This window comes from Vibrio thalassae, assembly GCF_900089835.1.
GTDB lineage: Bacteria > Pseudomonadota > Gammaproteobacteria > Enterobacterales > Vibrionaceae > Vibrio > Vibrio thalassae.
In genome coordinates this window covers 1-57,671 of sequence record NZ_OANU01000093.1, presented here as the reverse complement: position 1 = coordinate 57,671, position 57,671 = coordinate 1, and the positions used below count along the sequence as shown (strand labels likewise).

At 42.8% G+C, this 57,671-nt stretch carries 49 protein-coding genes and 1 pseudogene (1 of these 50 running past the window's edge); 23 read left to right on the top strand and 27 right to left on the bottom strand.

Annotated elements, in window-relative coordinates:
• The 4 genes in view from ccoP to ccoN are tightly spaced (at most 11 nt apart) and all read right to left on the bottom strand, a layout consistent with a single transcriptional unit that may run on beyond the window.
• Positions 1–577 carry the 5' portion of a cytochrome-c oxidase, cbb3-type subunit III gene (gene ccoP / locus VTH8203_RS18900; RefSeq protein ID WP_096995031.1) on the bottom strand. 398 nt of this gene lie to the left of the window's left edge, so 577 of the gene's 975 nt are visible here — the first part of the coding sequence; the start codon lies at positions 575–577; the stop codon falls past the left edge of the window.
• The gene (locus tag VTH8203_RS18895; RefSeq protein WP_006074494.1) at positions 577–750 is read right to left on the bottom strand and encodes a cbb3-type cytochrome oxidase subunit 3; all 174 of its coding nucleotides are present in this window, start codon (positions 748–750) and stop codon (positions 577–579) included. The genes ccoP and VTH8203_RS18895 overlap by 1 nt, the downstream gene beginning before the upstream one ends.
• Positions 751–760: 10 nt before the next feature.
• Positions 761–1,381 carry a cytochrome-c oxidase, cbb3-type subunit II gene (gene ccoO / locus VTH8203_RS18890; RefSeq protein ID WP_096995030.1) on the bottom strand — a complete coding sequence of 207 codons (621 nt, stop codon included), beginning with the start codon at positions 1,379–1,381 and terminating at the stop codon, positions 761–763.
• Between the two features lie 11 nt (positions 1,382–1,392).
• Positions 1,393–2,820 (bottom strand): cytochrome-c oxidase, cbb3-type subunit I, encoded by a 1,428-nt coding sequence (ccoN, locus tag VTH8203_RS18885; protein ID WP_167385846.1) that lies wholly within the window; start codon positions 2,818–2,820, stop codon positions 1,393–1,395.
• Positions 2,821–3,079: 259 nt separating this feature from the next.
• On the opposite strand from ccoN, the gene VTH8203_RS18880 reads away from it, so the two are divergent.
• A complete protein-coding gene (locus tag VTH8203_RS18880) occupies positions 3,080–3,439 on the top strand; it encodes a hypothetical protein (protein WP_096995028.1) in 360 nt (119 codons plus the stop codon).
• A gap of 1,739 nt (positions 3,440–5,178) precedes the next feature.
• Positions 5,179–5,430 (top strand): hypothetical protein, encoded by a 252-nt coding sequence (locus tag VTH8203_RS18875; protein WP_096995027.1) that lies wholly within the window; start codon positions 5,179–5,181, stop codon positions 5,428–5,430.
• 107 nt (positions 5,431–5,537) lie between these two features.
• Here the strand turns inward: VTH8203_RS18875 and VTH8203_RS18870 are convergent, their stop codons facing one another.
• On the bottom strand, positions 5,538–5,849 hold the full coding sequence (locus VTH8203_RS18870; protein WP_096995026.1) for a DUF3634 family protein: 312 nt from the start codon (positions 5,847–5,849) through the stop codon (positions 5,538–5,540).
• A 21-nt stretch (positions 5,850–5,870) separates the two neighbouring features.
• Positions 5,871–6,320: a macrodomain Ter protein MatP gene (matP, locus tag VTH8203_RS18865; RefSeq protein ID WP_096995025.1), complete on the bottom strand. Its 450-nt coding sequence runs from the start codon at positions 6,318–6,320 to the stop codon at positions 5,871–5,873.
• 171 nt (positions 6,321–6,491) lie between these two features.
• On the opposite strand from matP, the gene VTH8203_RS18860 reads away from it, so the two are divergent.
• Together VTH8203_RS18860 and fabA are read left to right on the top strand one after the other, a co-directional pair.
• Entirely contained in the window at positions 6,492–8,129 is a 1,638-nt protein-coding gene (locus VTH8203_RS18860; protein ID WP_096995024.1) for a S16 family serine protease, read from the top strand.
• 71 nt (positions 8,130–8,200) lie between these two features.
• The gene (gene fabA / locus VTH8203_RS18855; RefSeq protein WP_096995023.1) at positions 8,201–8,719 is read left to right on the top strand and encodes a bifunctional 3-hydroxydecanoyl-ACP dehydratase/trans-2-decenoyl-ACP isomerase; all 519 of its coding nucleotides are present in this window, start codon (positions 8,201–8,203) and stop codon (positions 8,717–8,719) included.
• A 135-nt stretch (positions 8,720–8,854) separates the two neighbouring features.
• Here the strand turns inward: fabA and rmf are convergent, their stop codons facing one another.
• The 14 genes from rmf to msrC all read right to left on the bottom strand — a co-directional run bounded on the left by rmf (position 8,855) and on the right by msrC (position 30,075).
• Complete coding sequence (gene rmf, locus VTH8203_RS18850; protein ID WP_006075701.1) at positions 8,855–9,028, bottom strand: ribosome modulation factor; 174 nt, start codon at positions 9,026–9,028, stop codon at positions 8,855–8,857.
• Positions 9,029–9,192: 164 nt separating this feature from the next.
• Positions 9,193–11,178, bottom strand: a complete 1,986-nt coding sequence (locus VTH8203_RS18845; protein ID WP_158296190.1) for a DUF3466 family protein — start codon at positions 11,176–11,178, stop codon at positions 9,193–9,195.
• Between the two features lie 5 nt (positions 11,179–11,183).
• Positions 11,184–13,106: an ABC transporter ATP-binding protein gene (locus tag VTH8203_RS18840; protein WP_096995021.1), complete on the bottom strand. Its 1,923-nt coding sequence runs from the start codon at positions 13,104–13,106 to the stop codon at positions 11,184–11,186.
• On the bottom strand, positions 13,084–13,335 hold the full coding sequence (locus VTH8203_RS18835) for a glutaredoxin family protein (protein WP_096995020.1): 252 nt from the start codon (positions 13,333–13,335) through the stop codon (positions 13,084–13,086). Before VTH8203_RS18835 ends, VTH8203_RS18840 begins: the two co-directional genes overlap by 23 nt.
• A 7-nt stretch (positions 13,336–13,342) precedes the next feature.
• A complete protein-coding gene (rlmKL, locus tag VTH8203_RS18830; protein ID WP_096995019.1) occupies positions 13,343–15,466 on the bottom strand; it encodes a bifunctional 23S rRNA (guanine(2069)-N(7))-methyltransferase RlmK/23S rRNA (guanine(2445)-N(2))-methyltransferase RlmL in 2,124 nt (707 codons plus the stop codon).
• Between the two features lie 567 nt (positions 15,467–16,033).
• Positions 16,034–16,579, bottom strand: a complete 546-nt coding sequence (locus VTH8203_RS18825) for a cell division protein ZapC (protein ID WP_096995018.1) — start codon at positions 16,577–16,579, stop codon at positions 16,034–16,036.
• A 158-nt stretch (positions 16,580–16,737) separates the two neighbouring features.
• A complete protein-coding gene (pyrD, locus tag VTH8203_RS18820; protein ID WP_096995048.1) occupies positions 16,738–17,748 on the bottom strand; it encodes a quinone-dependent dihydroorotate dehydrogenase in 1,011 nt (336 codons plus the stop codon).
• Between the two features lie 214 nt (positions 17,749–17,962).
• Complete coding sequence (locus VTH8203_RS18815; RefSeq protein ID WP_096995017.1) at positions 17,963–22,807, bottom strand: NAD-glutamate dehydrogenase; 4,845 nt, start codon at positions 22,805–22,807, stop codon at positions 17,963–17,965.
• Positions 22,808–22,964: 157 nt separating this feature from the next.
• Positions 22,965–23,183, bottom strand: a complete 219-nt coding sequence (locus VTH8203_RS18810) for a DUF2835 domain-containing protein (protein WP_096995016.1) — start codon at positions 23,181–23,183, stop codon at positions 22,965–22,967.
• Between the two features lie 95 nt (positions 23,184–23,278).
• Positions 23,279–25,888, bottom strand: a complete 2,610-nt coding sequence (gene pepN / locus VTH8203_RS18805; RefSeq protein WP_096995015.1) for an aminopeptidase N — start codon at positions 25,886–25,888, stop codon at positions 23,279–23,281.
• Between the two features lie 139 nt (positions 25,889–26,027).
• Positions 26,028–26,690: a hypothetical protein gene (locus tag VTH8203_RS18800; RefSeq protein WP_096995014.1), complete on the bottom strand. Its 663-nt coding sequence runs from the start codon at positions 26,688–26,690 to the stop codon at positions 26,028–26,030.
• A 162-nt stretch (positions 26,691–26,852) separates the two neighbouring features.
• The gene (gene prc, locus VTH8203_RS18795; RefSeq protein ID WP_096995013.1) at positions 26,853–28,856 is read right to left on the bottom strand and encodes a carboxy terminal-processing peptidase; all 2,004 of its coding nucleotides are present in this window, start codon (positions 28,854–28,856) and stop codon (positions 26,853–26,855) included.
• Between the two features lie 17 nt (positions 28,857–28,873).
• A complete protein-coding gene (proQ, locus tag VTH8203_RS18790; RefSeq protein WP_096995012.1) occupies positions 28,874–29,503 on the bottom strand; it encodes an RNA chaperone ProQ in 630 nt (209 codons plus the stop codon).
• A 98-nt stretch (positions 29,504–29,601) separates the two neighbouring features.
• Positions 29,602–30,075 carry a free L-methionine (R)-S-oxide reductase MsrC gene (gene msrC, locus VTH8203_RS18785; RefSeq protein WP_096995011.1) on the bottom strand — a complete coding sequence of 158 codons (474 nt, stop codon included), beginning with the start codon at positions 30,073–30,075 and terminating at the stop codon, positions 29,602–29,604.
• Between the two features lie 83 nt (positions 30,076–30,158).
• On the opposite strand from msrC, the gene VTH8203_RS18780 reads away from it, so the two are divergent.
• The 4 genes from VTH8203_RS18780 to rsmF all read left to right on the top strand — a co-directional run bounded on the left by VTH8203_RS18780 (position 30,159) and on the right by rsmF (position 37,412).
• Positions 30,159–31,955: an ABC transporter ATP-binding protein gene (locus VTH8203_RS18780; RefSeq protein WP_096995010.1), complete on the top strand. Its 1,797-nt coding sequence runs from the start codon at positions 30,159–30,161 to the stop codon at positions 31,953–31,955.
• Positions 31,956–31,994: 39 nt separating this feature from the next.
• Positions 31,995–33,260 carry a paraquat-inducible protein A gene (locus tag VTH8203_RS18775; protein WP_096995009.1) on the top strand — a complete coding sequence of 422 codons (1,266 nt, stop codon included), beginning with the start codon at positions 31,995–31,997 and terminating at the stop codon, positions 33,258–33,260.
• Positions 33,253–35,889 (top strand): MlaD family protein, encoded by a 2,637-nt coding sequence (locus VTH8203_RS18770; protein ID WP_096995008.1) that lies wholly within the window; start codon positions 33,253–33,255, stop codon positions 35,887–35,889. The genes VTH8203_RS18775 and VTH8203_RS18770 overlap by 8 nt, the downstream gene beginning before the upstream one ends.
• A 104-nt stretch (positions 35,890–35,993) precedes the next feature.
• On the top strand, positions 35,994–37,412 hold the full coding sequence (gene rsmF / locus VTH8203_RS18765; protein ID WP_096995007.1) for a 16S rRNA (cytosine(1407)-C(5))-methyltransferase RsmF: 1,419 nt from the start codon (positions 35,994–35,996) through the stop codon (positions 37,410–37,412).
• A gap of 294 nt (positions 37,413–37,706) precedes the next feature.
• Here the strand turns inward: rsmF and VTH8203_RS18760 are convergent, their stop codons facing one another.
• On the bottom strand, positions 37,707–38,546 hold the full coding sequence (locus VTH8203_RS18760) for a CvfB family protein (protein WP_096995006.1): 840 nt from the start codon (positions 38,544–38,546) through the stop codon (positions 37,707–37,709).
• Positions 38,547–38,657: 111 nt separating this feature from the next.
• On the opposite strand from VTH8203_RS18760, the gene VTH8203_RS18755 reads away from it, so the two are divergent.
• The gene (locus tag VTH8203_RS18755; RefSeq protein ID WP_096995005.1) at positions 38,658–40,007 is read left to right on the top strand and encodes a hypothetical protein; all 1,350 of its coding nucleotides are present in this window, start codon (positions 38,658–38,660) and stop codon (positions 40,005–40,007) included.
• Between the two features lie 25 nt (positions 40,008–40,032).
• Here VTH8203_RS18755 and VTH8203_RS18750 read toward each other — a convergent pair whose 3' ends face one another.
• A complete protein-coding gene (locus VTH8203_RS18750; protein WP_096995004.1) occupies positions 40,033–40,509 on the bottom strand; it encodes a PaaI family thioesterase in 477 nt (158 codons plus the stop codon).
• Positions 40,510–40,638: 129 nt separating this feature from the next.
• Positions 40,639–41,547, bottom strand: a complete 909-nt coding sequence (locus tag VTH8203_RS18745; RefSeq protein ID WP_096995003.1) for a putative PEP-binding protein — start codon at positions 41,545–41,547, stop codon at positions 40,639–40,641.
• Between the two features lie 260 nt (positions 41,548–41,807).
• Between VTH8203_RS18745 and VTH8203_RS18740 the strand changes: the two genes are divergently transcribed.
• Together VTH8203_RS18740 and VTH8203_RS18735 are read left to right on the top strand one after the other, a co-directional pair.
• The gene (locus VTH8203_RS18740; RefSeq protein ID WP_167385845.1) at positions 41,808–42,872 is read left to right on the top strand and encodes a 3-deoxy-7-phosphoheptulonate synthase; all 1,065 of its coding nucleotides are present in this window, start codon (positions 41,808–41,810) and stop codon (positions 42,870–42,872) included.
• A 1-nt stretch (position 42,873) separates the two neighbouring features.
• Positions 42,874–43,356, top strand: coding sequence for a YajQ family cyclic di-GMP-binding protein (locus VTH8203_RS18735; protein WP_096995001.1), 483 nt, complete (start codon positions 42,874–42,876; stop codon positions 43,354–43,356).
• Positions 43,357–43,397: 41 nt separating this feature from the next.
• On the opposite strand, the gene VTH8203_RS18730 is transcribed toward VTH8203_RS18735, so the two are convergent.
• Complete coding sequence (locus VTH8203_RS18730) at positions 43,398–44,336, bottom strand: siroheme synthase (protein ID WP_096995000.1); 939 nt, start codon at positions 44,334–44,336, stop codon at positions 43,398–43,400.
• 451 nt (positions 44,337–44,787) lie between these two features.
• Between VTH8203_RS18730 and VTH8203_RS18725 the strand changes: the two genes are divergently transcribed.
• From VTH8203_RS18725 to VTH8203_RS18700, 6 genes are all read left to right on the top strand, one after another.
• Positions 44,788–45,816 carry an amino acid ABC transporter substrate-binding protein gene (locus VTH8203_RS18725; protein ID WP_096994999.1) on the top strand — a complete coding sequence of 343 codons (1,029 nt, stop codon included), beginning with the start codon at positions 44,788–44,790 and terminating at the stop codon, positions 45,814–45,816.
• A 70-nt stretch (positions 45,817–45,886) separates the two neighbouring features.
• Positions 45,887–47,089 carry an amino acid ABC transporter permease gene (locus tag VTH8203_RS18720; protein ID WP_096994998.1) on the top strand — a complete coding sequence of 401 codons (1,203 nt, stop codon included), beginning with the start codon at positions 45,887–45,889 and terminating at the stop codon, positions 47,087–47,089.
• Position 47,090: 1 nt separating this feature from the next.
• Positions 47,091–48,188, top strand: a complete 1,098-nt coding sequence (locus tag VTH8203_RS18715) for an amino acid ABC transporter permease (RefSeq protein ID WP_096994997.1) — start codon at positions 47,091–47,093, stop codon at positions 48,186–48,188.
• 21 nt (positions 48,189–48,209) lie between these two features.
• Positions 48,210–48,959: an amino acid ABC transporter ATP-binding protein gene (locus tag VTH8203_RS18710; RefSeq protein ID WP_096994996.1), complete on the top strand. Its 750-nt coding sequence runs from the start codon at positions 48,210–48,212 to the stop codon at positions 48,957–48,959.
• A gap of 215 nt (positions 48,960–49,174) precedes the next feature.
• On the top strand, positions 49,175–49,837 hold the full coding sequence (locus VTH8203_RS18705) for a Bax inhibitor-1 family protein (RefSeq protein WP_096994995.1): 663 nt from the start codon (positions 49,175–49,177) through the stop codon (positions 49,835–49,837).
• A 145-nt stretch (positions 49,838–49,982) separates the two neighbouring features.
• The gene (locus VTH8203_RS18700; protein ID WP_096994994.1) at positions 49,983–50,312 is read left to right on the top strand and encodes a TusE/DsrC/DsvC family sulfur relay protein; all 330 of its coding nucleotides are present in this window, start codon (positions 49,983–49,985) and stop codon (positions 50,310–50,312) included.
• A 4-nt stretch (positions 50,313–50,316) separates the two neighbouring features.
• Here VTH8203_RS18700 and yccX read toward each other — a convergent pair whose 3' ends face one another.
• Positions 50,317–50,592, bottom strand: a complete 276-nt coding sequence (yccX, locus tag VTH8203_RS18695) for an acylphosphatase (protein WP_096994993.1) — start codon at positions 50,590–50,592, stop codon at positions 50,317–50,319.
• Between the two features lie 149 nt (positions 50,593–50,741).
• On the opposite strand from yccX, the gene VTH8203_RS18690 reads away from it, so the two are divergent.
• The 4 genes from VTH8203_RS18690 to VTH8203_RS18675 all read left to right on the top strand — a co-directional run bounded on the left by VTH8203_RS18690 (position 50,742) and on the right by VTH8203_RS18675 (position 54,748).
• On the top strand, positions 50,742–51,932 hold the full coding sequence (locus VTH8203_RS18690) for a class I SAM-dependent methyltransferase (RefSeq protein WP_096994992.1): 1,191 nt from the start codon (positions 50,742–50,744) through the stop codon (positions 51,930–51,932).
• 378 nt (positions 51,933–52,310) lie between these two features.
• Positions 52,311–53,642, top strand: coding sequence for a TolC family outer membrane protein (locus VTH8203_RS18685; RefSeq protein ID WP_096994991.1), 1,332 nt, complete (start codon positions 52,311–52,313; stop codon positions 53,640–53,642).
• Position 53,643: 1 nt separating this feature from the next.
• Positions 53,644–54,267 carry an OmpA family protein gene (locus VTH8203_RS18680; protein ID WP_096994990.1) on the top strand — a complete coding sequence of 208 codons (624 nt, stop codon included), beginning with the start codon at positions 53,644–53,646 and terminating at the stop codon, positions 54,265–54,267.
• A gap of 121 nt (positions 54,268–54,388) precedes the next feature.
• Positions 54,389–54,748: a DUF2750 domain-containing protein gene (locus VTH8203_RS18675; protein WP_096994989.1), complete on the top strand. Its 360-nt coding sequence runs from the start codon at positions 54,389–54,391 to the stop codon at positions 54,746–54,748.
• A gap of 36 nt (positions 54,749–54,784) precedes the next feature.
• On the opposite strand, the gene queC is transcribed toward VTH8203_RS18675, so the two are convergent.
• Positions 54,785–55,471 carry a 7-cyano-7-deazaguanine synthase QueC gene (queC, locus tag VTH8203_RS18670; protein ID WP_096994988.1) on the bottom strand — a complete coding sequence of 229 codons (687 nt, stop codon included), beginning with the start codon at positions 55,469–55,471 and terminating at the stop codon, positions 54,785–54,787.
• A gap of 17 nt (positions 55,472–55,488) precedes the next feature.
• Entirely contained in the window at positions 55,489–56,169 is a 681-nt protein-coding gene (gene queE / locus VTH8203_RS18665; protein ID WP_096994987.1) for a 7-carboxy-7-deazaguanine synthase QueE, read from the bottom strand.
• 148 nt (positions 56,170–56,317) lie between these two features.
• Here queE and VTH8203_RS18660 point away from each other — a divergent pair, with 148 nt between their 5' ends.
• Together VTH8203_RS18660 and VTH8203_RS18655 are read left to right on the top strand one after the other, a co-directional pair.
• A complete protein-coding gene (locus VTH8203_RS18660) occupies positions 56,318–57,121 on the top strand; it encodes a Cof-type HAD-IIB family hydrolase (RefSeq protein WP_096994986.1) in 804 nt (267 codons plus the stop codon).
• 115 nt (positions 57,122–57,236) lie between these two features.
• Positions 57,237–57,671: pseudogene (locus VTH8203_RS18655) on the top strand (IS4-like element ISPpr2 family transposase); the annotation flags it as partial.

The following is a 57,671-nucleotide window of genomic DNA, read 5'->3' as shown; positions in this document are numbered from 1 at the left end:
CGCCATATAGCCACGCGTCGTCTGTTAGGTTAGGGAAGCCAGTTTGGCCGCGTGCATCAGAACCGTGACATTGAGAGCAGTTCTGTAGGAATAGACGTTGGCCTACTTTAATTGCTTCGCTGTCTGCCGCAATTTCTGGGATAGGGCGCAATGCACCATCCGACGATTTTGCTAGGCGGTTAAATGCTTCACCAAAGTATGTATCGGCGTCATCGAGTTCTTTAGCGTACTGAACAAGAGACTTGTTACTTTGTGCTGCGGCAATGGATGCTTTTGATTCTTCGACCGAGCGTACGGTTTGATCCGAGCTTTGCCAGCCAAGAAGACCTTTGTAGCTACCTAGTCCTGGGTATAAGGCAAGGTAGATCGCTGCAAACACAAATGTACCGACGAACAAATATGTCCACCACTTAGGCAGTGGGTTGTTAAGTTCACGAATACCGTCGTATTCGTGTCCCATATCTTCGCCTTCTTCAACACCCATTTTGTCGCTAACACACCAATAGAGGATAGCTGCGCAACCAACTAACGTGCCGACAGTGATGACAATAATCCATAGACTCCAGAATGTAGTCATTACTTAGTCACTCCTTTTTCTTCGGAGGTAGGTTTTTGTTCGTCTGCGAAGACCAAATTGGCATCTTCTTCGAATCGTGATTTGCGACTTTTACCGAAAGCCCACCACACGACACCGATAAAGCTCGCGAACAAAACTATGGTCCAAATACTGTGAATAGTACCGATATCCATAAGCCCCTCCTTATTTCATCGCATGGCCTAAAGATTGAAGATAAGCAATGATGGCGTCCATCTCTGTTTTACCTTCTACGTCTTTAGATGCATTTGCGATTTGCTCGTCCGTGTATGGAACACCAAATTGATTGCGGAAGATTTCAAGTTTCTTCTGCGTTAACTTACCATCCAGTACGTTTTCCTCTAGCCAAGGGAAGCCTGGCATGTTTGATTCAGGAACCAATTCACGAGGATCAATCAGGTGAACACGATGCCACTCATCAGAGTAACGTCCACCAACACGAGCGAGATCTGGACCAGTACGTTTAGAACCCCACAAGAACGGGTGCTCCCAAACACTTTCACCAGCAACAGAGTAGTGACCGTAACGTTCAGTTTCTGAACGGAATGGGCGAATCATTTGGCTGTGACAAACGTTACAACCTTCACGAATGTAGACATCGCGACCTTCCATTTCTAGTGCACTGTACGCACGTAAGTTTTTCACAGGTTCAGTCGTTTGCTTTTGGAAAATCAACGGGGTGATTTCCACAAGCGCGCCCAAGCTGATTGCGAATACGATTAGGATAGCCAGTAAGCCCACATTACGTTCAACGACTTCGTGGCGATTGTTAGAGTTTGAGCTCATTTTTAATCTCCTTAAGCCGGCTGAGGGATAGCTTTCAAGCTACCTGACGTAGCAGTGATTGTCTTGTAAGCGTTGTATGCCATTAGGAACATACCTGCTAGGAAGATGAAACCACCGATAAAACGAACGGTATAAAACGGATAAGACGCTTGCACAGATTCTACAAAGCTGTACGTCAGTGTACCGTCTGAGTTAACTGCACGCCACATCAGGCCTTGCATTACGCCGGAGATCCACATTGCTACGATGTATAGTACCGTACCAATAGTCGCTAACCAGAAGTGAGCATTAATAAGACCGACAGAGTACATGCGTTCTTGGCCGAATAGGCGAGGGATTAGGTGGTATACCGAACCGATAGATACCATTGCAACCCAACCTAAAGCACCAGAGTGTACGTGACCGATAGTCCAATCTGTGTAGTGAGACAACGCGTTAACTGTCTTAATAGACATCATCGGGCCTTCAAACGTTGACATACCGTAGAACGATAGGGAAACGATCAAGAAACGAAGAATTGGGTCGTAACGCAGCTTATGCCAAGCACCAGACAGCGTCATGATACCGTTGATCATACCACCCCAAGATGGAGCAAATAGCACCAAAGACATGACCATACCTAAAGACTGTGTCCAGTCAGGTAAAGCGGTATAGTGTAGGTGGTGAGGACCAGCCCAGATATACAGAGAAACAAGCGCCCAGAAGTGAACGATCGATAGACGGTAAGAGTAAACAGGACGTTCAGCTTGCTTTGGTACGAAGTAGTACATCATACCTAAGAAACCGGCCGTAAGAAGGAAACCTACCGCGTTGTGACCATACCACCATTGAACCATCGCATCGACGGCACCAGAGTATACAGAGTAAGATTTACCCATGGATACAGGAATTGCCATACTGTTCACGATATGAAGTACCGCGACGGTAATGATGAACGCTCCAAAGAACCAGTTCGCTACATAGATATGCGATGTCTTTCGCTTGATAAGTGTTCCAAAGAACACAATCGCGTAAGATACCCATACCACTGCAATAGCGATATCGATTGGCCATTCTAATTCTGCATATTCTTTACCAGAGGTGAAACCCAACGGTAAAGTAATTGCAGCGGCTAAAATAATTGCTTGCCATCCCCAAAAGGTGAATGCGACAAGAGGGCCCCCAAATAATCTCGTTTGACACGTACGCTGCACAACATAATAAGACGTTGCAAACAGAGCACTGGTACCAAACGCAAAGATTACCGCATTAGTATGCAAAGGACGTAAACGACTGTACGTCAACCACGGCGTATCAAAGTTGAGCTGTGGCCAAACTAATTGAGCGGCAATCAAAACACCTACTGCCATACCAACAATACCCCAAAGAATGGTCACTAATGTGAACTGGCGTACGACGGTATAGTTGTAGACTTGTTCAAGCTGCTTTTCTTGGCTCATTAACATGCTTCCAATTTTCTAATTAACTACACTTTACTTCCAACACGACACATGTCGTAATGCTACCCAACCCTTTAGAAGAACTAACGCCTAATCAAAACGTTACTCTGCTTTCGGGATTTAACAAAAAGTAGCATTTTCAGCTCACAATAATACTTCAATTAACAAATCAAAAACAGGGTAGTAACCTTATGCTTGGTTGGGTTTTTGACCATTTATTTCAAAACTTTGAAGTTTGTTACACGGAGAACACGTAAATATGCCAGCACAGAAGTTAACAAAAGGTAGACTTGTTCAAATTATCATCATGATGATGGTGCTAATTGCAGCATTTACATATAGAACCATTATTCATAAGGAGTCTAGTCACCTTGTTTGCCAATTTTTGCAACCATGTGAGGTTAAATATCAAGACAAAAATGTCCAATTTCTGTATCAAAATTCAACAAACACGCTCACGGTCACAAAACCAGAAGATTTAACGATCAAAAGCCTAAAAAGTGACGGTTCAGAGTTAATAGTAACCTCGCCGATGAGGCTGAGTAGGGATGAATTGCCCGTTACATTTGTTATCTCTAATGGCGAAGAGAATGCAGTTAGAGTGGATATCGTTCGTTAAATTTTAGGCCTCCATTGCATTGATCATTTTAGTTAGGGGACGAAAGTACTTAACCATGGGTATAACGCTCATACCGTCATACCCAAACCTCCAACGAAAACTTTCATCGTCATATCGAACCAGTTACTCCGTGACTATAAAGTCGGTGAATTTTTGGTAACACGCCTTATGCTAACGTGATCTTTAATCAAACTGAGTTGCTATCTGATATTTAAGGGGTGAGTCAACGTACCAGTCTTTGGCGCCATAGAGGATATACGCTCGATGAAGGCGGAAGCATTACAGTGTCACAAAAGCAACTTGCTTTTAAACATTGGTAGTAAGTTGCTATGTAGTATTAACGACAATTACCACGGAGGTAATTGAGAGTTTGATAATTTCCTATTATCAGAGTGAGGTAATATTGGCGGTACACCGATTTTAGCAGTCAAACCGGACGTAAAGTGACGACACGGCGAACTAGGAAATGGAACTTGCGCAATATCGTAATAAACACATAATCGTAATCGTCAGATTAAGTTTATGTGTTTATTAGGTATTTTATGGTAAATATCGTTTATGGTTAAATATGAGTAAAAACAAAGTGGTAGAGCAGCGTTAAGGCTAAGATTTAAAGCTTACGCATACATAATTTAACATAATATACATAATGCGCACTAAATACTATGAGTCTCATATGGTAATATCCAAACTTAAAGTGCTATATCGTTTAAGGTATGCCACGTTGCTTTCGTTTGAGGCTTTAACCAATGTGGACACAATCCATTGACGAAGGCATTTATCGCTTCAAGTTCTTACTCTCGTTCTTGAAAGCGATTATGTATTGTTGATGTTGTTGTCCAAGCAGTCCTTTAAGCATTTGACCAGATAAACTCTTGGTATCTAAAAACCTTTCATTATTGGATAACCAACAACAGACATTGGTTCTGCGTTTCTAAACACCGTTTAACGCCTGTCAGTCTCGTTACTTATGTGTTCGCTTGTCTGAATGGATTGTTCGTCTTGCGATTGGTGTTTACTGTGACCAAAATGCGCTAAGCAATCATTAGTAAATGTTGCTTTAAGGCACTCCAGTACTAAATGCCACAAACACGCGAATTTGATTAACGCACCTTAAAGAAAGTTTGAATTTGCCACCCGTATCCTTACTTATTATGATCAACTGTGAGTTATCATTTATGGAAATGACTTGATGTTTAACCATCAATAAAATGATTTTTTGTCGGTGCTACATTTTTCCTGACTAAGTATAAGGGGAACATTTAATTGATATATAAATTTAAACGCCAATGTAGAAGATAACAATCTCTCTTCCCTATCCTATTATATTGCTGAATCAGGTTTAGATAGTAATTACATTGCGATATTTTTGACTTCACCATAATGACGAACCAAACAAAAATATAAATGCATACTGCTAACAAATCATTGAATTAAATGATGCTACAGAAGCAATTCGTTCTAGAAACTATCGTAGAACACGCTCCCTCAATCATACTGGAGCAGAATGAACCAAAAGAAAAATCATCACCATTTATCCGATAAATATGTCAATGAAATTAATAACTAAATTTATGACCACCAAATATAATCTAGCGCATACAAATAGAATATGATTATCATTTTAGGTTTTTGAAAATTTTTATTGTGTTTTTCTAAGATATTCTCTTTACAAACTGAGTTAGATGTTTAATTCTAATTTCAACAACCAGAACAATGATTAGAAAAAGGAATATTCTATGTCTTTACCTATTGAGTGGTTTACTACTAGCTACACACGGATTCAAAAATGGGATATTGAAGGTTTATCTTTATTAGAGGCAGAAGCAGCGTTAGAAACTTATTTAACGGATAACAACCCTATCTCGCTTGAGATGGCGGATTATATTGCGGAGAATTGGACCTGTCGCCGGATTCAAATGTTAGATTGCGAATCACGTAGGACCTTAATGAAAATTTGGGATGAGCGTGAAATTGCGGCTAATGGATGAGCTAGGTTTATTAATTTGAGTTAGCTTATTAGTTATAGTGCATTAGAGCCAATGTAAAAGGCGCTATCTAAGCGCCTTACTAATGATTATGTGAAACCAATCCAGCCCTAACGAGATTTCCTATTACCTTTAGCTTTAAATCCTTGATGCGGGAACACGTTTCGAATGTGTTGCTGACATGATTTAGCAACCGTACTACTAAACTTTAGCTTCATGCCCGAGCGTGTTTGATACACCTTTAAGACCCCTGTTGCTTTATCTCTCTCAACAATGTCTTTTAAGTTATGACGAAATGACGGTGGAATATGACCTTTGATCTCGCCAAGTTCGCCATTACTAAATTTGACAGTTAGCACCGGTCGATCAACAGCAACCAGCCAAAATATAACGAGTGCGCCAATTAGAACAACATAAAGCATCAAAACCCCTCCCTTTGCCCGTTAGTCAGACAGCAGTTTACTTAAATCTTCTTTTAAACTGCTTACTGTCTTAGACGCTTTTTCGCTGCGCGACGCTTCACTTAATAAGTATTCAATTGCCTCAGACAGAGTACAACCGAGTTCATTAGCGCGATAAGACAGTTTTTCCCAAACCCGATAATCGAGGTCGATAGATTTTTTCTTGGTATGAACTTGCTCAGCATTATAATGACGCTTGCGCTTAGCGCGAATAGCCTGCTTGAGTTTATTATCGAGCTCAGCAGACATGTGCTCATCAATCCAATCAAGAACCAGAGTAGGTTCGTGTTCTAGCGATTTAAAAGCCGCTACGGCTTGATCGACTTCACTGGTATCAATATAGCGAGTGATGTTCTCACCTTCACGCCATTTTTTAGATAAATACTGCCACTTCCAACCACATTCTAGGTTTTCAAGCTGTTGGTATTTCATTGGTTTGCGTCCCTACTCTGTTTACAGTTACAGCGTAACCCAACTCAGTTAACAACTCAATAAAAGAACATCAAATCTGAGAATCTGCTCCCGATTAACCTAGCTCTATCACTAACGTTACGACTGGATTCGTTGTATACTCCATGCAAATTTAAAATTAGTAGTATCTTAATGAATCTAGTCCCTTGGCAAGACGTTTGTCCTCAGTACCACAACTACCAAAGCACGATTGAACAAGCTTCGAATATTACACCTTCGTCGTTACTCGAATTGCAGCCACGCCTCCAAGCTGCACTTAAGTTTTTTATCTCTGACGCGTGCCAATCTAAAGTATTGGTCGTTAAAGATGGGGATAGCCTTAGGTACCGCCAATTGATTGCTGACTCGCTCCATGCATTGGGGCAACACGTTGTCGTAACGAAAGACACCAGCGCCTCTTTGCTCTTTGATCAGTACACTAAACAAAACAATAGCGCACAAACTAAAGCCGGACTTATTTCTCAAGCCGATGGTGGTATCTTAGTTACATCGACACAGGCTGCGCTAAGTTCTTTAAATACATGGGGAAATATTAAAGCCCTACTATTAGGTGCATCACTAGACAGCATGGCCATCGATCAGGATTCACGGGTTTTGCACCCACCTCAATTTCAATCCAATTTTAAGTTGATTATTCTCGGCGACCGCGATCAGCTCGCTGAGTTTGATTATGCTGATAATGACTTTCGCTCTGGTTTCATGCAATACACAGAAATCGAAAGTGATTTAAAGGTTTCAGAAAAAAACATATCTACCTATTTTGGTTTTGTAAACGGGCTACTTAAAGAACACCTTCCGACATATGATCTTGATAGCAGCGCTTACTTAAGATTACTTCAAGCAGGCGCAAGAGAAACGGAGGATAAACAGTACCTACCGTTATCAATTGATTGGCATTTAGCACTCCTTGGTGAAGCATCATCGTTTAGTCATGATACGGTTATAATGTCAGATCATATTGAAGCTGCGATTTGTGCTAAGAGAAGTCGCGAGGCTTATCTTCCTGAACGAGCAATTGATGATATTCTCGAAGGGCAAGTCGTGATTGAAACCCAAGGAGAACAAGTTGGTCAAGTAAACGGACTGACCGTTATCGATATCCCTGGGCACCCTGTCTCTTATGGCGAGCCAGCACGGATATCTTGTGTTGTTCACTTTGGAGATGGTGATGTATCTGATGTAGAACGCAAAGTAGAACTTGGCGGCAACATTCACGCCAAAGGCATGATGATAATGCAAGCCTTTGTGTCTTCCGAACTTGACCTAGATGCCCCACTTCCTTACTCCGCGTCGATTGTCTTCGAACAGTCTTATTGTGAAGTTGACGGAGACAGTGCTTCATTGGCTGAACTCTGTTCTCTTGTTAGCGCTCTCTCCGGTTACCCAATTAATCAACAAATAGCGGTAACCGGTGCGGTCGATCAATTTGGTCGAGTTCAGGCAGTAGGCGGTCTGAATGAAAAAGTCGAAGGCTTTTATAGCGTATGTAAACATCAGGGCTTTACTGGCAAGCAAGGCGTGGTTCTACCAAAAACCAATATTCAGCATCTCGCGCTCAGCACAGAGTTGGTAGAAAGTATTAAAAATGGTGAATTCCATATCTGGTCTGCGACACATGTTGATGAAGTGATACCGTTGCTTCTCAATAAACCATTTAAGAGCGAAGATGAAGACAGCGTGATCGGTAAAATCGCAGAACGTATTGAAAATTTTGAGAAACTTGAACTACCGGAAACATTGTTAGAAAGGATAAAAAACTGGTTTGTCTAGTCGTGGTCGGACTTGTCTAGCGTACACCTGTTCACTAAGATGCTCATACCAAAATTTGGAGTAATTTAATAATGCAAAACAGACGTGAATCTTATAGTCGTGAAGATCTTCTAGCCTCTAGCCGTGGTGAACTTTTTGGCGAGGGCTACCCTCAGTTACCAGCACCAAACATGCTGATGATGGATCGTGTAACTAAAATGTCGGAAACCGAGGGAGACTTTGGTAAAGGTTTAATTGTTGCAGAATTAGATATCACCCCTGACTTATGGTTCTTTGATTGTCACTTTATTGGCGACCCTGTGATGCCAGGCTGCCTTGGTTTAGACGCCATGTGGCAACTTGTTGGTTTCTACCTTGGCTGGATTGGTGGCGAAGGTAAAGGTCGTGCACTTGGTGTTGGTGAGTTGAAGTTCACAGGCCAAATCCTCCCTACTGCTAAAAAAGTAACGTACGAACTGCACATGAAACGCGTTGTGAATCGTAAACTCGTTATGGGCATAGCAGATGGCCGTGTTCTGGTCGATGGTAAAGAGATTTATGCCGCAAAAGATCTTAAAGTAGGTCTATTTAAAGATACCTCTACTTTCTAAACAGTTGTTGTCATTAAACGGCTCTCAGGAGTCGTTTATTTTGGTTAAACATAATTAGTTATAGTGCATTAGGCTCGCTAGACACAAAAAAGACCTCAACTGAGGCCTTAAAAAATACTTCAACTTTGCTCCCGACTACTTGAAGAGTCCTGAATGTTTGTCATCTCGGGCATCACGCCAACCGCCTAGCCAATAAGACTTAGCATCCATTTGTTGATAGGGACAGGTTTCCATCGATCGCCCATTCAATCCAGCTTTATAACCCTGTGATTGAGCTCGCTCTAGGCGGTCACGTTTTTGTCTCTTCATAGTACGGTCCTCATTATACAAAACCAGTTTCATGATTTTCTACCATTAAAGATTTGTGGAGCTTTTATGACTCCTCCTTAATAATTGCTCATTATTAAGCCGATCACAAGGCATAAAAAATCCCAGATTCAAAAGTATGAACCTGGGATTTTTGTCACTTGTGACTATTTGTTACGGTGTAATCCTAAGAAACCTAGAAAAATCATCACCATCCACCCAAGACTTCCGCCTTTGCGTTCAACAGGTGCCGTCTCTACCGGACGAGTGACGATGTCAGCAGATGTTGCATTTGCGATCGGGATCAACTTAACTGCCACCACTTTCTCACGTTTTTGACCATTACCACAATAGGAGTTGTGACCAGTCGTATCATAACCGCCTTCACATTTAAGTGCAGTTGCGACGATAACACCATCATCGTTGATATCAGCAGCATCGACGATTCGGAATTGGTTGTTGTTAGCTGATTCATTGCCACCATTAGTTAGGTCATCTAACAACCAAGGTCTATCTTGGAACACCGCTCGTCTCGCGACCATATCTACGTTGTTAGCATCGACGACTTCGTAAGGATAAATAAACCCACGCTGACGACGTTTCTTGCCATAATATTCTGTGGACTGTTCTGCATCGACGGCACCAACAATCTCGTTAAAATTGTTAATTGCTCCCGGTTCGCCACCGACACCACGGAAGAATATTCCACTATTGCCATTGAGCTCATCAAAGAATTGTGCAGAACTAACATCACCATTCGAATCAATTGAAGTCAGAAACATACGGTTTGGCGCAGCACCGTTTTCACGCTTATCACCACGACGTTTGGCGGCACCAATTAGCACGAGATTTTTGTTAATATCGGTGGCCATTGAGTTACTGTAAACAAAGTCATCACCACTTTTTACTGTGGCACGTGAAATCACTCGAGAATCCCAAGTTGCAGGGTCTTCGACAGTAAACGACGCCTTAGGAGTGAACACCGTTGCCTGCATAAACAAATTGCTGCCATCTTTGGTGGTATTAAAGCCAACCATCACTGGCTCGTCATTGTAGGCAGTCGCCTTAGAAATCACAGCTCCACGAATACTGCCTTGGCTGGCTTTTTTATCGATATTGTTATCTGAGGTATTTTGCCAACTGTATAAAGCAGCGGGTGGAATTTCAGAGCCTGTAGCAGGGTCTGCATTTGTTACGTCCCATACAGAAGCTTTGGTAGCAAACGCAAAGTTTTGGCAATCTGCGTAGGCTGCTGGATCAGCGTTTATCGCAGAATCATTAATACAGTTTGCAACAGAGCCACGATAGTTTTTGTTTGAATCATTATAATCGAATGGTGCAACAGCGGCACTGCCCGTTACGTAAGTTTTACCGCCATATTCAAAAGAATCAAACGCCATGGTTCGACCCATTTTTTGAGTAATATTTCCATCTTGGACTGGCAGTAATACTGAAGGAGTATCACCATTGCCCCAAAATCCACGATGGCGATAAATCAAAGCACTGCTTGTCCCGTTGTCATAATAACCACTACTTGTGTTACCAATGGCAACACCGTTGCTATCAACACCATTTACAACCACATCACTTGACGTACCTGAGTAGCTAAATCCCCTCGGAGAATAGTCATTTGAAAGTGGCTGCCCTAAGGCAAAAAGCGTACCGTCTTTAAATGATTGAGCATTTGAGCGATACGCATTGGATAACCAAGCGTCACGTACACGGGCAAGTCCACCATGATCGCTGTAGCTATACCACAATTTATCAGCCCAACCATCACAAGTCTGATAGCCTAACTCGTTACGACAGTAATCTCTGTTGCGTGACCTGTCAGTGTAGTAGAAGCTAGTGTCATAATTGAAGGGGACTTCTTGTCGATATGAATGCCCTTCCGATCCCGCTCTCGAGTCTCCAAACGTTACCGTTGTTTGACCAGAGCAGTCTTCGCCAAAACAGCCTTTATCATTATTAGTTTGTTTTGTTTTATCGATAGCGGAGCCATAAAACTCGGTAACATCAACCCCATTGGCAAGGCCGACTTCATAACCGCCCGCAGGACCAATCTCGACAACTTTATATAACGCTGCCTGACTTGACGTTGCAGCCATTACACCGGCTGCAATTAATGAAATTTTAAAATTAATACGACTCATGAAAACTAACTTTCCTGTTGCATTGCTTCTAGCTCTTCCCATCGCTCGAAGGCAATTTCCAGTTCCTGCTCTTTAGCAGATAAACTATCTAAAATTGGTTGAGTGTCAGTGACAGGTTTGGTGAAAAACTCTGGGCTATTCACGACTTCCTGTAACTGTTCTAATTCTTGCTCTAACTGCTCAAGTAACGCAGGTAGTGCCTCTAACTCCCTTTGCAGCTTATACGACAGCTTTTTAGGTTTAGAGTTCACAGAAGTTGCTTTCTTTTCAGGTTCAACTGCTTGCTTTTTGGTCTCTTTTGCAGGTTCGTAAGCTTTTCTGGCTTCAATGACCTGCATTCGCTGCTGCTGGGCATCATGATAACCACCAACAAACTCTTCGATAACCCCTTCGCCCTCAAAAATCCAGCTCGTAGTCACAGTATTATCAACAAATTGACGGTCATGGCTCACTAATAGCAGTGTGCCTTGGTAATTCGCTAACAATTCTTCGAGCAATTCTAAAGTTTCAATGTCCAAGTCGTTGGTTGGTTCATCGAGCACTAACAGATTATTCGATTTCAGAAAGATACGAGCGAGCAACAAACGGTTTTTCTCGCCGCCAGATAACGCTTTCACCGGTGTTCTCGCTCGTTTAGGTGCGAACAAGAAATCTTGAAGATAACTCAGTGCATGTCGTTCACGACCACCGACCATCACTTCTTGTTTACCGTCAGCCAAGTTATCAATCACCGTCTTTTCTGGGTCTAGCGCTTCTCGATATTGGTCAAAATAGGCAACTTCTAGCTTAGTGCCACATTTTAGTTTTCCAGATGTTGGTTGTAGTTCATCAAGAAGTAGCTTGATCAAGGTACTCTTACCACAGCCATTAGGTCCGATCAGAGCGATTCTGTCGCCACGTTGAATGTTGAAGGAAAAGTTCTTAACAATCGTTTTTCCTTCAATGTCATAATTAAGATCGCTTGCTTCAAAAACAATTTTTCCGCTGCGTGCACTATCATCCAGTTTAAGGTTTACTTTACCTTGTACTTCTCGACGGTCTTTACGCTCTTCGCGCAGTTTCTTTAATGCACGGACTCGACCTTCATTGCGCGTTCTTCTCGCTTTAATCCCCTGACGAATCCACACTTCTTCTTGTGCTAGTTTCTTGTCGAATTCAGCATTCTGCATTTCTTCTACACGCAGAGCCTCCTCTTTCTCGACTAGATAGGTTTCATAGTTCCCCGGATAAGACACCAGTTGACCACGGTCAAGGTCAACAATTCGAGTTGCCATCGAACGTATAAATGCTCGGTCGTGAGAAATAAATATAATAGAACCACGGAAATCTTTTAAGAAGGTCTCTAACCACTCAATCGTTGTCACATCTAGGTGGTTGGTAGGCTCATCAAGCAACAAAACGTCAGGATCACAAACCAGTGCACGAGCTAACGCGGCTTTACGCTGCCATCCACCAGACAAATCCGTAAGTAGTGTATTGCCATCCAGCTTTAACGCCCCAAGAATATTTTTAATACGATCCTCAAAGCGCCATGCACCTGCCACTTCCAAGCTTTCTTGCGTTTGTGCTAAACGGTTAATATTTCGCTCAGACGGATCTTGTGCGACCAAATCCAGTTGCGTATGGTAGGTTTTTAGCAATTCGCCGACTTCGGCTAGCCCCTCAGCAACGTAATCCGCAACCGTTCCAGCCTGGTCACGAGGTGGGTCTTGTTCAAGTCGTGATACGACGACATCTTGTGTAATCTGCAGCTTGCCATCGTCCATGACGATTTCACCTGCTAGGACTTTCATTAACGTTGATTTGCCCGCACCGTTGCGGCCAACCAAACATACACGTTCATTTTCTTGAAGTGCAAAATCGGATTTGTCTAGCAATGGATGGTCACCAAATGCTAGTTGTCCATTATGAATGGTAAGTAATGCCATTAGCTGTTAACCATTGTTTCAGTTGAGAGAGATCAAAAGGCCAGTTAATTTCAGATTCTTCACTTTTGATGACCGGTATTGTGACGCCGTAACGACCAAAAAGCGCATCATCGAAAGCAATATCAACAACTTGTAACTGCTCAGTTAATCCAATGATAGAGATGAGTTCCAATGCCATCTCACAGAGATGGCATCCTTCAGTACTGTATAGAATAAGTTCCTTTTCCATAATCCTTTTACTTCTGGTGAGTGATAAGCCAGCAGTTATGAATATGCTTATTGCGAGCGAAATCGAGTGGTAGTGTTTTCTCCGAAATATTCTCTGCTTTCAAGCCCAGCTCTTCTAACGCTTTCATATCCATCTTGAAATGACGTTTATTGTTTGAGAATACAATCGTGCCATGCTCACGCAACAATCGTTTTAAGTTACTCATTAACGTGACGTGGTCACGCTGAACATCAAAAGACTGTTCCATTCGCTTTGAGTTTGAGAACGTTGGAGGATCGATAAAGATAAGATCGTAACTACTCGTCGCTTTCTCCAACCACTGTAAGCAATCTGCCTGAATGTACTGATGCTGACGGCCAACTTGACCATTAAGCTTCATGTTCTCTTTTGCCCACTCTAAATAAGTATTGGACATATCTACCGTGGTGGTTGACTTAGCGCCTCCCAATGCAGCGTGAACGGTAGCAGAGCCTGTGTAAGCAAAAAGGTTCAAGAAATCTTTATTGCCTGCCATTTCACCCAGCTTACGACGAGTGATCTTGTGGTCAAGGAACAGGCCGGTGTCTAAATAATCGTATAGGTTAACGATAAGTTGTACACCATACTCGTTGACATGAAGTTTCGATGACTTTGTCGCCAACTTATTATATTGCGACGTCCCTTTTTTCTTTTCACGTACTTTTAGCACGACGTTATTCGTATCAACGCCGGTGACTTTTATACTGGCACGAATCACATCCGTTAAACGGCGCTTTGCTGTTTCTTCAGGAATGCTTTTCGGCGCCGCATACTCTTGAATAACCAAATAGTCCTGATATACATCAACAGCAACATTGTAATCTGGGAGATCTGCATCATAGATACGATAGCAATCTAGGCCTTCTTTCTTGGCCCACTTGCCTATCTTTCCAATGTTCTTTTTAAGACGGTTAGAGAAGTCTGGAGCAACGACCTGCGCGTCTTTATTACCCACCAGCTCATCTTCAGAACGTTGAGAGATTGAATAATTCTTCTGGTGACACTGTAATGCACCATTATTTAGTTTGAATTGCTTCTCTGCTCGCATACGAAGACAACTTAGTAAATCGTCTGAGCTAGAGAAAATAGATGCTTGGCAGCCACCAAACTCGGTTTTCAGTTGATTACCGAACTCCGTGTACAGCGCAATCAGTCCAGGCTCAGTACCTAGACGTTCGCCATATGGAGGGTTACACACCACAACACCATGACCAAACTCTGCAGGCTTAGTAACCTGACTTGCATCGCCAAGCTCGAAAGTAATTAACTCTTCCACACCCGCGCGTTTTGCATTTTCTTTAGCCGTTTTCAGAACTCTAGGGTCATTATCGAAGCCCCAAAACCTGCTGTCAGTTTTTTTGACACCACGACGTGCTTGAACATTCGCTTCTGATTTAACCTCCGCCCACACCTCTGGTTCGAAGTCTTCAAGTGATTCAAAACACCAAGACTTACGCTTGACGCCTGGTGCCATATTCGCTGCTAACATTGCAGCTTCAATTAGCAACGTGCCAGAACCACACATAGGATCCAGCATATTTTGACCTTGTGTCCAGCCACTACGAGCCACAATAGCGGCAGCCAACGTTTCTCTTAATGGAGCGCGACCTGCTTCTGTTCTATAACCACGTTGATGTAAACCAGAACCAACCATATCAAGGCCGATCAGTGCCTTGTCTCTGTGTAGACGGACATGCACTCTTACATCCGCACTGTCTTTACTGATGTTCGGACGAGGAAGATTTTTCTTGTTAAAGCAATCTACTACCGCATCTTTGACTTTCATTGCGCCATATTGGCTATTGCGAATCTCTCGGTTGGTACCATTGAAATCGACAATGAATTTCTTTGAGCTATGGAAGTGATTGACCCAGTTAATTGACGAAGCAGCCAGATATAGGTCCATATCATCTTGGCAAGTGAACTCCGAAAGTACTTTGACAAAGCGAGAAGCATATCGGCTCCATAAACAAGCACGGTAGATCTGCTCATTCGACGCTTTAAACTTCACTCCCGCTTGTATGGGCTTTACAGAAGTCAATCCCAGCTGCTCGAGTTCTTGAGCAAGTAGGTTTTCGAGTCCATTCGAAGTAACGGCAAGATATTGGTTCATAGTGTTCATCTGACTGTGAAAAATGGTGTTGATTATACCTGACAAACCGCCTTCTCACTAAATAAACCTACTCCAACCCTCAACTTATCGGTTCATTCGAACAACCTTTGACCGAATGAAACTCATCAACTCATCAACTCATTGAATTAGAACCTACTAATTAACAGTTAGTGTTTTATTGCCACCTGGCGAAAGTGAATACTTATTTACTGTGAATTTGGTATATACCAGACGACAGTCTTGCGTGTAATTTACTTACATTTTTAGGTAAAGGAGGAATTAATCAGGGCAAAACACCTCATTTAGGGCCTAAAAATAGTCACTAATTAGATGAAAAAAATATGTGAAATGTCCTTTAATAACGCAGAGATATAGTATTTTGAGGAAAGATGTTGGGGATGGGTGTAAAACTAGGACTACATTCCCCTAAAGATGAGCAAAAAAAATCGGCCACTGGGGCCGACAAATTTCTACGAGGAACATGTTTAGGAATAGTTGTGTACTACTAAAAGCTGCCACTGCTTTTTCTTTTGACGCATTTTGCGCTCTAATTACCCTATGAGGCTCTTAACCAACAAGAGCAATGGGTTGATTAATTCTCATAAATTGATGTGCACAGGCCATTCTATCGTGCATGACTTTGATACTCTGACCAAATTGCACCCCTTTGCATGGCGTCAAACTGAAAGACTCCAGGTCAACTAAAGCACATAAGCTCGCGCTCTCACCTACCTCTAAGACGATAAAGAAACCTTCCGAGTGTTGATTCACCAATCGGACGAGATCGCCTTCTTGCGGTTGATAGTTGCCATTTTGATGGTCGAAGAACCAACTCTTTGGCTGAACGGGCTTATGAAAGCGCTTAGCGGCAACACAATATAGCGTGAGCTCTGCTTGTCTAGGCTCTGATAGTCCTAGAATGCTTATTTGGTCTCTAAAGGTTTGGAACGCGGATGCGTCATCTACGGTAAAGTTGTTCTGACCCATCGCGCAGTCGACAAGGAGCTTTGGGGAAAGATTGGTTTTAAAAACCATCTCATCTCCCAAATCCAGCATCAGAGAACCCTCGTTCTCATCCATATACCAGATCCATGTATCGCTGGGTTTAAGCATCGTTCCGTCTCTTATAATTAAAGAATAATCAGACTGTTAGGTAAAACGCTTAATTACCTTTTTTGTCAGTTGAATATAATTCTACAAACGATTACGTAAAAAAAAAGGGGAAAACAATTTCCCCTTCTCTTGTATTTAACCCAGTAACTTTTCAGTGATTATAGGTTTTTCACAATGTCTTTAACTAGTTTTGGACCGTGATAGATAAATCCTGAATATACTTGTACCAGCGTTGCCCCTGCCATCAGTTTTTCTTTTGCTGAAACATAAGAATCGATTCCACCAACACCTATGATAGGTAACTTGCCTTGCAGATTGTTAGCAAGAAGACGAACAACCTCTGTACTGCGCGATTGAACTGGACGACCACTTAAGCCCCCAGCTTCATTGGCGTGTTTCATACCTTCGACGATGCTGCGATCTAGCGTCGTGTTCGTTGCGATAACACCGTCTATCTTATTTTTGATCAACGAATCGCAAATTTGACCAATTTCGTCATCACTAAGATCTGGCGCGATCTTTAATGCTAAAGGTACGTATTTGTTATGTTTTTCTGCAAGTTCTGCTTGTTTCGCTTTTAGCTCGGATAGCAATTCATCAAGTGCTTCACCATATTGCAGACTGCGAAGCCCAGGAGTATTAGGAGAAGAAATGTTGACTGCGATATAACCTGCATGCTCGTAGACCTTTTCCATACAGATAATGTAGTCTTCGGCGCCCTTTTCAATCGGAGTATCTTTGTTCTTACCAATGTTGATACCAAGAATACCGTCAAATTTCGCTTTCTTTACATTCTCAACGAGATTATCAACACCTAAATTGTTGAAACCCATGCGGTTAATGATGCCTTCTGCCTCTATTAAACGGAAAAGGCGTGGTTTGTCGTTGCCTGGTTGAGGACGTGGTGTCACTGTCCCTACTTCGACAAAACCGAAGCCCATTGCACCAAATGCTTCGATACATTCGCCATTTTTATCCAAACCAGCAGCTAAACCAACTGGATTCTTAAAGGTTAGCCCCATACATTCAACAGGACGGTTTGGAAGTTGTTGTCGATATGCTAAATCAAGAGGAGTGCCGGTGAAACGTTTGAAGTTTTGCATAGCGAGATCATGAGCCTTTTCGGCATCAAGTTGGAAAAAGCCAGTTCTGGCAAGACGGTAAAGCATTGTGCCTCCGATAGAAACCCGTGTAAACGGGGTGGTATTATTTACTGATTTGTATGAACTTGCAATGAAGTTTTCATTTTTATCGATAAAACGCAAACGATTAGATGGATCAAGCTTCAGTTTAGTGACAATGTCACTCAATTTTCGAAGAGTCACAAAAAAAGCGCCTATATTTAGGCGCTTATTATTCGAAATATCGATCGGCTGAAACGATTTATTGGGTATTCGCACAATTTAGGTTCAGCAGACTGAGTTCACGAAGTGCTACAGAGAACTTAGCAAACTCATGGACATTACCCACTTTGAACTCATTGAGTATGTTTTCCCAACGAAGCAAACTACTTGCATTCGTTTCCATCCAATTATTAAGTGACAGGATAACGTCTTCGCCCTCTCCGCCACATCCACATCTTAGTACTTGAGCCGTCAACAAACGTTGTTGCCAATCTAAATCTTCACGGAATGCAGCCCTAGCGAGAGCTTGCCAGTTATTATCCACCCCTTGGCTATTAATCTGGTTTAAGAACCAGTGTAAAGACAAGCGATCCCCTAGATGGAAATAAAGTTTGGAAGCTTGCTCTACGCTATAGTTAGCCTCAGCAGCAATTTCTGATATATCGACAGCAGATAGTAGGCTAGATAAACGAGCGACATAGTTAGCAAGCTCTTTGCCTACGCCTTGTTCTACCCAATTTTCAGCTTGTAGACGATGTTCAGCCACCTCCTCAGCAACTAAGCAGGCCTCAAGCGTTTCCTCTACTTTCATGACATCATCACGATAACGCGCGATAAGCTGTTCTACCGACTGTTTACCTGGACGATTTCGCAAGATCCAACGAGCGAGTCTACGTAACGTTCGGCGAACAATAAACAGCAACTCATATTGCGCTTCTGAACTCGCCACATTATCAAGTTTACGGATTTGCTCGAACGTATAAGCGAAGCCATAAATTTCTCTAGACGCGGCATATGCATTAGCAATATCAACTACCGTAGCGCCGGTTTCTTCTTGCAGTCGAGTCACGAAATTGCATCCCATTTCGTTAACCATCTGATTTGCAAGCATCGTAGAGATGATTTCAGCTTTCAACGGATGCGTTGGCATGCTGTCAATATAGTTACGGCGTAACTCCGATGGGAAGTATTGTGTCAATTGCTGCTGATGATACGCATCGGTTGCGATCTCATCAGTCACTAACTCTTCTTTCAATACCATCTTGCCGTAAGCTACCAGCACAGAAAGCTCAGGCCTTGTCATTCCAATGCCTTGTTTTTCTCGTTCAAGTAGCTCTTCATCTGATGGGATGTATTCTAGAGCACGATCTAAATGGCCGCCTTTTTCTAAGGTGTGAATGAAACGAATCTGCTCTTTGACCAGCGATACGCCTTGGAATTCTGTGACTGAGATAGACTCTGACTGACAATAAGCATCATCAAGTACAATTTCCCCCACCTCATCTTCCATTGATTCAAGGATTTCATTACGCTGCTTAACCGTCAGATCGCCGTTAGACACCAGACCATTCAAGAAGATCTTAATGTTAACTTCGTTATCAGAGCAATCCACACCACCCACGTTATCGACAAAGTCAGTATTAACGCGACCACCAGTTAAAGCGTATTCAATACGACCCAATTGAGTCATACCCAAGTTACCACCCTCACCAACTACCTTAGCTTTGAGTTCGTTGCCATTGATACGCAATACATCGTTAGCGCGGTCACCAACATCCGTATGTGTTTCTTTACTGGATTTAACATAGGTACCGATACCACCATTCCACAGCAGATCGACTTTCATGGATAAAATCATCTTTATAAGATCATTTGGCGCCATCGATGCTTTCTTAGTCCCTAGCATCTTTTGGATCTCTGGCGTTAAAGTGATCGACTTTGCCTTACGCGCAAAAACGCCACCGCCTTGCGAGATCAATTTAGGATCATAGTCTTCCCAACTTGAGCGCGGCAGATCAAAGAGTCGCTTACGTTCGTCCCAACTTTTCGCCGATGATTGTGGGTTGGGATCAATGAAAATATGCATATGGTTAAATGCAGCTTGAAGTTTAATGTGCTTCGATAACAACATCCCATTACCAAATACATCCCCTGCCATATCACCAACACCAACAGCAGTGAAATCTTCGTTCTGACAATCAACACCCATTTCACGGAAGTGACGTTTAACCGACTCCCAGCCACCTTTAGCGGTAATGCCCATTGCTTTATGGTCATAGCCATTAGAACCACCAGAAGCAAACGCATCACCTAGCCAGAACTGGTATTCTGCTGACACCAAATTGGCTAGATCCGAAAACGTCGCTGTTCCTTTATCCGCAGCCACGACCAGATAAGGATCGTCCTCATCGTGTCGCACCACACTCTTCGGTGGAACAATTTCACCTTCAACAATATTGTCCGATACATCCAATAATGCTCTAATGAACTGTTTATAACAGCGTTGCCCTTCAGCAAATATCTCATCACGTGATGATAGCTGTGGCTGACGTTTACAAACAAAACCACCTTTTGCCCCTACAGGTACGATCACCGTGTTCTTAACTTGTTGCGCTTTCACCAACCCAAGTATTTCAGTACGGAAATCTTCTTGGCGATCTGACCAACGCAAACCACCACGAGCAACTTTACCACCTCGTAGGTGTACACCCTCAATGTCCGGCGCATAAACGAAGATTTCAAACGCAGGTACTGGAGCTGGAATTTCTGGAATGTTCTTTGGCTCGAGCTTTAGAGATAACCAAGGCTTGTTAACACCATTGCTATCTTTCTGATAGTAGTTAGTGCGCAACGTAGCAGAAATCATTTCGACGTAGCGGCGGATAATACGGTCATCATCCAAGCTTTCTACTTTATCTAACTGTTTGTGAATCTTATCAATAACACGTTGTTGCCCTTTCTTGCTTCCTTTTAGAGAAGGCATAAAGCGCTGTGTAAATAACTCAACCAGGTCTTTTGCTAGATCTGGGTAATGATTCAGAGTGTCTTCAATATAGTGTTGGCTGAATGGGAAGCCGACTTGACGCATATAACGCGCATACGCTCTTAAGATCGACACTTCACGGCCAGTTAATCCGGACCCTAGCACAAGACGGTTGAAACCATCACTTTCCAAACCACCAGACCAAATTGCAGCGAATGCTTGTTGGAATCGATCGCGAGCTTCTCGAAGATCGACAACCGCATCACTCTTATGTAGCATTGCAAAATCTAGGATCCAGTATGTTCCGCCATCTGACTTAACGATCTCATACGGTGATTCACCGATCACTCGCAGACCAAGATTTTCAAGCATTGGCATAACATCAGACAAATGTATCGGCTCATCACGATGGTATAGCTTAAGTTTTACTTCCTTTGAATCTACCGCCGCTTCTTGTGGTCGATAGAACAACATTCCTAATTTGTTTTCTTCATCGAGCGCTTCAAGTCGTTCAATATCTGCGACGGCTGAGGTTGGCATCATGTCCTCTTTGTAAGAGCGAGGAAACGCTCTTGAGTACACTTTTGATAAGGGCAGGCCTTTACTCTCACCAAAGTTAGCAACTATTGCTTCTGAAAGGCGATCATCCCATGACGCAGATACTTCCATTAGGTTTCTTTCTATCGCCTTCACATCCATATCCATATTGTTGTTATCAACCCTTACAATGTAATGGGTTCTAGCCAGAGGGCTTTCGGAGAAATACGTCGTAAATTCAACTTCCTGCTCACAACCAAAGTAGTTTTGAAGGATCCGTTGTGTATCTTTACGAAGCTGAGTGTTGTAGCGGTCTTTGCTAACATAGACCATACAACTGAAGAAACGACCAAACGGATCTTTACGAACAAACAGACGGATCAAATCACGATCCTGCATTTGAACCACACCCATACCTATCTCAAGTAATTCTTCTTCTTTAGCTTGAAGTAGTTCATCACGTGGGTAGTTCTCTAAAATATTGCGAAGCGCTTTGTATGAGTAGGATCCATTTCGATAGCCACTTGCATCCAAGATACGATCAACTTTCTCACGAATAAGTGGAATGGTCGACACGCTTTGATTATAAACGGCAGAAGTATAAAGTCCGGTAAAACGATGTTCCCCTACAACCTTACCGTTGGCATCAAACTTCTTGATACCAATATAGTCCGTATATGCAGGTCTGTGGATACGACTTGTTTTGTTGCCTTTCGTCAGTATCAGTAAGAAAGGCTTTTTCGCTTCTAAACGCGCTGAGTCAGAAAATTCAGAAATTTTGACCGGACGAACGCGTTGTTGATTCGCAAATAAACCTAAACCTTTCTCTTCTGTGGGCTTAAGTATTGAGTCTCCCTCTTCATTAATAAGGTCAAATTCTTTGTAGCCCATAAAGGTAAAGTTGTGGTTGCCAACCCAAGCTAAAAACGCAATAGTTTCATCGAAACGATCGGCTTCGACAGGAAGTTTCTTTTTGTTTTTAATTAGATCTTTGGTAATTTGCTTTAGCTTGTCAGACATCGCCTCCCATTGGTTCACCACTAAACTCGTATCTTCGAATATAGAGACTAATTCATCCTTGAGCGCCGACATTTCTCCTTTGTCACTTAAGCGATCGATTTCAATATGGAAAATCGACTGTAAATGCCCTTTCCCTTCATTAACCGATGTTATGTGTCCTTGCTCGTCGCGCTCAAACTGAGTTGGACCATGAAGCATTATATGACAGGTCAGATCGACTCGATTTAGTGCCATCTTGACTGAATCCACTAAGAACGGCGAATCAGGAACCGCAATTTCTAAAATAGTGTGCGTTGATTGCCAACCATGACGGCTAACAGTCGGATTAAATACTCGAACCGAGACTTCGTCGTATTTTTTCTCATTGAGATGATGCCATAAACTCACTACAGCACCGTAAAGATCAGATTCATTTCTCTGCAGCAAATCATCAGGGGAAACATTGCTGAAAATGTGTTTAGCGAGTTGAGTAACTAAAGGTTGATTGCTCCCTTCAACTTTGGATTCAATCAACTTATATACTTTCTCCAGTAGAACCGGAACAACGGGTTCGCGCGTGGTCATAGAAACGCTCCACTTTTTGTTTTTGTTAGGGGTGTAGGCTTGTTCTATATTGTAAAAGTTTTATTGATAAAGAGTTAATAAAAAATGGAGGAAGTTTCAGGGAAATGTTTGATTGTGTGACTGATGCACTTATTCATATCACTATAATTTAGAGAAGTTACAGTGATTCTAACCGTATAAACTTATTGTTCTGGTCAGTTATCAATCTAAATCGGCCTCTAAGACCCAATTGTGTCAAAAATGGTCGAAAACGACTTGCTGGAACTTGTAGTTTTAAACGCTCGTCGGTGACAACCAAAATACTGAATGCATAACCAGTATAGTGAGCCAAATAGTCATGATAGGAAATATTGAGATTAAAGTAGTACTGTTTCATATTGTTGGAATGTTAATCAATTTAAGCATTGTTCCTTAGCTTTACTCAACAAAACAGCCAGCACTGTATTTATATACAGTGCTGGCTGTTTGCTATTACGACTCTAGTGCTTTGGTAACTTTTTCAAATAAGTCTTTAGCTAAGTTGTCCAAACTGCGCAATTTATTCAATTCGAGTTTAATCAGTTCCTGACGTTTCTCGTCGTACTTTTTCAATTTAAGCAACGGGTCGATTAACCGTGAAGCAACTTGTGGATTTGACTCATTTAACTGCATTAAGATTTCACCAGCAAATTGATAACCTTCACCCGAGATATCATGGAAGCGACGCGGGTTCATGTTCAAGAAAGACCCAATCAAACTACGAGTACGATTAGGGTTGCTTAAACTAAACGCTTTATGTGACATGCAATGTTTCACATTATCTAAAGCGTTACTTGCTGGGTTAGAACCTTGTAGGGCAAACCATTTATCCATCACCAATCCGTCATGACTCCACTTCTCACTGTAATCATCCATCAGTGACTGACGACACGAAAGTGATGCACTATTTGCTGCTGACATCGCAGCAATAGTGTCCGTCATGTTATTAGCATTGCGGTATTGTTGCTCGGCTAAGTGTTGATAGTCTTCAACGTTAACCAAATATTGTAAACACAGGTTTCTTAACGAGCGTTTGCCAATTGCATCATGCTCAATCGAATAATCAGACTGAGTCAAAGTCTGATAGAGTGCGGATAATTCATCTTGTAGAGCATCTGCTAGTAATGACTTAATGCCTTTTAACACATCACATACTGCATCGACATCTACCGTGTTATACCATCCCGCCACTTCATTAAAGCTTGGTAATGATAAGGCTTCAGCAATAAACGCTTCGTCCAGATCCTTGTTTAGGAGAACGCCTCTAAATGCGTCAACCACTAAGCTTGGCAGTTCAACGCTACCGCCACTTTGAACAGAACTCACATTAGACTTAATGTACTTCGCTAATAACATCTGCCCAGCATCCCACTTGGCAAAATCGTTTTTCGCGTTGATCATGAGAAAGGCTAATTGCTCATCACTGTAATCGAAATCAAGACGAACCGGGGCTGAAAACTCACGAAGCATCGAAGGCACCGGTTTCGATGCGATGTTCTCAAACACAAATTCCTGTTCATTCTGAGTCACGTTTAACACATTATTTAACTCAGAACCGTTACAGCGTAACTCAAAACAATTTCCATGTTCGTCATACAGTTCTACGTCAAATGGAATATGTAACGCTTGTTTGTCCGCTTGATCTTGAGTCGACTGAGTGTGTTGAGAAACCTTAAGTGTATAAGTCTTCGCAGATTCATCATAACTATCAGTAACCGTTAGTGTTGGCGTACCCGATTGACTGTACCAAAGACGGAATTGCTTCAGATCGATTCCCGATGTATCTTCCATTGCACAAACGAAATCTTCACACGTTGCAGCAGTACCATCATGCCTTTCAAAGTAAAGTCTCATACCTGCTTGGAATTTATCTTCGCCTAGCAGCGTATGCATCATTCGAATGACTTCACTTCCCTTTTCATAGACAGTCAACGTGTAAAAGTTATTCATTTCAATAACTTTGTCTGGTCTGATTGGGTGCGACATCGGACTAGCATCTTCAGCAAACTGCGGACCACGAATAATACGAACATTATTAATACGATTCACAGACCTAGAGCCTAAATCAGAAGAGAACTCCTGGTCGCGGAAGACGGTTAGACCTTCTTTCAAACTCAACTGGAACCAGTCACGACAAGTCACTCGGTTACCCGTCCAGTTGTGGAAATACTCATGACCAATAACAGCTTCGATTCCAAGGTAGTCGGTGTCTGTTGCTGTTTGGTCATTAGCCAACACAAACTTAGAGTTGAAGACGTTTAGCCCCTTATTCTCCATCGCACCCATATTAAAGAAGTCGACTGCGACGATCATATAAATGTCTAAGTCATACTCAAGACCGAATCTTTGTTCATCCCACTTCATCGAGTTGATCAGTGAAACCATGGCATGGTTAGCGCGGTCGAGATTACCTTTGTCTACGAAAATTTCCAGAGCAACATCTCTGCCTGAACGTGTTTTGAAGACATCACGAAGCACATCAAAGTCACCAGCAACGAGAGCGAATAGATATGAAGGCTTAGGATGCGGATCTTCCCAAGTGACGAAGTGTTTACCACCTTCTAGTTCACCTTGTTCTATTTTGTTACCGTTGCTAAGAAGATATGGGAAAGCCGTTTTATCGGCGATGACTTTTGTTGTGTATTTGGCAAGAACGTCTGGTCGGTCTAAGAAATAAGTAATGCGTCGGAAGCCTTCCGCTTCACATTGCGTGCAATATGATCCATCAGAAATGTACAAGCCTTCCAGCGCAGTGTTTGTTGATGGAGAAATATAGTTTTCTACTACCAACTCAAACTCTTGAGGTAGATTTGAAATTTCTATGCCAGTTTCGGTAATGGTAAAATCGCTCCAGGCTTCTTCATTAACCGACATGTTAATAAGTTCAACATTTTCTCCATCCAGCACTAAAGTACTCTCGTCACCAAGTTGCTTAACTTGTGAAACGGCGGTCACTTTAGTTTGGGTTTCGTGAAGGTCGAAAGTAAGATTGACATCTGTGATCGTATGCGACGATGTTTGATAGTCGCTACGGTATTTGGCTTTAGGTGCTGACTCGGTCATCCTTTGTCCTTATATTATTATCGTTAGCAAAGTTCGCTTAATCCTTGACGATTATATACCTTTGATAAGTAACTGTGCAGAATTGGACATAAAAAAAGCGTCAAACTAAGTTGACGCTTTTAATGGATTGTTGCTGATGTTAACGGATGCGATTGAGGACGGCAAACATATCACCACCCTCAACTTCGAGAGTGAGTTCATCTTGGTTCAATGTATAAGTCGCGTCATGTTCACCATCTTTATAAAGCAAGACGATATGGTCATCTTCTGTGTAATACACACCACTATGAATCGCTTCATCGCCATCGCTTGAACTCACACGAAACGTAAATACGAAATCAGGTTGGAGAATTAGGTCCATTCGAGCTATTTCTTGAGCATGCTCGTCGTTGCCAGTCACGCTCACCGAAGACCAAATTCCCGCTAGCGCATTTGATAACGCCTTGGTAAAAACCACACCGTTCAAATTGAGCATATTATGATTGCCACTATAACTGTAGGCTTGTGGTTCATCACTATTCAGTCCGAGAATGATGGTGTCATCATTGGCGGTGAATAACCCTTCCCAGTGCTCAATACTGTAATCTTGTTTTTGGATATCAATCGAAAAAGTGTAATTAGACTCCAGCGTCAGTTTAATAGCTAAAAAGGTATCCGGCCCTTCTGCTGGGCTTGGATTTACCAAGTACCAGTCGCCCAACAAAAACGGTTGGTCAAATTGCGTTAAGTCATTGTTGTCCCTTCGTATTTCAGACAACACTCCAAACGAAAAAACACATAAAAGTAGCGTGATCCATCTCATATGTATCCCCCTTACAGTTACTTTAAGCTTAGGTGGGTTAGTACGAGATTGCTAAATATTTTGATCTAAATCACGCTTTTTAATTTTATGTATTAATTTTGAGGCACTCAGAAAGTACAAAAAAAGCGAGCTTTCGCTCGCTTTTTGGTTTTTATAACAGGATTACGGCTGACTATTGACCATATCTACCGTGATAGCGACAGCCTCGTCAAGGTAAGCGTCGGGAACTTCGTAATCTTTAGGGATATCATCCAAAGACTTGTAAGGTTCTTTACCTGCTGCTTTTTGACGTAAGTTAACACGCTGCAGTCGAAGCTCGTCATTGTTGTCGCTTTCTGCTTTACGCGCAGATTCCCTTAAAGACAAAGTTTTATCATCTTTCTCGGATTTGTACTTAGCGATGTCTTCTGCAATAAATCCAAATTCCATATCCGATTTGATGCGTTCCTCATGCTTTTTCGTCAACGACGTCACCAAGTCATCATTACGTTGTAACTCAGTATATTTCGCTTTATCTATGCTGTCCCATGGAAGTGCATTATCTTCAACACTTTCACCTGTTTCAGCGGGATCGATTGGCGTAGGGAAAGCGATGTCAGGAACCACACCTTTGTTCTGAGTACTACCACCATTAATTCGGTAGAATTTCTGGATCGTATATTGTACATAGCCTAGTTCTTTATCGAATAGATCATAGATGTGGTTTAAAGAACGATGTTGCTGCACGGTCCCTTTTCCAAAAGAGTTTTCACCCAACACAATGGCGCGTCCATAGTCTTGCATTGCAGCGGCAAAAATTTCAGATGCGGATGCACTGTAGCGGTTGACCAATACGGTTAATGGACCTTGATAACTGATCTTTCCATCAGTATCACTGTTGACATTCACTCGACCGTAACTATCACGAACCTGAACCACCGGACCACTATTAATGAACAGTCCTGACATGGCAGTCGCTTCCGTCAACGCGCCACCACCGTTGTTACGCAGGTCAACAACGATCCCGTCGACACCCTTCTCTTTCAGTTCTGAGATCAACTTGTCAGTGTCTTTGGAAAGTCCGACATAGAAACTCGGTACTTCAAGCACCCCTATTTTCTTGCCATCCTTTTCAATAATTTCAGACTTGACAGCACGGTCTTCTAGGCGAATCTTGTCACGAACAATTTCAACCACGGTTGCTTTCGCATCTTTACCTGCAGGTAAGATTTGCAGTTTAACCTTAGTGCCCTTTGGACCTTTGATGAGCTGAACAACATCATCGAGTCGCCAACCGATAACATCGACAATTTCTTCACCATCTTGTCCAACACCGATGATTTTATCGCCTTCAGCGAGCTTCTTACTCTTAGAAGCTGGCCCTCCAGCTACTAAAGAGCGAATAACTGTGTAATCATCCGTAAGCTGAAGAACTGCACCAATCCCTTCCAGAGACAGGTTCATTTCTGATTGGAACTGCTCGGCAGAGCGCGGAGACAAGTAACTGGTGTGAGGATCCACTTCACGAGCGAAAGCATTCATGTAAATCTGAAACGCATCTTCGCTATGTGATTGAGTTAATCGTTTGATTGCGTTGTTGTAACGCTTACTCAACGTCTCTTTGATTTCATCCCAGTTTTTCCCAGCCAACTTCAGATTTAGCGCATCGTATTTCACGCGTTTACGCCAAAGCTCATTTAGCTCAGCTTCATCTTTGGGCCAAGCAGCCTCTGAGCGGTCTAGGGTGATTTTTTCGTCAACATCAAAATTCATTTCTTTATCTAGCAAAGATAAGGCGTAGGCAAATCTGTCATAACGTTTTTGCATCGACAAATTGTACACGTCGAAAGCTATTTGGTTATTACCGGCTTTGAGTTGATCATCTAACTGGTTCGCCCAAGAGTTAAACTTGTCGATATCTGCTTGGGTGAAGATGTTTCTATTGTAGTCGAGCATTTCCAAATAACGTGCAAATATCGCTTTTGAAGATTCATCGTCTAAAGTGAAGTGTTTGTAGTGAGAACGAGTAAAACGAGACGTTACACGTTTACTGGCTGTTTCGTGTTGTACTTCAGGAGCTAAGGTAGGAATATCTGATTTTTTAGATTTCGCTTCCATAGCGTGAGCTGATGTAGCTGCTAGCCAAAGGCTAGCAGCTACTATCGATAATTTTAAACGGCACTTCATGCGTAGGAATTTCTCCTTTATGCGCGCAGGTGCTCCGCTTTAACAACCATTTGTAGGCCATTTACTAGCTGAACTCGCACATCTTCCTTATTGATTTCAACAATGGTCGCAGCCATGTTCCCTTTGCCCATGTTTACGTTTACTTGTTTGCCGATGATCATTTCATCTGCATTCAAAGCGCGCGTTTCAACTGGCGTATTTACTTTCGCTGGTTTGTTAGTATTGTTGTGTGATTTACGTGTTTGAGGCTTTTTAGCTTTTGGTTTTGCCTTGCCTTCATCACGAGCTTTATGAGCTTGCTCTTTACGACGAGCCGCTACTTTCGCTTTACTTTCAGCTAGTGTAGCTTGAGCGTGTTCAACGTGTTCCGCTTCAAGTTCACCACATTCGTTGCCATCTAGATCAACACGTACAGCACCTGGTTTTACACCATGTAGATAACGCCAAGAAGAAGTGTATTGTCTTAACGCTGCACGTAGCTGAGTCTTACTGACTTTCTCATCATCTTTTAAACGTTCAGCAAGATCTTGAAAGATACCAATTTTAAGTGGTTTTGCTTCACCTTCTACAGTAAAGCATTTAGGGAAACATTCAGCAATATACGCGATAATTTCTTTGCTGTTCTTCAACTTCTCAGTGTTTTCCATGTGGGTTCCTGGTTAATGCGGTTATCCGCAAAGCATTAAGAAAAATATTCTTGGTATTATAGTGACCTGCACTAGAAAAACCACAGGCAAATTTCATTTTACGCCGCGTTTGTATGTGAATTGAGCACCTTTTCTACCGAATTCATAAAGTTTGTGAGTCCCTCTTCATCAATTTCACTGAATCGACCAATTGTTGGGCTATCAATATCAAGAACTCCAACCACTTCACTACCGATCGAAAATGGAATCACGATTTCAGAATTACTAGCAGCATCACATGCAATATGACCTTCAAAAGCGTGTACGTCGTATACACGTTGGACCGTGTTGGTTGCGACCGCTGTTCCACAGACGCCTCGGCCAACAGGAATACGCACACACGCTGGTTTTCCTTGGAATGGACCTAAGACTAACTCGCCTTGTTTCATTAAATAAAAACCAGCCCAGTTAAGATCATCTAACTCCATGAAAAGAAGTGCACTAATATTAGATAAGTTAGCAATAAAATCCGTTTCGGATTCGATGAGTGCTGTGGCCTGCTTCGCCAAGCGTTCGTAGTTTTCTAGATTCATGATACGTCCATCAATAACACTTTCAATATCTTACAATACCAGTACAATGCCCACAAATCGTAATAGGAACTATTATCATAAGCATGACAAGTACGAAAGACACTATTAGCCGCTCCTGGTTAATAACTCAAGCAAAAAATTACAAGTCTCGACTTATTGTGGCAAATATCATTGCTGTAATCGCCACATTAGTCAGCGTACCCATCCCCCTTTTAATGCCTTTAATGGTTGACGAGGTATTGCTGAACCAACCTTCAACTGGCCTGCAATATATGAATCTAATGATGCTCGATAGTTGGCAAACTCCCATCGGCTATATCGCGCTAACATTGGTACTCGTCATTCTTATGCGTACTGTCAGCCAAGGTTTAAACATCCTTCAAGGTCGACAGTTTACTTTGGTATCAAAAACGATCACTTATAAAATTCGCTGTAAGATGATCGACAAACTGGGCCGCATCAGTATCCAGCAATACGAAACGCGCGGAAGTGGTGGCATTAACGCTCATTTGATCACAGATATAGAAACCATCGACCAGTTTATTGGTTCAACCCTAAGTAAATTCATTATCAGTTTCCTTACCGTGTTGGGAACAGCGGTTGTCCTACTGTGGCTCGAGTGGCGCCTAGGTCTATTTATTCTGCTGGTTAATCCCATTGTGATCTATTTTTCTCGAAAATTGGGCGGCATGGTGAAGCACCTGAAAAAACAAGAAAACCAAGCCTTTGAGAAGTTTCAAAATCGTTTGGTTGAAACACTCGACGGCATTTACCAACTGAGAGCGGCAAATCGTGAACGAGATTACCTACAACAACTAAAAGACCAAGCAAATGAGGTACGCAGTAACGCAGATAAGTACGCATGGCAATCAGAAGCCGCAGGCCGACTATCTTTTCTTTTATTTTTACTAGGCTTTGAGCTGTTTAGAGCCATTGCGATGGTCATGGTGTTGTTTAGTGATTTAACGATAGGACAGATTTTTGCTGTATTTGGTTACTTGTGGTTCATGTTAGGTCCCGTGCAAGAGTTGCTCGGTATTCAATTCTCTTGGTACAGTGCTAAAGCAGCATTGACCCGAATAAACAGTTTGTTAGAGCTCGACGAAGAGCCTCGGACTGTCAGCAAAATCAATCCGTTTAAACCTCATCAACAAGTCGATGTCACTGTTGAGAATGTCTCATTTTCGTACGACAACGATAAAGATGTCCTTAACCATCTCAACTTACAGATCCCTTCAGGTAAGAAGGTCGCGTTGGTCGGTGCAAGTGGTGGTGGTAAGTCTACCCTCATCCAGTTACTTATTGGTGTTTATAAACAGCGAAGTGGCATCATTCGCTTCAATGGTGTTAACACCGATGACATCGGTTTCGACATTATTAGAGATAAAATTGCTGTTGTTTTACAGCAACCTATACTTTTTAATGACAGCTTGAGGCATAATCTGACACTTGGCAGAGAGTACGACGATATCTCCATTTGGAATGCACTTAAAGTCGCTCAGCTGCAAGACGTCACCGACAAACTGGTCGACGGTCTAGAAACACAAATTGGTCGCAATGGTATTCGGTTATCCGGAGGACAACGCCAAAGGCTTGCCATTGCTAGAATGATATTAAGTGACCCGCAGTTCGTAATCCTCGATGAAGCTACGTCTGCACTCGATACTGCTACCGAAGCGGCATTACATACCGCCTTGAGTGAGTTTTTGAAAGGCCGAACCACGTTGATTGTCGCTCACCGACTATCAGCAGTAAAGCTGGCTGATCTAATCTATGTCTTGGAAGATGGACAAGTCACTCAATCAGGTACGCACATCGAGCTGGTCGAATCAGAAGGACTGTATCAGACACTTTATGGCTCAGTGCAATCAGCGAGTTAGCGTTAAACTGAAACGCTCATCTTTTTATGGTGGTATAAGATGAGTGTTTGTTCTCATGCGCGACTACCAACCCAAGTTCGTTTGTGTCAATGCTGTGAGCTGCCCGTAGACATTATTGATCTTAAGAAAGGCTACAGTGCCGACTGCCCTCGTTGTGGAACTCAGATCTATCGCAGTGAGAGCTATTCCATAGGCGGTAATTTAGCGCTCGCCATCACATGCCTTCTGCTTTTTGTTCCCTCTCATTACTTCGATTTCATCACTATCCGGCTCGTTGGGATGATGATTGAGGGAACATTAATGGAAGGTGTATACGCCCTTGCTAAAGAGGGTTATCCCGGTTTGGCTTTACTGACTTTGTTCTGCCACACCATCGCCCCACTCGCTATGTGCACGTCCGTGCTTACTGCTCATGCAGCACTCAAATTTCGCTGGTTTAATATACTCAAAATATCCTTAAGCGTTCTCTCCCACAGTAAACATTGGGTCATGTTAGATGTGTTCTTGATAAGTGTGGCAATCTCCTGCTTTAAGTTGCAAGATTACTCTGACATCTATGTGGGAAACGCACTTTACAGCTTAGTGATTCTTCAAATACTCACTATAGTGTTGGTCAATCGAGTCAGTACCAGGCGTTATTGGGAAAACTGGCAAACTGAAAGTTCACTACCTGTCGCAGCGAAAGAAATTCATTGTCACACTTGTCATTTATCTCAACCTGAAGCCAAGAACTGCGTTCGTTGCCATAGCCCTCTTTACCATCGAAAACCTAATTCAATGCAGAAAACTTGGGCGCTACTTATAGCAGCAACCGTCGCCATTTTTCCTGCCAACCTAGTGCCAATTTCAATTTTAATCACCAATGGTCAGCGTTTAGAAGACACCATATTGTCCGGCGTAGCATCCTTAATAAACAATGACATGCTTGGTATTGCCATTATCATCTTCGTCGCCAGTATCGTTGTACCAGTTGCAAAAATTCTTGGCCTTGGCTATCTCATGTTTTGTATTCAGTTCGACAAGGTCAAAAACCATAAAGTCGAGATGCGCATTTACCGTGCGATAAAATGGATAGGCAAATGGTCGATGACCGATTTGTTCGTCATTTCGATCATGCTTACCCTAGTCGACCGTGGACAGATACTGAACTTCACCCCCGGCTTTGGCGCTGTAGCCTTCGGAATCGTGGTGGTGTTAACCATGTTCGCCGCCGAAACTTTAGACCCACGACTGTTGTGGGATAGACACAATTCCAAACCTTCCCTGCAACCAGAAACAAAGTTGAGTAGTAGCTTTAATGAGTAACGAGAATCAACAGCAAAAATATTACAGTCCAGACATTAAGAAAGATCGACGTATCTCTCCTCTTTGGATATTGCCTATTTTGACTATAGCGCTTGCGGGCTGGCTACTAGTAAAAGCCGTCCATGATGCCGGGCAACGTGTGCAAATCTATTTCTCTGATGCTCAAGGCCTAATAGCTGGCAGAACCACTATCCGCTATCAGGGTCTTGAAGTTGGCATGGTACGAGATATCAATCTCTCCGAAGATTTGACCAATATCTACGTCGACGCTGACATTTATCCTGAAGCGACAAAATTACTCGGCGAAGACACTAAGTTCTGGTTAGTAAAACCGTCTGCATCACTTTCAGGTATTTCAGGGCTGGATGCTTTAGTGTCCGGGAACTACATCGCGATTTTTCCTGCTACTAAATCGGACAGTGCCAAGTCTAAATACGTTGCTTTAGAGTCGGTGCCAACAGAACTTGCCGTTAATGATGGGCTTACCGTGACGTTGAAAGCTAAAGACCTAGGCGGTATTTCGGTCGGTTCAAAGATCGTCTACAAGAAAATTCCGATTGGCGAAGTGTACAGTTTTAAGTTAGATAGCAATGCTGAGACCGTCAGCATTAATGCTTCAATTCAAAACGAGTTTAGCCACATCATTACCGATAAGAGCCGTTTCTGGAACGTCAGTGGTATCGGTGCAAGTGTCGGATTCCAAGGAGTGGATATTAGACTTGAAAGCTTAAGTGCGATCCTTGCTGGCGCTATTGCCGTTGATTCACCAGACGGAGGAGAACCGGTTAAAGCTGGGACAGATTTTAGACTTTATAAAGACCTCAAAACAGCGGGTCGCGGTATCCCCATTCAAATTGCTCTACCTGACAACAGTAATCTAAAAGCTAATGGGTCACCAATCATGTATCGTGGTCTAGAAATTGGACGCATTAACAACCTTGCCCTAAATGGAAAAAGAGATTCGATCATTGCTTCAGCGTCTATCGAGCCTGCATTCAGCGATATGCTTAACCAGGGTACATTGTTTTTATTAGAAGAAGCTAAAGTTTCTCTATCTGGTGTCGAGAACTTATCCAACTTGATTACCGGAAACTTTTTGACATTAGTACCTGGCAATGGCAATCAAGCTCGTGATTTTATTGCCGTTAAACAAGATGAACTCGATCGCGTTCAGGCCAAGTCCATTTCAATCCGACTACTTTCTGAAAACTCGTTTGGATTAGAGCCTGGTAGCAGCGTTCTTTATCGCGGTATTCCTGTTGGCACACTGAATAGTGTCGAACTCATCAATGATCAAGTGGCTATGGATATTGCCATTGATATTGAATACAAAGACCTTATTCGCTCTCAAAACCGCTTTTTCGTTACAGGTAGCGCTACCGCTGAATTAACCAAAGCGGGTCTTAGCGTTACCGTTCCACCAGCGAAACAGCTGCTGACTGGCTCTATAAGTTTTGTCAGCGAAGGCGCGAAAACAGAGCGAGCAGAGTTTGCTCTGTTCCAAACTAAATCATTGGCGGAACTTGCTAAACACGACCAAACAGGCTCCATGCGTCTCACGCTTTTTGCTGACGAACTGCCTCCGATTCAAGAAGGCAGCCCAGTGTTATACCGCAACATGCAAGTTGGTAGCGTCTCTAATTATTCGTTAACGGATGGCGGCGTCTATATCCATACCAGTATCGACAACAAGTACAAACACCTCGTTACGCCTCAGACGGTATTTTGGAATCGTTCTGGTGTCGAAATCGACGCGTCTTTATCTGGCGTTCATGTCAAAGCTGCGCCACTAAAAACGCTGATAGATGGTGGTATTGCCTTTGACAACATGCCTGGTATCGATAATAAAACGGGCAAAAACTGGAAGCTTTATCAAGATTTCAATTCAGCGCGCAAGTTTGGACAATCTATTACTCTGTACACCACGACAACTGAACAACAAGTCAACAAAGGTATGGCGCTGAAATACCAAGGCGTTAAAGTGGGTGAAGTGATGTTGACGGTACCCGACTTTGAGAAAGAGCGAGTAGAAGTAATAGCGCGAATTCTGCCTGAATATGTGCATCAGTTAACCACTGCTAGCACCTATTATTGGATAGTCAAACCACAAATTGGCCTCAATGGTGTGAAAAATCTGAGCGCTATTGTAAGCCAATATATCGCTGTCGAACCTGGCAAAGGTAAAAACGCTAAGGTATTTGAGCTAAACGATTTCCCTAAAGTAGAAAATGGCGTCGAGTTTACACTACAAAGTGAGACCCGTGGTTCCATCAAGCCTGGCACCCCTATTCTTTATCGCGATATTGAAGTAGGCCGTGTCACTAGTGTCGAACTAGGCACGTTTGCTGACCGAGTGATATCTAACATTCAAATTGACCCTCACTATGCTTATTTGGTTCGCGCCAACAGTGTTTTTTGGAATGTGTCAGGTTTAGACGTGCAAATTGGTCTTTCTGGCGCCAATATCAAGGCGGGTACCGTCGACAGTCTGATTCGTGGCGGCATTACCTTCTCCACGCCTGAAGGTAATCAACTTCAGCCCAAAGCGAAACCTGGACAATCATTTTACTTAAACAAGTCTGCTGAAGAAAAATGGACAAAGTGGCGCACAGCAATCCCCTCCCATTAATTGATGTATGAACCAAGCCCGCTATCGCGGGCTTTTATTTGATTTGAATACCGCGGAGTATATAATTCGCTGCTAAACGAAAACCGCAATCAAAAGGCATCATTTTGCACGCCAATGTTTACCTACCAGAAGACTTTCTCAAGCATGTTGAGACCTTCCTCCCTAACACTCTTAAGATGGAAGACTTTATTGCAGCTTGCCAAAGACCGTTAAGAAAGAGTATTCGCGTTAATACCTTAAAAATCTCCGTAGAGGATTTTTTACACAAAGCCAAAAGCTATGATTGGCACTTAACGGCGATTCCTTGGTGTTCAGAAGGCTTTTGGATAGACGCTGATGAGAGCATCGTTCCACTGGGAAATACCGCCGAGCATATGGCGGGGTTATTCTATATTCAAGAAGCCAGCTCCATGCTTCCTCCTAGTGCTTTATTTCACGACAACGAAGTATTTCAAACCGTACTAGATATGGCAGCTGCTCCAGGTTCGAAAACAACGCAAATCGCTGCGCTAATGAATAATGAAGGTGTATTGGTCGCCAATGAGTTCGCGGCGAGCCGAGTCAAAGTGTTGCATGCCAATATTGAACGTTGTGGCGTTCGCAACGTCGCCATGAGTAATTACGATGCTCGGGTGTTTGGCGGATGGCTACCAGAACAATTTGACGCGGTTTTACTCGATGCGCCGTGTTCAGGTGAAGGGACTGTTCGTAAGGATCCTGACGCGATGAAAAACTGGAGTTTGAACTCCACACAGGACATTGCCCAAACACAAAAAGATCTCATTGAGAGTGCATTTCACGCACTTAAAGCGGGTGGCTCATTAGTTTATTCGACTTGTGCGTTAAGCCCTGAAGAAAATCAACAGGTTGCCCTACACCTTACCAACACGTTTGGTGATGCTGTTGAAATTTCGTCGTTAGAACATTTGTTTCCTTCCGCAGACAAAGCCACAACCCCAGAAGGCTTCCTACACGTTTTCCCTCAAACTTATGACAGTGAAGGCTTCTTTATTGCCAAGTTTAAAAAGACAGGGAGTAGTTCTGCTCCATCAGTCCAAAAACGACTCGGCAAGTTCCCGTTCCAACCATTGACGAAAAAAGAATCCAGTGACGTTGTAATAGACCTAGAGCAAACTATGGGGCTTACCCTTCCTTCAGACAGTGCTCTGTGGAAACGCGACAACGATATTTGGTTGTTCCCTAAAGCGTTAGAGCCTATGTTGGGTGAATTTCGTTTTTCACGAATGGGCATCAAAATCGCTGAACAGCACAAAAAGGGCTATCGCTGGCAGCATCAGGTTGCTACTGCCCTAACGAGCAACGACACTGCGTCGGTAGCGCTTTCTGAAGAGAACGCAAGAGAGTGGTTTATGGGCCGAGACGTAAGACCAGAAGGGTTAACTGGTAAAGGTGAAGTCTTTGTAAGTTACAACGACTTTATTATTGGCTTGGGCAAATGGGTAGGAAATAGAGTAAAGAATGGCTTGCCTCGAGAGCTTGTACGCGACAAAAACCTGTTCTAACCCAAATAGATAGCGGTTTTTGCGAGTAAAAACCGCTAATCACATCGCTTTTTTCCTGCTCTGTACTACACTTTAAGGGTTATTGAGACGTAGGCAATCAGATTCAACAATTGCTTGAAGTAAAAACTCTAAGCTTTGGTAAAACAGTATTTAGCGCCCTACTTTGTGACATAGGTGCGTTTTAAACAGTTAGCGTAGGCTCTCCTTGAGCCATTCCCCTAGGCCCAAATCAGGATCAGTTTTGGGCTTCTTTTTGGTCAGCATTATATGCGGTTCTATCAAGACCAACGCGTGTTACTCTTGAATCAGGCGGATTCCATCTTTATCAATGCTGATCTTTCCTTGTTTGTATAAACCACCAATGCTTTTCTTGTACGTTCCTTTACTGGTTTTGAACGTTGCGAAAATCGCTTCAGGCGTTGACTTATCGCTCAGCGGTAAGAAACCACCTTTTTTCTCCAATAAACTCAGGATCTTTTCACTGAGATCATCCATTTTAGCAACGCCGACTTTTTGAAGTGTTAAATCAATCTTGCCATCACTACGAACTTGCTTGATGTAACCCGTTAATTGTTTACCAATAAACAGCTTACCAAACACATCTGAAGGGAAAATCATCCCCCAGTGCTCACCATTGATGATCGCTTTGTAACCCAGGTCACTTCGCTCAGCGATAAGAAGGTCGACTTGTTGGTTGGTGGTATAACGAGCTGGCGTCTTGTCTAATAACTTATTGAACTTCGTCGTTCCAACAATTCGCCCAGATGCTTTGTCGGTATATACGTACACCAATATCGTTTGACCCGCTGACAAACGACCGCGTTGTTCACTAAATGGAATCAAAAGATCTTTCTCTTTAATTCCCCAACTTGCAAACGCGCCGATACTGTTGATACCTTCAACTTTCATCAATCCCCATTCACCTACTTGAGCAACTGGCTTCTCGGTGGTCGCCGCAATTTGATTGTCTGCGTCAAAGTAGAGAAAAACATCAACAACATCACCAATGGCTACGCCTTCAGGGGCATGCCTCTTGGTTAATAAAATTGAACCGTAATCTTTTCCGTCTAAAAACCAACCAAAATCCGCTTCTTTTGTTACTTCTAGCTGATTGATACGACCTACGTTAATCATTTGTTTATCTCTATTGGGGTAATTGGCGCGATTATACCTAACTCGCTTTAAGATGCTAGTTTACCATGGTTCTGATATGCTTAACGTTATCAAAGCACACGGAGAAGTTGTTTGATCACCGTCGATAAGCAAGACGCCATTACACTTAAAATCGCGCATGTAATGGCCAATTCAAAAAGATTAGATTTGGATGTTTTCTTATTTGTCCCAAATGAATTAGGGATGAAGTCACATTTAGTATCCGAAACTGATTTCTACTACGATTCTATTTCACAAAAGCGAGCCTACTACAGTAACGAAACGCTCTTACCTCTGGTTCACTCTCGCCTAGCAAAACGTGGGCGCCTTTCTAACACTCAATATCGTGTTAGTTTGAGCTTATTCGCATACCAATACGTGATTGCCTTGGATAAAGCGGTTGCCACGTTGAAAGAAACGGCAAAAGAAGATGTCACCGCGGATGAGATCGATGTCATTATCGAGCTAGCTCTCGATATCCTGAAAAAAATGCGCCGCTCTATTCCTTATGAAGAGAGTCTCAAACGCCACTACGCCAATATTGATAATTATTTATCTTGGTACACAGGGCAAAAATTCCTTGAACTCGTGGTGTATATCCCTAACGGAAAAGCCTATACCCCGTTAAAAGATCGCCTGATTACTATCGTTGAGAAGGAGCAAGCGCACCGAAACCTTAACAACTACAACTCAGAAAAAGTTCGCCAAGACCCGACGCGACTTAGTAACAAAATGCGGCTACTACGCCGTTTAATTGAACATCCTGTTGTTTTACAAGAAAAATCCACATCGGTAGGTAGCAATACAAAACGGGTTATCAAAGGCACCGCGACCGGTCTTGTGATGCTCTTCGTGACATCTGCGGTCATATTAGCGCGTGATTATCTCGGCGAAATCACCGCGTCCTTTATTTTTGTCCTCTCTGTCATCTATGCGTTACGCGAAGTTTTTAAAGATGACCTGCGCGATATTATGTGGCGCTGGATACAAAGGGGGAAACCAAAATGGCGCAGACATTACATTGACGCCACAACTAAAAAAGAAGTCGGTCGCAAAATTGAATGGCTTGACTACACCACCTTTGAAAAAATGCCTGACAGAATTAAGTCCATTCGCAAGAAACGTGTGGTACAACGGGAAGAGGAAATACTCCACTATCGAGCGCTAACTGATATGGCGACGTCGAAATTCACCAGTGGTTACGATCAAACTCGTGAAATCATTAACATTAATTTTAGAGCGCTCACTCGTTTGATGGATAAGTCGAACAACCGTTTCTATAAGCTACAAGATGGGCAAGTGGTCAAAGAGTCGTTAGAAAAACGTCATCTGCTCAATCTCATTATAAAAGAGCACAATCATGGCAACGACCCTGTTTACTACCGTTGGAAAATTGTCCTCAGTCGTTCCAAAATCGTTGATATTGAGCAGATACCACTTTAGTCACGAACTTTGTGTCTAATGGACGTTAAAGCTTTGCCTTCAATGACAACACTAAGGAAAACTCCGCCATCGGTTCATCACCATGCAAAGATGGACAAATGGCGGTGATTTTGACGGGCCGATTGACGCGCTCTCCCGTTCTACATGTCTCATCTAACATCTCATCGATTAGTCTTCCGTCAGAACAGACAAACTGAACATCCGCTTCAGGACGTTTTAAGAATTTACCCTCAACTTCTTTAAAAGCCAGCGATACTTTATTGCCACGCTTTTGGGCTTTGCTCATCGCCATAAATCCGCCAGCCACATCTGCCCCAACCGCTAATACTCCAAAGTACATACTGTTAAGATGGTTCTTGGTACGCCGTCTTAGCGGGATATTAACCACGACCTTCTCTTCATTAAGTTCCAGCAGTTTTGGGCGACATAACCAAATTAACGGCACCTTCATGAATCCGAATGCGTTCAGATAAAAATTGGCCTTTTGTAATGGCGACAACATGTAACTTCCCTCTCTCACACTTGTCTGACCAGTAAACTAGAAAGCCAACCATATGTCAAAAACTTGTTAATAAAAAGCTCCTAACCTCATAAAAAGTTAGGAGCTTTGATTTGGCAAATTTTGTTGAAATTAGGCCGCTGTTGAATACACGTCGATTGGGCCTAACTCAATAATAAAATCTTTTAGCACTGGGTAATCCTCAAGCATGCCAATGGTGAGTAACACAGGCTTGCGAGCTTCTTTCGCTGAGCTCACCGCCTCTTTGATCAACTTTAGTACGGCGTCATTCTGTGGGTCATAAAGATGTATTAACTCTTCTTGGTTAATATCCACACCGAGCGTCAGTTGCGTCAGGCTTTCTACTTTAATGACTAGCCCATCAAAATACTGAAGCAAACGTTCTGATAGCAAGACGGCAGATGGGGTATCACAAGCAAATAAGACTTTCAGACCATTCAAACCTCTTGGTAACCCCTGCTCCGCCAGTCTATCAATAATTTTGGCGGCGTCACTCAACGCCCGTACACAAGGAACAATAATTTCGATATCGATACCCTCTGCTCTTAACCGTTTAATCACTTCACACTCTAAGGCAAAGCAGGTTTTGTATGATTCAGAGGCGAATCGCGATACACCGCGTAGCCCTAACGACGGGTTGACCTCATCAGGCTCTGCACCGCCGCCTAATAAAGCACTCATTTCATAGCTATTAGCATCATTTAGTTCGATGCGCACCGTATTATAGCTATTGAGATTCGCGGCCTTAATTTCGTTTACTAAGGTTTCTATAAAAAATTCTGATGCACTTCGTTGTCCCAAAATAGCGTTAATGGCTTCAAGTTCGACCGAATCGAGGGACTCACCAAGGGATGCATAGTTAGGATGGAAAAATATCTTTTCCATAATGAGCTCGGAAATAGATACGTAAAGGTGGGTAGCTGGTTGTTGTTCACCAAAACTGGGAAGTACATTCCCAAGAGTTAGCCTATTTGATGATGTGGCTTCTTCTCGGCCTGTTTGGATATTGTCGTACCCCATTGCTGCTCCGTGCTATTGTTAATTGCTTTAAAGGCAAAATACCGACTCCCATTAATGAATACAAGAGCTTCATCTTAATTAAATATAAGCCCTGCCCTTTAGCACGCCACTCATACCATTATTTGTTTTTAATTTAACCAACATAGGTTTTATACCGGCCTATACCACGTAAATGATGCAGCTAAGGCTGGATTAGAGGTTTATTCTAACTGCCATTTCGTTTATCTTTACCGCTTCGTAATAAATTTGCAGGCTGCACCATGCCATTAAAGACAGATGAACTAAGAACACAGGCATTAGGTCCAATGCCAACTCCATCAGAATTGAGTGTTAATCACCCAATTACGGATGACGTTGCAGAGCGCATTGCTAATTCTCGCCGTCAAATTGAAAACATTCTAGTCGGAGAAGACGACCGTCTTCTTTGCATCGTAGGCCCTTGCTCAATCCACGATACTGAAGCGGCATTAGATTATGCAAAACGCTTAAGTGCTATCCAAGACCAGTATAAAGACGAATTGTTTATCGTCATGCGTACTTACTTTGAAAAGCCACGCACCGTTGTCGGTTGGAAAGGTCTAATCACTGACCCTAACCTTGATAGCTCATATGCACTTGAAACAGGTCTAAACAAGGCTCGTGGTCTACTACTTGATATCAATAAACTAGGTTTAGCTACAGCGACTGAGTTTCTAGATATGATAACTGGTCAGTATATCGCCGACTTAATCACTTGGGGAGCAATCGGCGCTCGCACCACTGAGTCACAAATTCACCGTGAAATGGCTTCGGCTCTATCATGCCCTGTTGGTTTCAAAAACGGCACGAATGGCAGCATTAAGATCGCCATTGATGCCATTCGTGCAGCGCGCGCACAACACTATTTTTACTCTCCAGATAAACATGGACGAATGACAGTCTATCGCACTAGCGGCAACCCATTTGGGCACGTCATTCTTCGTGGTGGTGACACGGGTCCAAACTACCAACAAAGCTTTATCGAAAAAGCATGTGAGCAGTTAGCATCATTTGATCTGCCTGCTCGCCTAGTTGTTGACTTTAGTCACGCGAATTGTCAAAAGCAACACCGTAAGCAAATCGATGTTGCAAAAGATATTGCTAGTCAAATCATCTCAGGTTCCAACATGATTTCAGGCATTATGGCTGAAAGTTTCATCGAGGAAGGAAACCAGAGTATGGAATACATCCATAATCTAAATTATGGTCAATCAATCACAGACCCTTGCCTTGGCTGGAATGACACCGTCCAAATGTTAGACATTCTTGCTGATGCTGTAAAACAACGTAACGAGAAGGAAAGTTAACATGCCGTCATTTGATATCGTTTCAGAAGTCGACAATGTAGAGCTACGTAATGCTGTAGATAATGCAAACCGTGAACTAGCGACGCGTTTTGATTTCCGCAATGTCGAGGCATCGTTCTCTCAAAACGATGAAACCGTAAAGCTTTCATGTGAAGGTGATTTCCAACTTAAGCAAATGCGTGACATTTTGCGTGGTAACCTAACGAAGCGTGGGGTTGACGTCAATGCAATGGAATCGCAAACCGCTGAGCAATCCGGAAAGCAGTGGCATCAAAATGTCGTGTTCAAACAGGGCATCGAGACCAATGTAGCGAAGAAAATCGTTAAACTGGTAAAAGACTCTAAGATTAAAGTTCAGGTTGCGATTCAAGGTGACAAAGTGCGCGTGACAGGTAAGAAACGTGACGACCTGCAAGCGACAATGCAATTGGTTAAAACTGGCGAGCTTGGTCAACCATTCCAATTTAACAACTTCCGCGACTAACGTACATTAGTTAATAAACAAAAAAGGGCGTCAACGCCCTTTTATTTTATCTTCGCCAAAGCGATTTCTTCATCCCCTTCTTTCAAAAGTCGGTGTGAGGAAGATTGTGGGTCGACAAATACCACAATTCGCTCTTTATTCGCTTTTCGCTGTAGGATGTCTTGAGATACCTGCGCGATATCTTGGAAATCTATTCGTTCTGCATCCCTTCTGACTAAATCAACAAACCCAAACGGGCAACGTTTATCAAAAAACACCACTTCAGCTTCCTGCATGATTCTTAGTGCCTTGATAGGCAGCAGTTCAGGGTCAACGCCAAACTCGATCCAAGTACAAGCATCCGAAAAGGTCGAATCACTATTGATTAGCTGTTGGTAAGCCAGTTCCAATTCATGATTATTTTTACACTCTATGACTTTGGGTTCTTTGAAAAAAAGCTCCCAGAACTTGCGTCTTTCGTCCACAGTCGCGAAATGCTGTTTGATATCGTTGCGCTTACTTGCAGCAAAATCCGCTAGTTGAGCCGTATTCATAGGAAGCACTGACTCCAATTTTTCTCGAATTCCTCTAATCAGAACAGGTGAAGCTCCACCACTAGAGATCGCTATTTGCACTCGACCACGGTTGATAATTGATGGCGTAATAAAGTCACAAAATGGTGTATCGTCCACCACATTCACCATAATACCCACTTTTTTAGCATCTTTATGCACTCTATGATTCAATTCTGGGTTGTCTGTTGTTGCCCACACCTGTACAAAATCTCGTCGCATAAGCTCTGCTTCGTAAAAACGCTTCACCCACAAGCATTTTCCTTGTTCGACTAACTCGGCGAGATAAGGCTCTATTTGAGGCGAAACAATCGTCACCCGGGCCCCAGCTCGTGTTAGGGTATCAACTTTTCGGCAAGCGACTTCTCCACCACCGACAACTAAAACAGGCCTATCTAACAAATCCATAAACAGTGGAAAGTAACGCATAAGTTTCCTTTTTTAAACTAAATAGCTATTCATTTTTATTCACTATTGTGGTGCATCTTTGTCACCGAGACGTTGGTCACAAACAATTTTTCACTAAATTTCCAGTGTTTGTTAGTGCAGAATACACAATAAATTCACCAAAACCACTTATTACACCATTTTAACAAAAATACAACAAATCACTCTCTAAAGCGCCCTGTCGGTGCAACGTTGCACTATTTACAAAATCATCACATTTCGTCATTCTAACCAATGTTTAGACGTATGTGGCAACTCAAAATACCTATTTAAATTAATAATTTGAGAAATCACAAATCATTATCTACGCTTTAAGGTGTTGTTACAATCTGCTCCGAATCGGATCAATTCTAATGACTTTTGATGCAACACAATTAGCACATTGTATTCAGGGTGGACCTGATTTACACGGAAATAACGGGAAGGATACACAATGGCAAAGAAACTCACTCTCATAGCTTCTCTAGTAGCGGCGACTGCTGCAATGATGAGCACATCGGCATCTGCTGCCGATAATACCCTCGATAAAGTTACAAAAGCTGGTGTCTTAACCTGTGGTGTGAGTACCGGTCTCCCGGGCTTCTCTAACCCCAACTCGAAAGGTGAGTGGGAAGGTATTGACGTCGAATACTGCCAGGCGCTAGCTGCTGCTGTGCTGGGCGATAAATCAAAAGTCAAGTACGTCCCACTGACTGCTAAAGAGCGATTCACTGCGCTTCAATCTGGTGAAATCGATGTCCTTTCACGAAACACAACTTGGACACTGCACCGAGATACAGGATTGGGACTGAATTTCGTTGGCGTAAACTACTATGACGGTCAAGGCTTTATGGTTAAGAAAGACCTTCGTCTTTCCAGCGCCAAAGAGCTAGATGGCGCGTCGGTTTGTGTTCAGTCGGGTACGACTACGGAGCTAAACCTTGCAGACTACTTCCGCAACAACGATATGGAATACAAGCCTGTAGTATTTGATACTTCTGCTCAAACCTCCAAAGGTTTTGACTCTGGGCGTTGCGACGTACTTACGACAGATCAGTCTGGCTTATATGCTCTCCGACTCAATTTGAAAGATCCTAGCTCAGCTGTCGTTCTCCCTGAAATTATCTCCAAGGAACCACTTGGTCCAGTTGTCCGACAAGGTGATGACCAGTGGTTTAATATTGCCAAGTGGACACTTGCGACGATGATAAACGGAGAAGAGTATGGCATTAGCTCTCAGAACGCAGACGAAATGGCCAAATCTTCTGATCCAAACATCAAACGCATACTTGGGATCGATGGGCCTAAGGGTAAAGGGTTAGGTATCCGTGATGACTTTGGGTATCAAATCCTCAAGCAAGTTGGTAACTACGGCGAGAGCTTTGAGCGCACAGTAGGTAAAGATTCTGCACTTCAAATTTCTCGTGGTGTCAATGCACTCTGGAATGATGGTGGCATCATGTATGCGCCGCCGATTCGTTAGAGCAATTTTTAGATGAATCTTAGGGCGGTTAATCCGCCCTTTTGTAAAACGGATTTAAGGTTACTGATGTATGAAACCTATCGCTTCTAAAAACGCAGTGCAGGAGAAACCTGCAAAAAGTCAAAATATACTTTACAACCCCACTTTCCGCTCAATTGTTTTTCAGGTTATCGCTATTCTGGCACTGGTACTGTTCTTCTATACTATTACCAGCAACGCCTTACATAATCTCGCTGCAAGAGGTATCGCGACCGGTTTTGACTTCTTGAGTCAAGAAGCAGGTTTTGGTATTGGTTTGAGCCTCATAGACTACGATGAGACCCATTCTTATGGTCGAACCTTTTTTGTGGGTCTCTTAAATACTGGTCTCGTTGCTGTTCTCGGTATTTTCTTTGCCACTATCCTGGGCTTTGTCATCGGTATAGCAAGACTCTCATCGAATTGGGTAGTGAGTCGGTTTGCTGCCGTATATATCGAGATTTTTCGAAACACACCACTGCTGTTACAGATTTTTTTCTGGTATTTTGCGGTACTACAGGCACTCCCATCTGCTCGCGACAGCATGAGTCTTGGTGAAGCCATTTTCTTAAACGTTCGTGGTCTCTATTTACCGTCACCAGTATTTGAAAACGGAAGCGGTGTTGTAATTGGGGCCTTCATACTGGGACTTGTAGCAACGGGAATTATTAATACTTGGGCCAATAACAAACAGAGATTAACGGGTCAACAAACGCCGATGTTCCGAATAGGTTTTGGCTTAATTATTGTATTACCTGTCGTTGTGTATTTTGTTATGGGCATGCCTATTACAGCACAATATCCTGTACTCAAAGGCTTCAATTTTAAGGGTGGTATCAGTATCATCCCTGAACTCGCTGCTTTGACATTGGCTTTGAGTATCTATACAGCATCCTTTATCGCTGAAATTGTTCGTTCAGGTATTAATGCTGTTAATCACGGTCAAACTGAAGCCGCCATGTCATTAGGATTAACTCGATCTCGTACATTAAAACTGGTCGTTATTCCCCAGGCAATGAGGATTATCATCCCCCCGCTAACTAGCCAATACCTAAACCTGACAAAAAACTCGTCTTTGGCGATGGCGATAGGCTACCCAGATTTAGTGTCTGTTTTCGCTGGTACCACGTTAAACCAAGTTGGACAATCTATTGAAATCATCGCAATGACGATGGCCGTTTACCTCACCTTGAGTTTGGTTACGTCCGCATTGATGAATTTGTACAACAAAAAAGTTGCATTGGTGGAGAGGTAATATGTCACAGCATCAATTTCAACCAGATCTTCCTCCACCGCCTAATACTGTGGGCGTGATTGGTTGGCTAAGAAAAAACCTTTTTAATGGGCCTGTTAACTCTCTGCTGACGATTATTTTAGGCTATTTTGCCCTTTCTTTACTTTGGTATGTGTTCGACTGGGCTATTCTCAAAGCAGATTGGGTTGGTACGACCCGAGACGCCTGTTCAAGAGAGGGGGCATGCTGGGTATTTATCAGCGTTCGTTGGGACCAGTTCATGTACGGCTTCTACCCCCAGGCTGAATTATGGCGACCTCGCCTCTTCTACGCAACTCTGGCTATTTTCGTTGCTCTGCTTGCTTACGAACGGACACCTAAGCGTCTGTGGATTTGGCTGTTCTTCGTGAACATCTATCCTTTCTTCGCTGCTGGTCTGCTCTATGGTGGTGTATTCGGGCTTGAAGTTGTCGAGACTCACAAATGGGGCGGTCTGCTTGTTACCCTAATTATTGCGCTTGTCGGTATTATTGTCTCACTACCCATTGGTGTGGTATTAGCATTAGGACGACGCTCAGAGATGCCGATTATACGTAGCATCTGCACTGTGTACATAGAGATATGGCGTGGTGTTCCACTGATTACTGTGTTGTTTATGGCATCAGTAATGCTGCCCTTATTTTTCTCAGAAGGTGTCGAAACTGACAAGCTCGTTAGAGCATTAATTGGCGTTGTGTTATTTAGTGCTGCCTACATGGCTGAAGTGGTCCGCGGTGGTCTACAGGCTATTCCCAAGGGGCAATATGAAGCTGCTGATGCTTTGGGGCTTACTTATTGGAAGAAGATGGGGCTTATCGTGCTGCCGCAAGCGCTCAAAATCACTATTCCATCAATCGTAAACACGTTTATTGGGTTATTTAAAGATACTAGCCTTGTCCTTATCATTGGTATGTTTGATGTATTGGGCGTAGGTCAGTCAGCAACCACTGATCCAGAATGGCTTGGTTTTGCTACGGAAAGTTATGTATTTGTCGCGTTAGTGTTCTGGGTGTTCTGTTTTGGCATGTCGAGATACTCGATCTGGCTAGAGAACAAACTGCATACCGGTCACAAACGATAAACGGAAATTCGAGGACGTATTATGACGCAACATGAAGATTACATGATCCAGCTAAAGGACATGAACAAGTGGTACGGCGAGTTCCACGTACTAAAAAATATCAACCTAGATGTTAAGAAAGGTGAAAAAATCGTTATTTGTGGCCCTTCTGGCTCAGGGAAATCGACGATGATTCGTTGTATCAACCGATTAGAAGAGCACCAAGCGGGGCACATTTTTGTCTCTGGTAACGAATTAACTGAAGATCTGAAAAACATTGAGGCGGTACGACGTGAAGTGGGCATGTGCTTCCAGCACTTTAACTTGTTCCCTCACCTAACGGTGTTAGAAAATTGTACACTCGCGCCTATTTGGGTAAAAAAGATGCCAAAAGAAGAAGCAGAAGCCATTGCGATGAAGTTTCTTGAGCGCGTTAAAATCCCAGATCAAGCCGATAAGTATCCAGGCCAGCTTTCAGGAGGTCAACAGCAGCGTGTAGCAATTGCTCGTTCGCTGTGTATGAACCCACAAGTTATGTTGTTTGATGAGCCCACCTCAGCACTTGACCCAGAAATGGTAAGAGAAGTGCTGGATGTAATGGTAGAACTTGCCGAAGAAGGTATGACCATGCTGTGCGTAACGCACGAAATGGGGTTTGCAAAAGAAGTCGCTGACCGAGTGATCTTTATGGATGCAGGCGAGATAATAGAAGAGAACAACCCCGTTGATTTCTTTGAAAATCCTCAATCCGACCGAACTCAGAACTTCCTGAGTCAGATTCTACATCATTGATAACAATGAAGGAAAAATGGCGGCTTTTTAGCCGCCATTTTTACATTGTTTCGCTCTTTTTGACGTAGAAATATCGTGTTACAACTTACTACACACTTAACCAATCATTTTTATTATGATTTTGTTCAATGACTTGTGTTTGTGGACTTGATTTTTCGAACAAACGGCTCCATAAATAGTCATATAAATAAAGTCAATCATCTACGAGGAAGATTATGAACGATCCTATGGTATCTCGCAGTTCATCTCAAGCGAGTGTACTGCAAACTAACAAAGTATTGCGAAATACTTACGCGCTGCTCTCTATGACGCTGCTTTGGTCTGCGATCGTTGCAGCATTTTCTATGGCTATGAACTTACCTCGCCCAGGCATCATCATCATGCTTGTTGGCTTCTACGGTCTGCTTTTCCTAACTGAAAAGAACCGTAATAACAGCATGGGTTTGGTATTTACTTTCCTATTCACTGGTTTCCTAGGTTACACCATTGGCCCAATCCTTAACGCTTACGTTGGCGCGGGTATGGGTGATGTGATTGTCACAGCTCTAGGTGGTACTGCTCTTGCATTCCTAGCTGCATCAGCTTACGCACTAACCACAAAGCGTGACTTATCGTTCCTAAACGGTATGCTACTTGCTGGTTTTGTTGTGTTGTTGGTAGGTATGGTTGCAAACATTTTCCTACAAATGCCAATGCTATACCTAGCGATGAGCGGCATGTTCATCCTGTTCTCTACAGGTGTTATTTTGCTTACCACTCAACAGATTGTTCGCGGCGGTGAGACAAACTACATCTCTGCAACAGTGAGCCTGTATGTTTCTATCTACAACATCTTCATCAGCCTACTATCAATTCTAGGCATTATGAACGACGACTAATCGAGTCGTAAGATGTTAAAGAGGCCCAAGACGTGTTCTTGGGCTTTTTTGTATACAAATGCTGATTAAACCTCCCCACCGCTCTTGAAAAAAAGCGTGTAACTAGGCTAACCTTGCCACGTGTTTCAATTACAAGATCAAAAGCATGTTTGAATTTAACGGTAAAACCATCGAAACCGACACCGAAGGCTATCTAATCAATCATCAAGATTGGGAACCAGCGATGATCGACACTTTAGCGCAACAAGAAGGCATTGAGCTGACCGAAGCGCATCTAGAGGTTGTCATGTTTGTGCGAGATTTCTATCTGGAATTTAATACTTCTCCCGCAGTACGTATGTTGGTAAAAGCGATGGAAAAGGCGCATGGTCCCGAAAAAGGAAACAGTAAATATCTTTTTAAGCTGTTTAAAAAAGGCCCAGCAAAGCAAGCCACCAAACTTGCTGGCTTACCTAAACCAGCTAAATGCTTATAACGAGTTAGCGTATTTCAAAACCGCTGTACATTGTATTTTGCTCGCAAGGCTCTTCGGTTACCGAATCAACCGTTGCGGTCCTTGGACCTTGCGTCAACCACTCACATAGCGCTTCCACTCTGCCTTTGTCACCACATGCCACTACCTCTACCGAACCGTCATACAAGTTTTTGGCGTAGCCGGTCAGCCCCAACTTTAATCCTTCATGACAGGTGTGGTATCGAAACCCGACGCCTTGAACCATCCCTTTAACAATCACCTTCTGACAAATTTGAGTCATGTTTTCTCTCCTGCATCAACCGCATGCTAAGCTGATTTTAGTTCATCTACACGATTCTTGGTCAGGTTAGCGGAACTCTATTTGCATTTGTTTGAATCTTCACACAAAATAACCAACCTTTTCTTAGTATCAACTCCGTAAGGCATTCCATGGCTCCAGCTATACATCTTGTAAAAGGTCGCGACAAGTCACTACGACGCAAACATCCTTGGATTTTCTCTAGAGGTATTTCTCACGTCGATGGTCAACCGTCGCTCGGTGAAACGGTCGATGTGTTCGCTAGCAATGGCGAATGGTTAGCGAAGGCTGCATACTCGCCTAATTCTCAGATTCGAGCTCGCGTTTGGAGCTTTGAAAAGCAAGAGATTGACGCCAACTTTTTCATCAGTCGTATCAACCAAGCGCAATTACTCAGAGAAGATATCATTGAACGAGATGGGTTAACCGGCTATCGATTAATTGCAGCTGAATCAGACGGTTTACCAGGCATTACTATCGACCGTTATGATAATTTCCTGGTGTGTCAATTACTAAGTGCTGGCGCAGAGTACCAAAAAGACACTCTAGTACAAGCACTTAAGCACTGTTTCCCGAAATGTTCCATTTACGAACGCTCGGACGTATCTGTGCGTAAAAAAGAAGGATTAAAAGAGCGCACCGGGGTGCTGTATGGAGAAACACCGTCAGAGCCAGTTGTTATTGAAGAGAATGGCGTAAAAATTAGCGTTGACATAATTAATGGCCACAAAACGGGTTTCTATTTAGACCAGCGCGATAGCCGTTACCAGGCACAGAAGTACGTAAAGGATAAAGAGGTGCTCAACTGCTTCAGTTATACGGGAGGCTTTGGACTTTATGCATTAAAAGGTGGCGCTAAGCGCGTTATTAACGCTGATGTTTCTCAACTTGCACTTGATACCGCCAAACACAACGCTGCGCTCAATGGTTTTACCGATAAGAAAAAAGCCGTCTTCCTAAACGCAGATGTCTTTAAGCTGCTACGTGAATACCGTGATCAAGGCACTAAATTTGATGTCGTTATTATGGATCCACCAAAATTTGCTGAATCGAAAGCTCAGCTAAATGGTGCGTGCCGCGGTTACAAAGATATTAATATGTTAGCCATACAAATTTTGAAGCCTGGTGGAACACTATTAACCTACTCTTGCTCTGGGTTAATGGATGGCGCGTTATTCCAAAAAATCATCGCAGATGCTGCTTTGGATGCAAACCGCTCTGTGAAATTTGTAGAGCGATTTGAACAAGCCGCCGACCACCCGACAGATACCGCCTACCCTGAAGGCTTTTATTTAAAAGGGTTCGCTTGTAAGGTTATTTAGACACACATCACATTAGTGATCAAAACTCTACAAACATTTCTAAGCCATTCTTTTTTTGGAAAGAATGGCTTTTTTGATTGTGCTGTCTCAAAAATAAGACATTTTTCATTTATCTCATTGAATTAACGAATTTCTCTACTATTTTCAATAGCATGTGGCAATGTATAACAAACCCAACATTAAGCCAGTAGCTATCTTGATTTAGGTACATGGTGTGTTCGAGTTAAGTTGAAACAACTAAGTTGTGAGCTTTGGTAATTCTAAAACGCACAGACGAAGTTCATCACTTGTCTCGAATGAATAGTAGTGAGTAAAAGTGATGAATTTGCAAGCTCAACATCAAAAACCAGCAACTCGTCTAGCCAAGGATTCAGGAGAATGACATTGAACAGGTTCACTCTGACCGCAGCCGCTTGTTTTGTAGCCCTTAGCCTTCCGGTTAGCAGTCAAACATTAGAACAAGCCGTAGCAACTACACTTGCGACCAACCCAGATATCAAAGCGGCCTATAACGAATACGTCAGTAAACGCTATGACGCTGAGGCCTCCGTGGGTGCGTATCGTCCTAAAATAGATTTAGATGGTGGTATTGGTTACGAAAGAACCAACATTGACAGAGATAAAGATCCCCAGCTAAATAATCGGGATGCTAGTCTAACCAAAAAAGAAATTAGCATTACTTTGACTCAGTTACTCTGGGATGGTAATGAGACATTGAACGATATGGATCGTACTGCAGCAGAAGCAGAGTCCGTAAGATATCAACTACTCGCTGACGCCTCTGACATTGCCTTAGAAGTTGCTCAAATCTACCTTGACGCCACCAAAGCATACGAAATTCTTGCTTTATCTGAAGCGAACCTCGAAGTTCACAAAAAGATCTATAAAGACATCAAAAAGCGGGTAGATTCTGGTATCGGCTCAACCGCAGACCTTTCTCAAGTCGAAGCACGTATCGCAAAAGCGCATGGCAACTTGCTTGCCGCGCAGAATAACCTTTTCGACACCCATACACAGTTTAAACGCTTAGTCGGTCAAGCGCCTTTAGGACTCAAATATCCGCGAGCGGATGAGGTCGCAATTCCACCAACCGTTGATGACGCACTAAAACTGGCAATGGAACATCACCCAGTCATCAAAGTATCCCAAGTAGATGTTGACTCTGCTCGTTTCCAGTACCAACAAACTAAAGGCGTCAACTACCCTACTTTCTATATCGATGCTGGCCACAATTGGCGTGATGATGCGGGTGGTAATATTGGGACTGATAACGAGACTCGTGCCATGCTACGCATGCGCTACAACCTGTATAACGGTGGTTCAGATTCAGATCGCACAGAAGCTGCTGCCTATCAGTTGAACAAAGCCAAAGACTTCCGTGACAGAACCTATCGTATGGTAGAAGAAGGGTTAAAACTGTCTTGGACTGGCTTAGAATTCACTATTCAACAACGGGAATTTTTAGCCGATCACGTCGACTCCGCCTCTGATACGGTTGTCGCCTACCAAAAACAATACCGCATTGGCAAACGTACTCTTCTTGATGTTTTAAATACTGAAAATGAACTGTTCGAAGCACGTAAAGGTTATTTAGATGCCAAATACGCTGAACAATTTGCTCGATATCGAGTAATGAACGCCACAGGTGATCTCATTGCTGCTTTACGTATAGATACACCTAAAGAGTGGAATGAGAAGGTGGAGTACTAATATGAAACTTCAAACTAAACTACTGATTTGTAGCCTTGTTTCTCTGCCTTCTATTGCTTTAGAAACGGTGTCAGAGAGTGACAAGTATGACTATATCCCAACGCCACTTGCCGTTCAAAAGGCAGACTTGATCGACGACGATGGCGACGGCGTCATTAATGCACGTGATTTGTGTATCGCAACCCCTGAAGGTGCAGCGCTAGATAACGACGGTTGCGAGCAATATGTTGATGTGTCGAACACCATGGCATTGCGAATTTTGTTTGACAACGCCTCCTCTTATATCAAGCCTGTATTTCAAACACAAATGAGTCAAATGGCTGACTTTCTGAAGGAATATCCAGACACCAAAATTGAAATTCAAGGTTACGCGAGTGCCGTCGGCAATCCAGAAAAGAACTTAGTCCTTTCAAAAAACCGTGCAGAAGTCGTTCGCGAAACGATTATTGGTCACGGTATTGCGCCTGAGCGCCTCACTATCGTTGGCTATGGTGATACACGACCAGAAGAGATTGGTGATACCGAGTTTGCTCATGCCATGAACCGAAAAGTGGTGGCGTCTGTGGTTGGCTATAAAGGCGAAGTTGAAAAAGAATGGACCATCTTTACCACGATCGGCAAATAGTTCATTCTTCGTTCATATAAGCTAAGAGCGTTTGATATAAGCGCTCTTTTTATTTTATTTCATTTAGATATTCAGCATCTCATGCTAACCTTGAAACAATTCTTACTAAGAGTACAAAGTCATGAGTAAATTAACCTCCGATATCGAGCAAAACCTTAATCTATTTATCGAAGAAACCACCAAAAACCAACTTGTTTGGGGTTTACGTAATGAGGATGGTTGGCTAGCGTGTGATTCTACTGAGTTCGAAAACTCAGAGGTTATGCCGTTTTGGTCGTCTGAGGAAGACGCAAGAACACACAACGTCGAAGAGTGGGCAGATTTTGAAGTTCTACATATCCCACTTGATATCTTTGTGGAAGATTGGCTACTTACGCTCGATGAAGATGGTGTGCTGATAGGTACCAACTGGAACAGCCAGCTAGACGGTAAAGAAATGGAACCATCAGCTATCGCTAAGTTGTACTTAAACGCGAAATAAACACAAAAAAATAGAGGCTTAATAGCCTCTATTTTTCTATTCTGACTTCTCGTTTAGTGAACGCATCACGTCAGACTTATTCTCTAAATAATGATTCAGTCCATTCGCGCGAAGATCACAAGAAGGACAATCCCCACATCCATCTCCAATAATTCCGTTATAACAGGTTAACGTCTCTTCTCGAATTAGCTGTAACGCATCAAACTTGTCAGCCAGCGCCCACGTCTCAGCCTTGTCTAACCACATAAGAGGAGTGACGATCTCAAACTCTCTGTCCATACCTTGGGTTAGAGCGCTGTTCATCGCTTTGATGAAGTCGTTTCGACAGTCCGGGTAGCCAGAGAAGTCGGTTTCGCATACGCCGGTAATGACCGCTGTCGCTCCGATTTGATAGGCGTAAATACCCGCCAATGTCAAAAATAGGATATTGCGCCCTGGCACAAACGAATTTGGCAGACCATTTTCTTGAAGCTCATGCGAGACTGGAATATCGTCACGTGTTAGTGAGCTGATCGCCAACTCGTTAAGCAAACTCACATCCATGACTTTGTGCGCTTTCACATTAAGCTTCTTTGCTAATGCTTCTGCTACTTCAATCTCTAGTTTATGACGTTGACCATAATCGAACGTAATTGCGTGTACTTCGTCGTACTGCTTAAGTGCTTGAACCAAGCAAGTTGTTGAATCTTGTCCACCGCTAAAAACGACCACTGCCTTTTTCATCAATATCTCCTCGCCTTTTAAGCAATACTTAAATATTTATGTGTTTGAACTGACAAACGCCAGTTTCTCTGAATACACGTTTCAATACACAACTCGGTTGCACGCGGCTTTTGACTGATTGGTTGAAGCGCAATAACCACATCACCCTTTAGCTTTACCCCTTGTAAAAGTTCATCTAACTGATCAACATTCTTTTGCGTTGCAACTGGATGCTTGATTTCATCCGCACGTTCTAACGATGAAGGGAGTACCGGTAGTTTGCCTTTCATGGCCACTTTGGGTGACACTGTCACCCAGGTTGCTGGTGTTACTCTTATTTCTGAGGTCCCACTGGTCTCGATTTGGCAACGACATCCAATAGCTTCGAACGCATCGCACAGAGCGGTTAAATCATACTCGCAAGGCTCGCCGCCAGTAATCACAATGTGCTTTGCATTAAACTGCTGCGATTGATACATAGCCACAATTTCTGCGGCATCGACGTCGCTCCATGTTGGGCTATCACCCTGCTTTGCGATGATTTCTCCAAAAGAACGCTGATCCTCGTTCTTTGCTTCCCAAGTCTGTTTGGTATCACACCACGAACAGCCTACGTTGCAAATTTGAAGTCTGATAAATACCGCCGGAACGCCGGTAAATACGCCCTCTCCTTGAATGGTTTCAAACATCTCGTTGATTCTAAATCGAGTATTGCTCATCAAATCATGCCAATTATATAAGATGAGCAGACCTTAAAGGATGCGACTAAGAAATTCAATACAAACTGTCATACTAAATCTCTGGTAGTGCAACGCGCTTTTTCATATCCTAGAGACGTTTGATTTATTTCTTTTTTAGGTAAGTAACGTGTATAAACTCATTGCCATCGATATGGATGGAACCCTACTAACGTCCGATAAAAAAATCTCCCCACGCACTAAACAAGCTATCCAATCTGCAAAGCAACAAGGCGTCCAAGTGGTACTTGCGTCTGGTCGCCCACTCAATGGTATGTTAGATGCGATTAATGAGCTTGGCTTGAACGGTGAGGACGATTTCGTCATCCACTTTAACGGGACTTTTGTACAGAAAGTGGCATCAGGTGAAATACTTCACCAAAAAATTATGGATGGTCGTCGTGCTAAAGAAGTGGCCAGCCTAGCGAAACAACTCGGTTTACATTGCCACGCTTTTAGTCGTGAATTGGGATTGATTGCAACAGAAGCCAACCCTTACACCAATCATGAAGCTGAAATAAATAAGCTGGATATCACCATCTATGATTTTGATAAGCTCGAAGACGACCATGAAATCATTAAGGCAATGATCGTCGGTGAACCTGCCCTGCTTACTGAAGGTATCGGCAACATTCCAGCGCACTATCATAACGATTACACCATCGTGCAAAGCGCCCCATTCTTCCTTGAGTTTTTGAATCCTTTAAGCAACAAAGGTGAAGGCGTCAAAGTGATTGCCGATCACTTAAATATCCCATACGAACAAACTATGTGTTTTGGTGATGCAGAAAATGACCATCATATGATTGAATTCGCAGGTAAAGGGGTGGCAATGGCCAACGCAATGCCTGAAACCAAATCTATCGCTGATTACATTACCGACAGCAACGATGACGATGGTGTCGCTAAAGCTATTGAAAAATTTGTTCTGTAGTTCTTTATATTTTAAATTCTGACGAATCCCCACGAAATATTGGTCTTAACTGAGTAAGGGATCGACCTTTGGGCAAATATGTGATCAAATCATTGCAAAAAATGAGATTATCACAATGACTGTACTTCGAACCCTTAAAGAAGATATTGCAACAGCTTACCCTGATATTCACTCCGTCAGGCTTAGTACCGTTTTTACTTTTGTTGAATCTGGAATGCGTGACCAACGAGTGACTGTCACATACCTTGGTCGTGGTCTTAAAAATAGTTCTGATACAGATAAGAAGCACGATATAAAGCGAGCTGACAGGTTAATTGGGAACCCTTATTTGCATAGTGATCGGCTCTATTTTTATGAGTTCATGACTGAACATTTGGTTGGCCATAACCCTCACCCTCTTGTCATTGTCGATTGGTCTCCTATCAATGGTCAGGAAATGTTTCAAGTACTTAGGGCTAGTATCCCTATGGGTGGAAGAGCCTTAACGCTATATGAAAAAGTGTATCCAGAGTCTGAATTAAACTCAGAAAAGGCCCACATTGACTTGCTG

Coding starts and splice junctions, on each gene's coding strand:
- VTH8203_RS18760 (WP_096995006.1), bottom strand. CDS start 38,546: ATGATTAACGTAGGTCGTATCAATCAGCTAGAAGTAACAAAAGAAGCG.
- VTH8203_RS18725 (WP_096994999.1), top strand. CDS start 44,788: ATGGCAAAGAAACTCACTCTCATAGCTTCTCTAGTAGCGGCGACTGCT.
- VTH8203_RS18700 (WP_096994994.1), top strand. CDS start 49,983: ATGTTTGAATTTAACGGTAAAACCATCGAAACCGACACCGAAGGCTAT.
- rmf (WP_006075701.1), bottom strand. CDS start 9,028: ATGAAGAGACAAAAACGTGACCGCCTAGAGCGAGCTCAATCACAGGGT.
- VTH8203_RS18800 (WP_096995014.1), bottom strand. CDS start 26,690: ATGAGATGGATCACGCTACTTTTATGTGTTTTTTCGTTTGGAGTGTTG.
- proQ (WP_096995012.1), bottom strand. CDS start 29,503: ATGGAAAACACTGAGAAGTTGAAGAACAGCAAAGAAATTATCGCGTAT.
- VTH8203_RS18685 (WP_096994991.1), top strand. CDS start 52,311: ATGACATTGAACAGGTTCACTCTGACCGCAGCCGCTTGTTTTGTAGCC.
- VTH8203_RS18730 (WP_096995000.1), bottom strand. CDS start 44,336: ATGCGTTACTTTCCACTGTTTATGGATTTGTTAGATAGGCCTGTTTTA.
- fabA (WP_096995023.1), top strand. CDS start 8,201: ATGCAAAACAGACGTGAATCTTATAGTCGTGAAGATCTTCTAGCCTCT.
- VTH8203_RS18770 (WP_096995008.1), top strand. CDS start 33,253: ATGAGTAACGAGAATCAACAGCAAAAATATTACAGTCCAGACATTAAG.
- msrC (WP_096995011.1), bottom strand. CDS start 30,075: ATGAATCTAGAAAACTACGAACGCTTGGCGAAGCAGGCCACAGCACTC.
- VTH8203_RS18715 (WP_096994997.1), top strand. CDS start 47,091: ATGTCACAGCATCAATTTCAACCAGATCTTCCTCCACCGCCTAATACT.
- VTH8203_RS18825 (WP_096995018.1), bottom strand. CDS start 16,579: ATGCTTAAACCCAGCGATACATGGATCTGGTATATGGATGAGAACGAG.
- VTH8203_RS18880 (WP_096995028.1), top strand. CDS start 3,080: ATGCCAGCACAGAAGTTAACAAAAGGTAGACTTGTTCAAATTATCATC.
- VTH8203_RS18675 (WP_096994989.1), top strand. CDS start 54,389: ATGAGTAAATTAACCTCCGATATCGAGCAAAACCTTAATCTATTTATC.
- VTH8203_RS18835 (WP_096995020.1), bottom strand. CDS start 13,335: ATGGAAAAGGAACTTATTCTATACAGTACTGAAGGATGCCATCTCTGT.
- VTH8203_RS18895 (WP_006074494.1), bottom strand. CDS start 750: ATGGATATCGGTACTATTCACAGTATTTGGACCATAGTTTTGTTCGCG.
- VTH8203_RS18870 (WP_096995026.1), bottom strand. CDS start 5,849: ATGCTTTATGTTGTTCTAATTGGCGCACTCGTTATATTTTGGCTGGTT.
- VTH8203_RS18810 (WP_096995016.1), bottom strand. CDS start 23,183: ATGAAACAGTACTACTTTAATCTCAATATTTCCTATCATGACTATTTG.
- VTH8203_RS18780 (WP_096995010.1), top strand. CDS start 30,159: ATGACAAGTACGAAAGACACTATTAGCCGCTCCTGGTTAATAACTCAA.
- queC (WP_096994988.1), bottom strand. CDS start 55,471: ATGAAAAAGGCAGTGGTCGTTTTTAGCGGTGGACAAGATTCAACAACT.
- VTH8203_RS18705 (WP_096994995.1), top strand. CDS start 49,175: ATGAACGATCCTATGGTATCTCGCAGTTCATCTCAAGCGAGTGTACTG.
- VTH8203_RS18735 (WP_096995001.1), top strand. CDS start 42,874: ATGCCGTCATTTGATATCGTTTCAGAAGTCGACAATGTAGAGCTACGT.
- pyrD (WP_096995048.1), bottom strand. CDS start 17,748: ATGCTTTACCGTCTTGCCAGAACTGGCTTTTTCCAACTTGATGCCGAA.
- ccoN (WP_167385846.1), bottom strand. CDS start 2,820: ATGAGCCAAGAAAAGCAGCTTGAACAAGTCTACAACTATACCGTCGTA.
- rlmKL (WP_096995019.1), bottom strand. CDS start 15,466: ATGAACCAATATCTTGCCGTTACTTCGAATGGACTCGAAAACCTACTT.
- VTH8203_RS18860 (WP_096995024.1), top strand. CDS start 6,492: ATGAATCTAGTCCCTTGGCAAGACGTTTGTCCTCAGTACCACAACTAC.
- prc (WP_096995013.1), bottom strand. CDS start 28,856: ATGAAGTGCCGTTTAAAATTATCGATAGTAGCTGCTAGCCTTTGGCTA.
- pepN (WP_096995015.1), bottom strand. CDS start 25,888: ATGACCGAGTCAGCACCTAAAGCCAAATACCGTAGCGACTATCAAACA.
- VTH8203_RS18840 (WP_096995021.1), bottom strand. CDS start 13,106: ATGGCATTACTTACCATTCATAATGGACAACTAGCATTTGGTGACCAT.
- VTH8203_RS18710 (WP_096994996.1), top strand. CDS start 48,210: ATGACGCAACATGAAGATTACATGATCCAGCTAAAGGACATGAACAAG.
- VTH8203_RS18720 (WP_096994998.1), top strand. CDS start 45,887: ATGAAACCTATCGCTTCTAAAAACGCAGTGCAGGAGAAACCTGCAAAA.
- VTH8203_RS18815 (WP_096995017.1), bottom strand. CDS start 22,807: ATGACCACGCGCGAACCCGTTGTTCCGGTTCTACTGGAGAAAGTATAT.
- VTH8203_RS18745 (WP_096995003.1), bottom strand. CDS start 41,547: ATGGGGTACGACAATATCCAAACAGGCCGAGAAGAAGCCACATCATCA.
- VTH8203_RS18690 (WP_096994992.1), top strand. CDS start 50,742: ATGGCTCCAGCTATACATCTTGTAAAAGGTCGCGACAAGTCACTACGA.
- ccoO (WP_096995030.1), bottom strand. CDS start 1,381: ATGAGCTCAAACTCTAACAATCGCCACGAAGTCGTTGAACGTAATGTG.
- matP (WP_096995025.1), bottom strand. CDS start 6,320: ATGAAATACCAACAGCTTGAAAACCTAGAATGTGGTTGGAAGTGGCAG.
- VTH8203_RS18740 (WP_167385845.1), top strand. CDS start 41,808: ATGCCATTAAAGACAGATGAACTAAGAACACAGGCATTAGGTCCAATG.
- VTH8203_RS18875 (WP_096995027.1), top strand. CDS start 5,179: ATGTCTTTACCTATTGAGTGGTTTACTACTAGCTACACACGGATTCAA.
- yccX (WP_096994993.1), bottom strand. CDS start 50,592: ATGACTCAAATTTGTCAGAAGGTGATTGTTAAAGGGATGGTTCAAGGC.
- queE (WP_096994987.1), bottom strand. CDS start 56,169: ATGAGCAATACTCGATTTAGAATCAACGAGATGTTTGAAACCATTCAA.
- VTH8203_RS18845 (WP_158296190.1), bottom strand. CDS start 11,178: ATGAGTCGTATTAATTTTAAAATTTCATTAATTGCAGCCGGTGTAATG.
- VTH8203_RS18775 (WP_096995009.1), top strand. CDS start 31,995: ATGAGTGTTTGTTCTCATGCGCGACTACCAACCCAAGTTCGTTTGTGT.
- VTH8203_RS18750 (WP_096995004.1), bottom strand. CDS start 40,509: ATGTTGTCGCCATTACAAAAGGCCAATTTTTATCTGAACGCATTCGGA.
- VTH8203_RS18680 (WP_096994990.1), top strand. CDS start 53,644: ATGAAACTTCAAACTAAACTACTGATTTGTAGCCTTGTTTCTCTGCCT.